The 54,489-nt window shown below is 71.9% G+C and carries 58 protein-coding genes (1 of these 58 only partly in view); 27 read left to right on the forward strand and 31 right to left on the reverse strand.

The window, feature by feature from the left end:
• A partial coding sequence (locus ABD329_RS19660) for an SUKH-4 family immunity protein (RefSeq protein ID WP_344316688.1) occupies positions 1–1,182 on the forward strand: 1,182 nt, incomplete at its 5' end.
• A gap of 264 nt (positions 1,183–1,446) precedes the next feature.
• The gene (locus tag ABD329_RS19665) at positions 1,447–2,367 is read left to right on the forward strand and encodes a coiled-coil domain-containing protein (protein ID WP_344316690.1); all 921 of its coding nucleotides are present in this window, start codon (positions 1,447–1,449) and stop codon (positions 2,365–2,367) included.
• A gap of 34 nt (positions 2,368–2,401) precedes the next feature.
• Here ABD329_RS19665 and ABD329_RS19670 read toward each other — a convergent pair whose 3' ends face one another.
• Positions 2,402–3,994 (reverse strand): MFS transporter, encoded by a 1,593-nt coding sequence (locus ABD329_RS19670; protein ID WP_344316718.1) that lies wholly within the window; start codon positions 3,992–3,994, stop codon positions 2,402–2,404.
• Between the two features lie 470 nt (positions 3,995–4,464).
• Here ABD329_RS19670 and ABD329_RS19675 point away from each other — a divergent pair, with 470 nt between their 5' ends.
• Complete coding sequence (locus tag ABD329_RS19675; protein WP_198281070.1) at positions 4,465–5,253, forward strand: ABC transporter ATP-binding protein; 789 nt, start codon at positions 4,465–4,467, stop codon at positions 5,251–5,253.
• Positions 5,250–7,820 carry an ABC transporter permease gene (locus ABD329_RS19680; RefSeq protein WP_198281071.1) on the forward strand — a complete coding sequence of 857 codons (2,571 nt, stop codon included), beginning with the start codon at positions 5,250–5,252 and terminating at the stop codon, positions 7,818–7,820. The genes ABD329_RS19675 and ABD329_RS19680 overlap by 4 nt, the downstream gene beginning before the upstream one ends.
• A 194-nt stretch (positions 7,821–8,014) precedes the next feature.
• On the opposite strand, the gene ABD329_RS19685 is transcribed toward ABD329_RS19680, so the two are convergent.
• Positions 8,015–8,251, reverse strand: a complete 237-nt coding sequence (locus tag ABD329_RS19685) for a hypothetical protein (protein ID WP_198281072.1) — start codon at positions 8,249–8,251, stop codon at positions 8,015–8,017.
• 188 nt (positions 8,252–8,439) lie between these two features.
• Here ABD329_RS19685 and ABD329_RS19690 point away from each other — a divergent pair, with 188 nt between their 5' ends.
• Together ABD329_RS19690 and ABD329_RS19695 are read left to right on the forward strand one after the other, a co-directional pair.
• Positions 8,440–9,426 carry an aldo/keto reductase gene (locus ABD329_RS19690; RefSeq protein WP_198281073.1) on the forward strand — a complete coding sequence of 329 codons (987 nt, stop codon included), beginning with the start codon at positions 8,440–8,442 and terminating at the stop codon, positions 9,424–9,426.
• A gap of 72 nt (positions 9,427–9,498) precedes the next feature.
• Positions 9,499–9,897 carry a VOC family protein gene (locus ABD329_RS19695; RefSeq protein ID WP_344316691.1) on the forward strand — a complete coding sequence of 133 codons (399 nt, stop codon included), beginning with the start codon at positions 9,499–9,501 and terminating at the stop codon, positions 9,895–9,897.
• Between the two features lie 63 nt (positions 9,898–9,960).
• Here ABD329_RS19695 and ABD329_RS19700 read toward each other — a convergent pair whose 3' ends face one another.
• Together ABD329_RS19700 and ABD329_RS19705 are read right to left on the reverse strand one after the other, a co-directional pair.
• Entirely contained in the window at positions 9,961–10,935 is a 975-nt protein-coding gene (locus tag ABD329_RS19700) for a DNA-3-methyladenine glycosylase family protein (RefSeq protein WP_198282067.1), read from the reverse strand.
• A gap of 2 nt (positions 10,936–10,937) precedes the next feature.
• Positions 10,938–11,309, reverse strand: a complete 372-nt coding sequence (locus tag ABD329_RS19705; protein ID WP_198282066.1) for a VOC family protein — start codon at positions 11,307–11,309, stop codon at positions 10,938–10,940.
• A gap of 100 nt (positions 11,310–11,409) precedes the next feature.
• On the opposite strand from ABD329_RS19705, the gene ABD329_RS19710 reads away from it, so the two are divergent.
• Positions 11,410–11,871 (forward strand): MarR family winged helix-turn-helix transcriptional regulator, encoded by a 462-nt coding sequence (locus ABD329_RS19710; protein WP_198282065.1) that lies wholly within the window; start codon positions 11,410–11,412, stop codon positions 11,869–11,871.
• A 26-nt stretch (positions 11,872–11,897) separates the two neighbouring features.
• Here ABD329_RS19710 and ABD329_RS19715 read toward each other — a convergent pair whose 3' ends face one another.
• The 8 genes from ABD329_RS19715 to ABD329_RS19750 form a co-directional block, all read right to left on the reverse strand.
• On the reverse strand, positions 11,898–12,212 hold the full coding sequence (locus tag ABD329_RS19715; RefSeq protein ID WP_198282064.1) for a gas vesicle protein K: 315 nt from the start codon (positions 12,210–12,212) through the stop codon (positions 11,898–11,900).
• Positions 12,209–12,394 carry a gas vesicle protein gene (locus ABD329_RS19720; RefSeq protein ID WP_198282068.1) on the reverse strand — a complete coding sequence of 62 codons (186 nt, stop codon included), beginning with the start codon at positions 12,392–12,394 and terminating at the stop codon, positions 12,209–12,211. The genes ABD329_RS19715 and ABD329_RS19720 overlap by 4 nt, the downstream gene beginning before the upstream one ends.
• Positions 12,395–12,501: 107 nt before the next feature.
• Positions 12,502–13,335: a GvpL/GvpF family gas vesicle protein gene (locus tag ABD329_RS19725; RefSeq protein WP_344316692.1), complete on the reverse strand. Its 834-nt coding sequence runs from the start codon at positions 13,333–13,335 to the stop codon at positions 12,502–12,504.
• Entirely contained in the window at positions 13,332–13,697 is a 366-nt protein-coding gene (locus ABD329_RS19730; RefSeq protein WP_198282181.1) for a gas vesicle protein, read from the reverse strand. The genes ABD329_RS19725 and ABD329_RS19730 overlap by 4 nt, the downstream gene beginning before the upstream one ends.
• The gene (locus tag ABD329_RS19735) at positions 13,694–13,954 is read right to left on the reverse strand and encodes a gas vesicle protein GvpG (protein ID WP_198282182.1); all 261 of its coding nucleotides are present in this window, start codon (positions 13,952–13,954) and stop codon (positions 13,694–13,696) included. Before ABD329_RS19735 ends, ABD329_RS19730 begins: the two co-directional genes overlap by 4 nt.
• Before the next feature lies 1 nt (position 13,955).
• Entirely contained in the window at positions 13,956–14,720 is a 765-nt protein-coding gene (locus tag ABD329_RS19740) for a GvpL/GvpF family gas vesicle protein (RefSeq protein WP_198282183.1), read from the reverse strand.
• Between the two features lie 3 nt (positions 14,721–14,723).
• Positions 14,724–15,215, reverse strand: coding sequence for a gas vesicle protein GvpJ (gvpJ, locus tag ABD329_RS19745; protein WP_344316693.1), 492 nt, complete (start codon positions 15,213–15,215; stop codon positions 14,724–14,726).
• Between the two features lie 36 nt (positions 15,216–15,251).
• Complete coding sequence (locus ABD329_RS19750; RefSeq protein WP_063745093.1) at positions 15,252–15,563, reverse strand: gas vesicle protein GvpO; 312 nt, start codon at positions 15,561–15,563, stop codon at positions 15,252–15,254.
• Between the two features lie 295 nt (positions 15,564–15,858).
• On the opposite strand from ABD329_RS19750, the gene mfd reads away from it, so the two are divergent.
• The 3 genes from mfd (at position 15,859) to ABD329_RS19765 (ending at position 20,167) form a co-directional block, all read left to right on the forward strand.
• Positions 15,859–19,404: a transcription-repair coupling factor gene (gene mfd, locus ABD329_RS19755; RefSeq protein WP_198280320.1), complete on the forward strand. Its 3,546-nt coding sequence runs from the start codon at positions 15,859–15,861 to the stop codon at positions 19,402–19,404.
• Between the two features lie 92 nt (positions 19,405–19,496).
• A complete protein-coding gene (locus tag ABD329_RS19760; RefSeq protein ID WP_246618916.1) occupies positions 19,497–19,775 on the forward strand; it encodes a hypothetical protein in 279 nt (92 codons plus the stop codon).
• Positions 19,772–20,167 (forward strand): type II toxin-antitoxin system VapC family toxin, encoded by a 396-nt coding sequence (locus ABD329_RS19765; protein ID WP_198280318.1) that lies wholly within the window; start codon positions 19,772–19,774, stop codon positions 20,165–20,167. Before ABD329_RS19760 ends, ABD329_RS19765 begins: the two co-directional genes overlap by 4 nt.
• A 341-nt stretch (positions 20,168–20,508) precedes the next feature.
• On the opposite strand, the gene ABD329_RS19770 is transcribed toward ABD329_RS19765, so the two are convergent.
• The gene (locus tag ABD329_RS19770; protein ID WP_344316694.1) at positions 20,509–22,092 is read right to left on the reverse strand and encodes a helix-turn-helix domain-containing protein; all 1,584 of its coding nucleotides are present in this window, start codon (positions 22,090–22,092) and stop codon (positions 20,509–20,511) included.
• Positions 22,093–22,205: 113 nt separating this feature from the next.
• Here ABD329_RS19770 and ABD329_RS19775 point away from each other — a divergent pair, with 113 nt between their 5' ends.
• Together ABD329_RS19775 and ABD329_RS19780 are read left to right on the forward strand one after the other, a co-directional pair.
• The gene (locus ABD329_RS19775) at positions 22,206–22,718 is read left to right on the forward strand and encodes a hypothetical protein (protein WP_309142991.1); all 513 of its coding nucleotides are present in this window, start codon (positions 22,206–22,208) and stop codon (positions 22,716–22,718) included.
• Between the two features lie 178 nt (positions 22,719–22,896).
• Positions 22,897–23,259 carry a DUF1330 domain-containing protein gene (locus ABD329_RS19780; RefSeq protein WP_198282383.1) on the forward strand — a complete coding sequence of 121 codons (363 nt, stop codon included), beginning with the start codon at positions 22,897–22,899 and terminating at the stop codon, positions 23,257–23,259.
• A gap of 313 nt (positions 23,260–23,572) precedes the next feature.
• On the opposite strand, the gene ABD329_RS19785 is transcribed toward ABD329_RS19780, so the two are convergent.
• From ABD329_RS19785 to ABD329_RS19810, 6 genes are all read right to left on the reverse strand, one after another.
• On the reverse strand, positions 23,573–25,453 hold the full coding sequence (locus ABD329_RS19785) for a gamma-glutamyltransferase family protein (RefSeq protein WP_344316695.1): 1,881 nt from the start codon (positions 25,451–25,453) through the stop codon (positions 23,573–23,575).
• Between the two features lie 78 nt (positions 25,454–25,531).
• Positions 25,532–26,560, reverse strand: coding sequence for an ABC transporter ATP-binding protein (locus tag ABD329_RS19790; RefSeq protein ID WP_198280640.1), 1,029 nt, complete (start codon positions 26,558–26,560; stop codon positions 25,532–25,534).
• Entirely contained in the window at positions 26,557–27,729 is a 1,173-nt protein-coding gene (locus ABD329_RS19795) for an ABC transporter ATP-binding protein (RefSeq protein WP_198280641.1), read from the reverse strand. The genes ABD329_RS19790 and ABD329_RS19795 overlap by 4 nt, the downstream gene beginning before the upstream one ends.
• Positions 27,726–28,547, reverse strand: a complete 822-nt coding sequence (locus tag ABD329_RS19800; RefSeq protein ID WP_425574354.1) for an ABC transporter permease — start codon at positions 28,545–28,547, stop codon at positions 27,726–27,728. Before ABD329_RS19800 ends, ABD329_RS19795 begins: the two co-directional genes overlap by 4 nt.
• A 148-nt stretch (positions 28,548–28,695) precedes the next feature.
• Positions 28,696–29,646 (reverse strand): ABC transporter permease, encoded by a 951-nt coding sequence (locus ABD329_RS19805; RefSeq protein WP_198280642.1) that lies wholly within the window; start codon positions 29,644–29,646, stop codon positions 28,696–28,698.
• Entirely contained in the window at positions 29,646–31,313 is a 1,668-nt protein-coding gene (locus tag ABD329_RS19810; protein WP_344316696.1) for an ABC transporter substrate-binding protein, read from the reverse strand. The genes ABD329_RS19805 and ABD329_RS19810 overlap by 1 nt, the downstream gene beginning before the upstream one ends.
• Positions 31,314–31,547: 234 nt before the next feature.
• On the opposite strand from ABD329_RS19810, the gene ABD329_RS19815 reads away from it, so the two are divergent.
• From ABD329_RS19815 to ABD329_RS19825, 3 genes are read left to right on the forward strand one after another with little or no spacing between them, the layout of a single operon-like run.
• A complete protein-coding gene (locus ABD329_RS19815) occupies positions 31,548–32,294 on the forward strand; it encodes a FadR/GntR family transcriptional regulator (protein ID WP_198281041.1) in 747 nt (248 codons plus the stop codon).
• Positions 32,295–32,336: 42 nt separating this feature from the next.
• Positions 32,337–32,756, forward strand: a complete 420-nt coding sequence (locus ABD329_RS19820) for a YciI family protein (protein ID WP_198281040.1) — start codon at positions 32,337–32,339, stop codon at positions 32,754–32,756.
• 5 nt (positions 32,757–32,761) lie between these two features.
• On the forward strand, positions 32,762–33,907 hold the full coding sequence (locus ABD329_RS19825) for an RNA polymerase sigma factor (RefSeq protein ID WP_198281042.1): 1,146 nt from the start codon (positions 32,762–32,764) through the stop codon (positions 33,905–33,907).
• Between the two features lie 24 nt (positions 33,908–33,931).
• Here the strand turns inward: ABD329_RS19825 and ABD329_RS19830 are convergent, their stop codons facing one another.
• Positions 33,932–34,519, reverse strand: coding sequence for a hypothetical protein (locus ABD329_RS19830; RefSeq protein WP_198281039.1), 588 nt, complete (start codon positions 34,517–34,519; stop codon positions 33,932–33,934).
• A gap of 468 nt (positions 34,520–34,987) precedes the next feature.
• Between ABD329_RS19830 and ABD329_RS19835 the strand changes: the two genes are divergently transcribed.
• On the forward strand, positions 34,988–35,833 hold the full coding sequence (locus ABD329_RS19835; protein ID WP_198281038.1) for a calcium-binding protein: 846 nt from the start codon (positions 34,988–34,990) through the stop codon (positions 35,831–35,833).
• 65 nt (positions 35,834–35,898) lie between these two features.
• Here ABD329_RS19835 and ABD329_RS19840 read toward each other — a convergent pair whose 3' ends face one another.
• The gene (locus tag ABD329_RS19840; RefSeq protein ID WP_198281037.1) at positions 35,899–37,038 is read right to left on the reverse strand and encodes a substrate-binding domain-containing protein; all 1,140 of its coding nucleotides are present in this window, start codon (positions 37,036–37,038) and stop codon (positions 35,899–35,901) included.
• Between the two features lie 537 nt (positions 37,039–37,575).
• Between ABD329_RS19840 and ABD329_RS19845 the strand changes: the two genes are divergently transcribed.
• The 4 genes from ABD329_RS19845 (at position 37,576) to ABD329_RS19860 (ending at position 41,720) form a co-directional block, all read left to right on the forward strand.
• Complete coding sequence (locus tag ABD329_RS19845) at positions 37,576–40,107, forward strand: ATP-binding protein (protein WP_344316697.1); 2,532 nt, start codon at positions 37,576–37,578, stop codon at positions 40,105–40,107.
• Positions 40,088–40,558 carry a roadblock/LC7 domain-containing protein gene (locus ABD329_RS19850; RefSeq protein ID WP_020868862.1) on the forward strand — a complete coding sequence of 157 codons (471 nt, stop codon included), beginning with the start codon at positions 40,088–40,090 and terminating at the stop codon, positions 40,556–40,558. The genes ABD329_RS19845 and ABD329_RS19850 overlap by 20 nt, the downstream gene beginning before the upstream one ends.
• 246 nt (positions 40,559–40,804) lie before the next feature.
• The gene (locus ABD329_RS19855) at positions 40,805–41,155 is read left to right on the forward strand and encodes a DUF742 domain-containing protein (protein WP_233361397.1); all 351 of its coding nucleotides are present in this window, start codon (positions 40,805–40,807) and stop codon (positions 41,153–41,155) included.
• Positions 41,103–41,720 carry a GTP-binding protein gene (locus tag ABD329_RS19860; RefSeq protein WP_164428548.1) on the forward strand — a complete coding sequence of 206 codons (618 nt, stop codon included), beginning with the start codon at positions 41,103–41,105 and terminating at the stop codon, positions 41,718–41,720. The genes ABD329_RS19855 and ABD329_RS19860 overlap by 53 nt, the downstream gene beginning before the upstream one ends.
• A gap of 37 nt (positions 41,721–41,757) precedes the next feature.
• On the opposite strand, the gene ABD329_RS19865 is transcribed toward ABD329_RS19860, so the two are convergent.
• Entirely contained in the window at positions 41,758–42,342 is a 585-nt protein-coding gene (locus ABD329_RS19865) for a helix-turn-helix domain-containing protein (protein WP_198281237.1), read from the reverse strand.
• Between the two features lie 47 nt (positions 42,343–42,389).
• Here ABD329_RS19865 and ABD329_RS19870 point away from each other — a divergent pair, with 47 nt between their 5' ends.
• A complete protein-coding gene (locus ABD329_RS19870) occupies positions 42,390–43,271 on the forward strand; it encodes a class I SAM-dependent methyltransferase (protein WP_198281236.1) in 882 nt (293 codons plus the stop codon).
• A gap of 4 nt (positions 43,272–43,275) precedes the next feature.
• Here the strand turns inward: ABD329_RS19870 and ABD329_RS19875 are convergent, their stop codons facing one another.
• Positions 43,276–43,983 (reverse strand): TetR/AcrR family transcriptional regulator, encoded by a 708-nt coding sequence (locus ABD329_RS19875; RefSeq protein WP_198281235.1) that lies wholly within the window; start codon positions 43,981–43,983, stop codon positions 43,276–43,278.
• A 155-nt stretch (positions 43,984–44,138) separates the two neighbouring features.
• On the opposite strand from ABD329_RS19875, the gene ABD329_RS19880 reads away from it, so the two are divergent.
• From ABD329_RS19880 to ABD329_RS19890, 3 genes are all read left to right on the forward strand, one after another.
• Positions 44,139–44,588 (forward strand): nitroreductase family deazaflavin-dependent oxidoreductase, encoded by a 450-nt coding sequence (locus ABD329_RS19880; RefSeq protein WP_198281234.1) that lies wholly within the window; start codon positions 44,139–44,141, stop codon positions 44,586–44,588.
• An 87-nt stretch (positions 44,589–44,675) separates the two neighbouring features.
• Positions 44,676–45,359, forward strand: coding sequence for an SRPBCC family protein (locus ABD329_RS19885; RefSeq protein WP_344316698.1), 684 nt, complete (start codon positions 44,676–44,678; stop codon positions 45,357–45,359).
• Between the two features lie 60 nt (positions 45,360–45,419).
• Positions 45,420–46,652: a cytochrome P450 gene (locus ABD329_RS19890; RefSeq protein WP_198280877.1), complete on the forward strand. Its 1,233-nt coding sequence runs from the start codon at positions 45,420–45,422 to the stop codon at positions 46,650–46,652.
• Between the two features lie 53 nt (positions 46,653–46,705).
• On the opposite strand, the gene ABD329_RS19895 is transcribed toward ABD329_RS19890, so the two are convergent.
• Complete coding sequence (locus tag ABD329_RS19895) at positions 46,706–46,978, reverse strand: CBU_0592 family membrane protein (RefSeq protein WP_037950822.1); 273 nt, start codon at positions 46,976–46,978, stop codon at positions 46,706–46,708.
• A gap of 71 nt (positions 46,979–47,049) precedes the next feature.
• Here ABD329_RS19895 and ABD329_RS19900 point away from each other — a divergent pair, with 71 nt between their 5' ends.
• On the forward strand, positions 47,050–47,955 hold the full coding sequence (locus ABD329_RS19900; protein WP_198280878.1) for a LysR family transcriptional regulator: 906 nt from the start codon (positions 47,050–47,052) through the stop codon (positions 47,953–47,955).
• Here the strand turns inward: ABD329_RS19900 and ABD329_RS19905 are convergent, their stop codons facing one another.
• A complete protein-coding gene (locus ABD329_RS19905) occupies positions 47,956–48,246 on the reverse strand; it encodes a hypothetical protein (protein WP_198280879.1) in 291 nt (96 codons plus the stop codon).
• 304 nt (positions 48,247–48,550) lie between these two features.
• On the opposite strand from ABD329_RS19905, the gene ABD329_RS19910 reads away from it, so the two are divergent.
• Positions 48,551–49,279, forward strand: coding sequence for a DUF4232 domain-containing protein (locus ABD329_RS19910; RefSeq protein ID WP_198280880.1), 729 nt, complete (start codon positions 48,551–48,553; stop codon positions 49,277–49,279).
• A 222-nt stretch (positions 49,280–49,501) separates the two neighbouring features.
• Here ABD329_RS19910 and ABD329_RS19915 read toward each other — a convergent pair whose 3' ends face one another.
• The 3 genes from ABD329_RS19915 to ABD329_RS19925 all read right to left on the reverse strand — a co-directional run bounded on the left by ABD329_RS19915 (position 49,502) and on the right by ABD329_RS19925 (position 52,546).
• Entirely contained in the window at positions 49,502–51,001 is a 1,500-nt protein-coding gene (locus tag ABD329_RS19915) for an FAD-binding oxidoreductase (RefSeq protein ID WP_198280881.1), read from the reverse strand.
• A 185-nt stretch (positions 51,002–51,186) separates the two neighbouring features.
• On the reverse strand, positions 51,187–51,990 hold the full coding sequence (locus ABD329_RS19920) for an SGNH/GDSL hydrolase family protein (RefSeq protein ID WP_344316699.1): 804 nt from the start codon (positions 51,988–51,990) through the stop codon (positions 51,187–51,189).
• A complete protein-coding gene (locus tag ABD329_RS19925) occupies positions 51,977–52,546 on the reverse strand; it encodes a PadR family transcriptional regulator (RefSeq protein ID WP_198282023.1) in 570 nt (189 codons plus the stop codon). The genes ABD329_RS19920 and ABD329_RS19925 overlap by 14 nt, the downstream gene beginning before the upstream one ends.
• Before the next feature lie 128 nt (positions 52,547–52,674).
• Here ABD329_RS19925 and ABD329_RS19930 point away from each other — a divergent pair, with 128 nt between their 5' ends.
• Entirely contained in the window at positions 52,675–53,112 is a 438-nt protein-coding gene (locus tag ABD329_RS19930; protein WP_198282024.1) for a nuclear transport factor 2 family protein, read from the forward strand.
• A gap of 10 nt (positions 53,113–53,122) precedes the next feature.
• On the opposite strand, the gene ABD329_RS19935 is transcribed toward ABD329_RS19930, so the two are convergent.
• The 3 genes from ABD329_RS19935 to ABD329_RS19945 all read right to left on the reverse strand — a co-directional run.
• The gene (locus tag ABD329_RS19935) at positions 53,123–53,461 is read right to left on the reverse strand and encodes a nuclear transport factor 2 family protein (protein ID WP_198282025.1); all 339 of its coding nucleotides are present in this window, start codon (positions 53,459–53,461) and stop codon (positions 53,123–53,125) included.
• Between the two features lie 65 nt (positions 53,462–53,526).
• On the reverse strand, positions 53,527–54,312 hold the full coding sequence (locus ABD329_RS19940) for a vWA domain-containing protein (RefSeq protein ID WP_198282026.1): 786 nt from the start codon (positions 54,310–54,312) through the stop codon (positions 53,527–53,529).
• 167 nt (positions 54,313–54,479) lie between these two features.
• A protein-coding gene (locus tag ABD329_RS19945; RefSeq protein WP_198280045.1) for a helix-turn-helix transcriptional regulator crosses the window boundary here: on the reverse strand, positions 54,480–54,489 show its 3' portion. The gene runs 872 nt beyond the window's last position; only the last 10 of its 882 coding nucleotides appear in the window; its start codon lies beyond the right edge, outside the window; its stop codon occupies positions 54,480–54,482.

Raw genomic sequence — 54,489 nt, forward strand, 5'->3', positions numbered from 1 at the left:
CGTCATCGACTATCGCCGCCCCGGCCGGGCGCGGCCGGGCCGGCGTACCCGGGCGGACCCGGCGCTCCTGGCGCGCCCGGCGCGCCCGGTATGCCCCCGCCCGCCGGTGCTCCCGCTCAGGGGCTGGCGCCGCCTCCGGGCGCGTCCGCGCCGGGGATGGCGCCGCAGCCCGGCTATGCGTATCCGCCGCCGCCCCCAGGTCAGCCGACCGTGGGCCCGGGCTATATGGCGGTGCTGCGCTACCGCGCCCAGGACGGCTCGGAGCAGCAGCTGATCCGCCGTTCGGCGCCCGGCACCCCGCATCCGGAGTGGCAGATCCTGCATGAGCTGCGGGCGATGAACGTCCCGCCGCAGCAGGTGCTGGAGCTCCACACCGAGCTGGAGTCCTGCGATCTGCCCGGCGGCTACTGCGCCCGGATGATCCGGGAGAGCTGGCCGCAGGTGCGGATCAGCCACACCGCTCCGTACGGACGCGATCACGCCACCCGGCAGCAGGGCGTACGGCATCTGCTGGAGCACCAGGGCGAGCTGCACCAGGTGGCGGACGGCCCGGCCCGTCCGGCGCCGAACCGGGTGCCGCTGCCGCACCCCAGCCAGGTGCAGCCGATTCCGCCGGTGCCGCCGGAGGGTCTCGCGCATGAGCTGGGCCAGGCGTTCGGGCCGCAGGGCATCGTCCGCTTCGACCAGCGCGCGGTGTCGCGGATGGGCGTTCCGGAGGTGGTGGCGCAGACGCTGGTGTGGGCGGGGCTGCCGCTGGACTTCGGCCCGTTCTTCTGGGCGCAGGCCCAGGCGGGCCGCCCGGTGCCGACGCTGGCGGAGCTGGCGGCCGAGCGCGGGGTGCAGTCCGCGCCGGACGCGGGTTCGTACCTGGTCATGGGCAATGACTTCGGCCGTCAGCTGTGTGTGCAGTACGGCACGGCGAACATCGTGGCGGTGCCGCTGGAGGCGACGCCCCAGCCGACCCCGCCGCAGTTCGTGAACACCGGGCTGCCGGAGTTCGTGCGGTGCATGGCGCTGCTGGGCCGGATGTGGCGGCTGCGGTACGGGCTGACGCCGGACCAGGCGGGCCGTTGGACGGTGGACTTCCAGGCGCAGCTCGCGGGTCTCGACCCGGCGGCGCTGTCCACGCCGGACAACTGGTGGGCCGTGCTGCTGGAGCAGATGTGGGACGGCCTGCTGTGAGTGCGTCGTAGGTCCGTTGTGAGCCCGTTGTGAGTCCGCCCGCGCGGCCCTGACCGCGCGCCACCGGACGAACCGCGCGACCGAAGAACGAATGGCGATCGAGGCGCCCGACCCCCGTGACGGGGGCGGGCGCCTCGTCGTTGTTGTCACCGGCGGCGCTCCCGGCCGCGGATATGGGCGGAGTGTCGCGTTATGGGGATGAGAGGCCATCTATAAAGATGTGCGCCGAAGCGCGTTGCATACCGGACAAAAGGGGTTCCAAGGATGGGCGCATCGGTGTCACGTCATGGCTTCACCATCGTCGGCGGACGGGGCCGTGGCTACCGTCCCGCGCAGGTCGAGCGCTATGTGGCAGACCTGTCCGAAGCGCGGGACGCGGCGTGGGAGCGCGCCGCGCGCCTCACCGTGCTGGCCAATGAGCTGACCGCCGAGGCGGAGCGGCTGCGCGAGGTGATCTCCCAATTGGCCCCCCAGACCTATGAGTCCCTCGGCGACCGGGCCCAGCTGATCCTGATGGCCGCCGAGGAGGAGGTCGGCTGTCTGCGGGCGGCGGCCGAGGCGACGGCGCAGGAGGAGTGGGAGGCCGCGCAGGCCGTGGCCCGTACGGTGCGGGACGCCGCCCGCGACGAGGCGGAGCTGGTCCGCGAGGCCGCCGAGGCGGCGGCGCGCGCCACCCTGGAGTCGGTCCAGGTGGACGTGGACGAGCTGCGGGCCGTCTCGCGCCAGGACGCCAAGGAGTGGCGGGCCCAGGCGCTGGCGGAGCTGAGGGAGATGCGGCAGCGCACCGCCGCGATCCTGGCCGAGCAGGAGCGGGAGCACGCCGAGCGGTGGGAGGCGGCGGGCCGCGAACTGGCCGAGCGGGACAACGCGATGACGGTCCGGCTGGCCCAGCTGGAGGAGTACGCCCAGGCGGGGCTCGCCGACGCCAAGCGGGAGTACGGGATGGCCGAGCAGGCCGCGCGGCTGCGGCAGGAGGACGCACAGGCGCAGGCGGCGGAGATCATCGCCCAGGCGCGGGCCCGGGAGGAGCGGCTGGCGCGGGAGACGGAGCGGACGCTGCGCGAGCATGTGGAGCGGCGCGAGGAGCTCAAGGCGCATCTGGAGCATGTGCGCGGCAGCCTGGCGGCCCTGACCGGCAAGCCGGTGGCGGAGGACGCGACGGCCGCCCCGCACCACGAGTCCTGAACCCACCGCCCGGCATCGAGGACCGGGCCGCCGGTCAGGCTTCCGCGTCCGCCCCCGCCCCCGACTCCGCCCCCGCCCCCGACTCCGCCTCCGTGCGGACCGGGAAGCGGCGCGGGGCGAGGAACACCAGGGCCAGCAGCGCGAGCAGCGCGGCGGTCGCCGAGCCCAGATAGACGTGGTCGACGGCGGTGTCCACGGCCCGCCGCAGATAGTCGGCCGCCTGGTCGGTGAGGGTGCCGGGGTGCTCCAGGGCGCGCGAGACCGAGTCCAGGTCGTCGGGCAGCCCCGGCCGGATGGCGTCGGGCGCCTCGGTCAGCCGGGAGGCCAGCGTCGCGTTGGCCACGGCGCCGAAGAGCGCGGCCCCGACGCTCTGGCCGACCTGGCGGCAGAAGAGGATCGAGGCGGTGGCGGTGCCGCGCTCGGCCCATCCGACGGACGACTGCACCCCGATGATCAGCGGCAGCTGGAACAGCCCGAGCGCGCCCCCGAGCAGCAGCATGATCAGCGCGGGCTGCCAGGCGGCGCCCGGATAGGGCAGGAGCGGGAAGGCGGCCAGGATCAGCGTGGCGGCTGTCATCCCGGTGATGGCGCAGCGCCGGAAGCCGACGCGGTTGTAGACGCGGCTGCTGAGCGCGGCCGCGATCGGCCAGCTGAGCGTCATCGTGGACAGTACGAACCCGGCCGGTATCGGTCCGAGCCCCAGCACCGACTGGGCGTAGGTGGGCAGAAAGACGGTCGGGGCGATCATCAGCAGACCGAGCGCGGCGAAGGCGATGTTCACCGCCGAGATGGTGCGGCGGTGCCAGACCCAGCCGGGGATGATCGGTTCGGCGGCGCGCCGTTCGATCCACACGGTGGCCGCGGCGCACACCGCGGCGCTGCCGAGCATGGTGAGCGAGGGCGCGGACAGCCAGCTCCAGGCCACTCCGCCCTGGACGAGCGCGGTGAGCAGCAGCCCGCCGCTGAGGAACACACCGAGCGCCCCGGCCCAGTCGACCCGGGGGCGGTTCTCCCGGTGCCGTCGCGGTTCGTGCAGATGGCGGGTGATCAGGATGAACGCCAGGGCACCGACCGGCAGATTGATGAGGAAGATCCACCGCCAGTCGGCGTATCCGGCGAGCAGACCGCCGATCGCGGGACCCGCCACGGAGGAGAGCGCCCACACCGAGGAGAGCCTGGCCTGGATCTTCGGGCGCTCCTTGAGCGGATAGAGGTCGGCGGCGACGACCTGGATGGTGCCCTGGAGCGCCCCGCCGCCCAGCCCCTGGACGACCCGGAAGGCGATGAGGGAGGCCATGTTCCAGGCCCCGGCGCACAGCAGCGAGCCGATGACGAAGAGCACCACGCCCGCGAGCAGGATGGGCTTGCGGCCGAAGGTGTCGGAGAGCTTTCCGTACAGCGGCAGGGAGACCGTGACGGCGAGCAGATAGCCGGAGAAGAGCCAGGAGAAGACGGAGAAGCCGCCGAGGTCGCCGACGATCTGCGGGACGGCGGTGGAGATGATGGTCGAGTCCAGCGCGGCCAGCGACATGCCGAGCATCAGGGCGGCCACGACGGGGCGGCGGCCGCTGGGGGCGGGGGTCTCGGAGTGGAGCTGGGGTGCGGGGGGCCTGGGGTCCGCGTCCATCGGCCGTCGTGCGGTGCCGCCCACGGTGGCGCGCTCCCTCCGCCGGTACGCGCCGGCACGTGTCCCTGTTGTTCGTACGACGGACTCACGTACGCACGATTCTTGTACGACCCACGATTCCATGCCGGGCCAGGCTGGCGGAAGAACGCATCCGGGCTGCCCAGACGGCCCGGCTTGAGCCTGACGTGGCGGGAGGGTGCAGCATCGACCCCGAGTCCGGGGTCAGACCCAGGACTCACTCCCCTAGGGGATGCCCACCCTGTACTCCTACTCCCGGTTCGTCCGGGCGGATGAGGAGCCCGTCGTCCCCACTTCATATGGTTGCTACGGGCTGCGCGACCTAGGGGGTGGGGCTAGCCCTACCGCTGAGAGGGAGTCATTCCCCATCGCGGAGGTTCCCGGATCGCGGCAGTCTTATTGCGGCGATCGGGGAACAGAGATCACCGATCGGACACTGAAGGAGAAAGACCGTGACAACGGCTGTATCGATTCCCAGGACCGGGGGCAGCGGAGGACATACGGCCGTCGCCGCCCGAGCGCGTCAGGTCGTCAAGGCGTACGGCTCCGGGGAGACCCGGGTGGTCGCGCTCGACCATGTGGACGTGGACATCGCGCGGGGGCAGTACACCGCGATCATGGGCCCGTCCGGCTCCGGCAAGTCGACCCTGATGCACTGCCTGGCCGGTCTGGACACCGTCAGCTCCGGGCAGATCTTCATCGACGAGACCGAGATCACCAAGCTGAAGGACAAGAAGCTCACCAAGCTGCGCCGGGACCGGATCGGCTTCATCTTCCAGGCGTTCAACCTGCTTCCCACCCTCAGCGCGATCGAGAACATCACGCTGCCGATGGACATCGCTGGCCGCAAGCCCGACCGGGCCTGGATGGACCGGGTGGTGGAGACCGTGGGCCTGGCCGGCCGGCTCAAGCACCGTCCGAACCAGCTCTCCGGCGGTCAGCAGCAGCGCGTCGCCGTGGCCCGCGCCCTCGCCGCCCGTCCCGAGATCATCTTCGGTGACGAGCCGACCGGAAACCTGGACTCGCGGGCCGGTGCCGAGGTGCTGGGCTTCCTCAAGCGGTCGGTGGACGAGCTGGGCCAGACCATCGTGATGGTCACCCACGACCCGGTCGCCGCCTCTTACGCCAACCGGGTGCTGTACCTGGCCGACGGCCGGATCGTCGACGAGATGTACAACCCGACGGCCGATCTGGTCCTGGAGCGCATGAAGCACTTCGACGCGCGAGGACGGGTGTCATGACCGTCCTCAAGACCTCACTGCGCAACTTCGTCGCCCACAAGGGGCGGATGGCGCTGTCCGCGATCGCCGTGCTGCTCTCGGTGGCCTTCGTCTGCGGCACGCTCGTCTTCACCGACACCACCAACGCCACGTTCGACAAGCTCTTCGCGAGCACGGCCTCCGATGTCACGGTCAGCCCCAAGGGCGTCAGCGACAAGGACACCCGGCAGGGCCGGATCCGTACCCTGCCCGGTTCGGAGCTGGCGCGGCTGAAGCAGGTGGACGGCGTCAAGTCGGTGCTCGGCGACGCCACCAGCCAGTCGGTCACCGCCGCCGACCGGAACGACAACAGCATCGGCTCGGACACCGGCGCCCCGACCGTCGGCACCAACTGGGACCCGACCGAGCAGCGGTCGGTCGAGATCACCTCCGGCCACGCGCCGCGCGGCCCGACCCAGGTGATGGTCGACGCCGACACCGCCAAGAACAAGAAGCTGAAGCTGGGCGACGAGGTGCGGATCATCGCCATCCCGGGCGAGTTCCGCGCGAAGATCGTCGGCATTGCCACGTTCCAGGTGACCAACCCCGGCGCCACGCTGATCTACATGGACACCGACACCGCGCAGCGCAAGCTGCTCGGCGCCCCCGGGGTCTACTCCAGCTACTCGCTCACCGCCAAGGCGGGCGTCAGCCACGACCAGCTGAAGAAGAACGTCGTCGCCGACCTCGGCACCGGGGTCAAGGTGCAGACCAAGGCCGAGTCCAGCAAGGAGGCCGAGGACGACATCGGCTCGTTCCTGGACGTGATGAAGTACGCGATGCTCGGCTTCGCCGGGATCGCCGTCCTGGTCGGCATCTTCCTGATCGTCAACACCTTCTCGATGCTGGTCGCCCAGCGCACCCGTGAGATCGGCCTGATGCGGGCCATCGGCTCCAGCCGGAAGCAGATCAACCGGTCGGTGCTGATCGAGGCGCTGCTGCTCGGCGTCGTCGGTTCGATCCTCGGTGTCCTCGGCGGCGTCGGCCTCGCGGTCGGCCTGATGAAGATCATGGGCAGCGCGGGGCTCCACCTGAGCACCGACCAGCTGACGGTGAAGGCCACCACGCCCATCGTGGGCATCGGCATCGGCGTCGTCGTCACCGTCATCGCGGCGTACATCCCCGCCCGCCGGGCCGGGAAGATCTCCCCGATGGCGGCCCTGCGCGACGCGGGCACCCCGGCGGACAGCAAGGCCGGATGGATCCGCGGCGCGATCGGCACCCTGCTCACCGCGGGTGGCGCGGCCGCCCTGGTGGTCGCGGGGAACGCGGACAAGGCGGTCGACGGCTCGATGTTCCTGGGCCTCGGCGTGGTGCTGACGCTCATCGGCTTCATCGTCATCGGCCCGCTGCTGGCCGGTCTGGTGGTCCGCGTGCTGGCCACCGTCGTACTGCGGATCTTCGGCTCGGTCGGCCGGCTGGCCGAGCGCAACGCGCTGCGCAACCCGCGGCGCACCGGCGCCACCGGCGCGGCCCTGATGATCGGCCTGGCGCTGGTCGCCTGTCTGTCGGTGGTGGGCTCCTCGATGGTCGCCTCGGCCACCGATGAGCTGGACAAGTCGGTGGGCGCGGACTTCATCGTCCAGTCCGACACCGGCCAGCCGATCACCAAGGGGATCGCGGACGCGGTGCGCCAGGCCAAGGGGCTGAAGCACATCAGCGAGGCCAAGGACATCGAGGGCACCAAGCTCACCCTGCCCGACGGCAAGACGGTCACCAAGGACCTCTCGGCCGCCAGCCCGACGTACGCCGAGGACCTGCGCACCCCGGTCGTCGAGGGCGACCTGTCCGCCGCGTACGGCAAGGACGCCATGTCGGTGCCGGAGGGCTTCGCCAAGGACCACAAGGTGAAGAAGGGCGACACCCTCACCGTCGCCTTCAAGGAGGGCCGCACCGCCAAGCTGACCGTCGCCGCGATCACCTCGGACGACGTCAGCCTCGACAAGGGCGCGATGTACCTCAACATCGCCACCGTCGAGCGTTACGTGCCCGCCAAGCTGATCCCGGCGGACGTCATGATGCTGGCGCAGGCCAAGGACGGCCAGGAGAAGCAGGCGTACGACTCCCTCAAGTCCCAGCTGCACCACTACCCGTCGGTGAAGGTGCGCGACCAGACCGACTACAAGAAGGAGGTCAAGGACCAGGTCGGTCAGCTGCTCAACCTCGTCTACGGTCTGCTGGCGCTCGCGATCATCGTCGCCGTCCTCGGCGTGGTGAACACCCTGGCGCTCTCGGTCGTCGAGCGGACCCGCGAGATCGGCCTGATGCGCGCCATCGGTGTCTCCCGCCGCCAGATGCGCCGCATGATCCGACTGGAGTCCGTGGTCATCGCCCTCTTCGGTGCCCTGCTCGGCCTCGGGCTCGGCATGGGCTGGGGCACCACGGCCCAGAAGCTGCTGGCGCTCGAGGGTCTGAAGACCCTGGAGATCCCGTGGCCGACGATCATCACGGTCTTCATCGGCTCCGCGGTCGTGGGCCTGATCGCGGCCCTGGTCCCGGCCTTCCGGGCGGCGCGGATGAACGTCCTGAACGCGATCGCCACGGAATAGCCGGCGGGGGAACGGCCAACGGGGGAACTGGCCAACGGCGGAACTGGCCAACGGGGAACTGGCCAACGGCGGAAATGGCCAACGGGGGAAATGGGCCCGCTGCCCTCCATGGGGGGATGGGCAGCAGGGCGACCGACCGGCCCGGTGCGCGACGGGGGAGCGCACCGGGCCGGCCGTGTCCACAGGCGCTCAGGTCAGTTGATGCCCAGCGGGTCGGTGATCTGCGCGGAGTCGCTGGTGCCGTCGGGGTTGTGCCAGATACAGACGGACCCGACGACATTGATCGGGACGACTATGCCTCCAGAAGCCCAGCATTCGGCCTTGGTGAGCGGAGGGCGCGGAGCGGCCTGGGCCGTTCCTCCGATCCCCAGCGTGAGGGCGAGGGCCCCGAGGGTGGTTGCCGCGGCTAACGCAAGGCGACGAGAGCGCATATCGAACACTCCGATCCGGTGGACCTTCCACCTCAACCAGAAAGCTAGCCGGGCCAATTCGAGGAATTCACTTGTATTCGTCGCTGATGGCCGATTCTCTGTGGATCTCCAGGTGCACGGAGCTGGTTTGACTTGGAGTGCGCTCCAACTCCTAGCGTGATCGACGTTGACCACGAGGGAGGTACCCGATGTCCGAACTGCCCGCCCGCCACCTGGGCGCCCTGACCGTCGCGGCCCAGGGGCTGGGGTGCATGGGGATGAGCCACGGCTACGGCGTCTCGGACGACGCCCAGTCCATCGCCACCCTCCACCGCGCCCTCGACCTGGGCGTCACGCTGCTGGACACCTCCGACTTCTACGGCGCCGGGCACAACGAGGAGCTGCTCGGCCGGGCCCTGGCCGGGCGGCGGGAGCGGGCGGTGCTGGCCACCAAGTTCGGGTTCGCCAACCAGCTGGGGGAGCCGACCGCGATCCGGGGGGACGCCGCGTATGTCCACCAGGCGTGCGACGCCTCGCTGCGGCGGCTCGGCGTCGATCACATCGACCTCTACTACCAGCACCGCGTCGACCCCGACGTTCCCATCGAGGAGACCGTCGGCGCGATGGCCGAGCTGGTCCAGGCGGGCAAGGTGCGCCATCTCGGACTGTCCGAGGCGGGCGCGGAGACCATCCGCCGCGCCCACGCGGTGCACCCCATCGCGGCCCTCCAGAGCGAGTGGTCGCTGTGGACGCGGGACCTGGAGCACGAGGTCGTCCCGGTCTGCCGTGAGCTGGGCATCGGCCTGGTCCCCTTCTCCCCGCTCGGCCGCGGCTTCCTGACCGGCCGCTACACCTCGACCGACGGCCTGCCGGAGAGCGATGTACGCCGCACCCAGCCCCGGTTCGCCGACGGCAACCTCGAGAAGAACCTGGCCATCGTGGAGAGGCTGAACGAGCTGGCCGCCGCGAAGGGCGTCACCGCGGGTCAACTCGCCCTCGCCTGGGTGCAGCACCGCGGCGACGACGTGGTCCCCATCCCGGGCACCCGGCGCCAGAAGTACCTGGAGGAGAACCTGACCGCCGCCACCCTCGAGCTGACCCCCGAGGAGCTGTCCGCGATCGACGCCGCCGCCCCGGCCGACCAGGTCGCCGGCACCCGCTACGACGAGAAGAGCCTCGCCTTCGTCAACCGCTGATCGGGGGACCGATGAGTTTCGGGGCGGCCCGGGGTCTTTGGGGGTGAACGCATCACTCCAAGGGAGATCACCATGACCGAGACCGCGAGAGGCGCCCGTTTCACCGAGGTGGGCCGGGTCGCCGTCACCGTCGCCGATCAGGACCGGGCGCTGGAGTTCTACGTGGGCACGCTCGGCTTCGAGAAGCGTGCCGACATCCCCTTCGGCGACGGTCACCGCTGGATCGAGGTGGCCCCGGTGGGCGCCGCGACCGGGATCGCGCTGGTCCTGCCGCGCGAGGGCGGGCAGGGGCCGGGCTATGACACCGGCCTCATCCTCACCTCCGAGGACATCGACGCCGACCACGCGGCGCTGCGCGAGCGCGGCGTCGACACCGACCCGGAGGTCCAGCGCTGGGGCGCCCCGGTGCCGCCGATGTTCAGCTTCCGGGACGCGGACGGCAACGCGGTGATGGTCGTCGAGAACGGCTGACCCCGTCGGCCACCGGTGCGGAGCCGGTCCGCGGACGGGGGGCGGACCGGCTCTTCGTCGTGGTTACGGCGTACGGCCGCCGATGTGCGCGGCGCGGGCGCGCAGCAGCAGCGCGACCCAGCTGCGGTAGGGCCGCCAGCGGTCGGCGATACCGGCCAGCCGGCGGATGTCGCCGGCAGCGGTCTCGCCGGGGCCGTACGCGCCGGTCATGGCGGCGTGCAGCCGCGGTTCGTGGCGCGGGAAGACATCGGGGTGCCCGGCGCCCCGGATGAGGATGAGTTCGGCGGAGAACGGGCCGATGCCGGGGAGCTGGCGCAGTGCCGCGAGGGCGTCGTCCACCGGCATCGAGCGCAGCCGTGCGGCGTCGAGTTCACCGGCGTCGGCCGCTTCGGCCAGTGCGTGCAGCCGCTCGATCTTCACCTCGGTCAGCCCGGGGGCGCGGGTGATCGCGCGCAGGGCCGGTGGGGTGGGGAACGCGTACAGCGTGCGGCCCTCGATCCGGACCCGCCGCCCGTGCCGCTCGGCGAGGCGGGCCTTGATGGCGGCGGCCTGGGTCATGCGGATGCGGTGGCCGATGACCGCCCACGCGGCGGCTTCGTAGGGCGAGTGGAAGCACACCGGCCGAAGGCCCGGACAGTCCGCCATGAGCCCGGCCACCACGGGGTCGGCGGCGAGTTCGGGGAAGCCGCTTCCGTCGACGTCGAGGGAGAGGACGCGGGCCAGCTGGGCCCGGACGGCCTCGGCCTCGGCCTCGGCCTCGCCGGGTCCGGGCTCGGGTCCGGTCCCGGCGGACACCGGGTCTTCCGGGGTGTCGGGGTACGTGGTGAACTCGGCCCGTACCCGGCCCGCTCCTCCCTCCGCCGTCTCCTCCTGCCGCACCGCGACGGCCACCGTGGAGTGGCCGTCGTCGGCGGGGAAGGCCAGGTGGAGCACGTCGTCCGCCGTGCCCTGGTAGCTCGCCGGGGTGAAGCCCTCCAGGAAGCGCGCGCTCGCCGCGAGCGAGAAGGGGCCGGACGGGGTGAGGACGACGGCGGTCACGGTCAGCCCCCGTGCGCCGTGAGGGCGTAGCCCTCCGGGCCGATGAAGGTGAACGTGCGGCCGAAGGGGCTGTCCTGGGGCGGGCTGACGATGGGCACCCCGGCGGCGGCGAGCTGGTCGTGCAGCGCCTGGGCGTCCGGGGTGCGGAACCACAGGGCCACCCCGAGACCGGGCCGTGCGATGTCGTCGAGCTCCACGCCCGGCAGCGGTTCGCGGACGGCGAACGCGATCGGCTCGGTGGTGAACACCACCGCACCGGGCGGCGAGGCCGGTGCGCGCCGCAGGCCGAGGTGGGTTTCGCAGAAGGCGGCCGCCGCCTCGACATCGCGTACCTGAAGGGCGATGAAGTCGGGGCCGTCGATGGTGGCGGGCATGGGTCCTCCCCGGTTGTTGGTTGCGCCAGTGCCGTTCGATGTCAGGACTTTGACATGACTGGACTGTACGCGCGGCCTTTCGCTATGTCAAAATCCTGACATGGAAGATCGGACTCCCGTGGCCCCGCCGCACCCCGCCGACGACGTCACCGAGCATGTGGGCTACCGCCTCAAACGCGCCGCCGCGGCGCTGCGCGGCGCCATGGACAAGGCGCTGCGCGAGCACGGGCTGACGGTGCCGCAGTACGCCTGCCTCGAACTCCTCGACCAGCAACCCGGCCTGTCCAACGCCGAGCTCGCCCGCTCCACGTTCGTCACCCGGCAGTCCATGAACGTCGTGCTCCGCGGCCTCCAGGACGCGGACCTGATCTCCCGGCCCGCCACCACCGACCACGGCCGCGCGCTCCCCGCCCACCTCACCGACCACGGCCGCGAACGGCTCGACGTGGCCCGCTCCGCCGTCTACGCCATCGAACGGACGATGGTCGACGCCCTTCCGCAGCGGCGCCTGGCCGCCCTCCTCGCCGACCTCGACCGCATGGCTGAGGCCCTCGGCGGCTGATCTGCCCGCTGCCCCTGCCCCCTGCCTCAGTCGCGGGGGAGCAGGGTGCCCAGGGGGCCGAGGTCCAGGTTGAGGTCTTCCGGGGTCAGGCCGTGCTGGTCGCACAGCTCCGTCATGCGCTGGTCGAGGAGCATCAGCGTGGTGCCGACGCGCTCGATCTGGTCGTCGGTGAGGCCGCCGGCGTCGATGCGGCGGATGGCCTGGCGCTCCATCAGCTGGCGGAGGAGTTCGACGACCGTCAGTACCAGGGCCACCAGGTCGCGGCCGACCGAGTCGCGGTCGATGTCGACGCGGGTGGGGGCGGAGACGCGGGAGGAGGCGGAGGGGATCGGCGTGCTCATAGCGGGCCGCTGTCGGTCCAGGGGGACTTGACCCGTTCGTTGACCGAGGAGAGGAGGGCGTGCAGGGAGAGGCGGACGAGGGGGACCTCGGCGATCGCGATGACCAGGTCGCCGCTGATGACGACGCCGGTGGCGAGCACCCGGTCCAGGAGGTCCACGAGGGGGACGCCGAGCGGGCCCAGGGCCTCGGCGGGGGCGGTTCCCCACTCGGGGGCCTCCTGGCGGGCGGTGGCGGCGGGGTTCGCTTCCCACAGCGCTCGGGCCGGAGCGGGGTCCCAGGTGGGCCTGGTCATGGGGCGGCCCCCGCGTCCGTGATGCCTCCGGCGGCGAACGAATACGGCGCCCACGGTCCGGAGAGTTCGATCCGCACGTCCGTCTCGTCGTGGCGCAATGACGCCAGTGCGGCGCGCAGTTCGCGCTCCCGGCCCAGGTCGAGCAGGTAGGCCGCGTTCAGCACCTGGATGCGGTGCTTCCCGGTCACCTCGACGCCGTGCGGGCGCAGTCGGCGCGCGGCCACGGCGAGGCCCCGGACGACGGTGTTCACCCGCTCGGCGGCCCCCAGCGCCAGGGTGTGGCGCTGTTCGCGGCCGCGCTGCCGGGTGCGGACGCGGTCCAGATAGGCGCGGCCGCTCCCGCCGGGGCCAGGGCCCTCCGCCGGGGCGGCGGCCGTGGCGTCCGTGGCGGCCGGTGCGGGCGGCGGCCCCGTGGGGGCGTAGACCTTGACGCCCCATTCGACCCGGCCCGCGATCCGGTCCAGGGCGGTCAGGAAGGACGTCTGCCGGTCGGCCAGGGCCTCGCGGACGCGGCCGTCGTCGAGATAGACCGTGGCCAGGGGCAGCGGAACGGTCGGGGCCAGCGCCCACGCCGCCGTGATCACCGCGTGGTGGGCGCGGGCGCAGCGCTCCAGCTCGGCGCCGTCGGACAGCCGTCGCCGCAGCGCCGCCTCGTCGTACCCGGCCGCGGGCACGTCCTGGACCACGGCGGTGAGCGGGCCCGCCGCGACCGTACGGACGGGGGCGCCGGTGCCGAGCCCGGGGAGTTCCGCCAACGGTCCCGCCGGGGAGGTGAGGTCGCCGCCCAGGCAGACCGCGAAGGCGTAGGTGAGGTTGGCGGCCTGGGTCATGGGCGCCCCTCCTCCTCGGCCGCGCCGACCGTGCTGAGCTCCTCCGCGCCGATCCGTGACTCCAGGGCGTGCAGCCGTGCCCGCAGTTCCGCGTTCTCCTGGGCGAGGGTGTCCCGCGCGGCGCGCGACGAGAGCGCGGGATCGGTTTCCCACCAGTCGATGCCGGCCTTGCGGGCGGTGTCCACGGAGGAGATGAACAACCGCAGCCGGATGGTGAGCAGTTCGATGTCCAGCAGATCGATCTTGATGTCCCCGGCGATCACGATGCCCTTGTCCAGGACCCGTTCCAGGATCTCGGCGAGGTCGGAGGGGCGCCGCTCGTCGACCACGGACGGGGGGCAGGTCAGGTCGCGTTCGGTCATGGCGTCCGCACCCTCGCCCTTCCTCCCCGGCCGCCCGAGCGCTCCAGCAGATCCAGCAGCCGGTCCTCCTCCCGGTCGAACTCCTCCGGGCCGATCGCCCCCGACTCCAGCGCCTCGTTCAGCGCGGCGAGCCGGGCGCGCAGCACCGAGGGATGGCACATCTCCTCCTCCGCCATGTCCCGTACGCGCTCCGCGATCCACACCACCCCGCGCACCGGCGCCAGTGGAAAGAGGACGACCTGGCTCAGTACGCCCATCTCAGGCCCGGCCTTCCGTGAAGCTGTAGCAGGGCAGCGGGCCGGTGAGCCGCAGTTCGGCCCGGTCGCGGTGGGCGGCCGCGAGGCGTTCCACGGCGCCCTCGAACCGCCGCTGCTCGCGCCGGTCCAGCAGGAACGAGGCGTTGAGTACGCACCCCTCGACCTCCGGGCCGTGCACCGTGGCGTCCGCCACGGCCGAGAGCTCCGCGAGCACCGTGGCCGCGGCGGCCGCCGCCCTGCGCCGCAGCCCGCGCGCCACGGCCTCGCCGAGCCGCACGCTGGCCTCGTACCCCGGGGCCCGGCGCGCGGCGGTGCGCAACCGGCCCACCTCGGGGTCCTCCCGTACCAGCGCGCCCAGGTCGGCCTCGGTGGGCAGCGCCTTGAGGTTCATCTCGACGCGTCCCTCGACGCGTTCCAGCGCGGCCAGACAGTCGTTCTGTGTGCACAGCAGTTGCCGCCGCACCGACTCCTCGTCGGGGGCGACCATGCCGAAGCGCATCGGCAGCACCGGCCCGTCCCGCCCCAGCGTCAGGGCGAGGTCCTGGTGGGCGAGGAGGTCGCGGCGCTTGGCGCGCAGCCGGGCCGGAGCGTCGCTGATCACCGCGGCCAGCGCTCCGGCCCGGACGGTACGGACCGGGGCGGGCCGCTCGCCCACTCCGGTGCGGCCGGGCGGTACCGCGTGGGAGGCGCGGACGACGCCGTAGACGTACACGCTCTGGCGTGTGGGCGTGGCCGTGGGCGTCGGCGTCGGCGCGGGCGCGGTCATGGCTCAGTCCTCCTCGGACGGCTCGGAAGCGGAAGCGGAACGGCGGCGGGTGGGGGCGGCGCGCCGCCGGGGGCGGCTCTCCCGCTCCTCCCGCTCCCCTTCTTCTTCCTCCTCCTCATCGGCCCCGACGGCCCGCTTGACCTTCTCGCCCACGCCGGCCACCGCCTTCTTGGCCTTCTTCTTGCCGAGCCCCGTGGCCATCCGCCCGGCCGGGCTCCCGCCGCCGCCCGCCATCCCGCCCAGCAGTTCAGGAACGGTCTTGCTGCGGTCGAATTCGAGGTCCACGCGGTTGCAGGCCTCGGCGAAGCGGAGGTACGTGTCCACGCTGGCGACGACGATCCGGGCGTCGATCTTCAGGATCTCGATGCCGACGAGGGAGACCCGGATGAAGACGTCGATCACCATGCCCCGGTCGAGGATGAGTTCCAGGCAGTCGTAGAGGGTGCCGGTCCGCTGGATGCAGACGACCTCTTCCGTGTAAGTGCCAGTGGGCATCTCGGGGCGTCCTTTCGGCTGTCGTCTCCGGTCGTCTCAGCAGTCGTCGGCCGCACCGCGCCGGTAGCGGCGGACCCGCCGGTATTCCTGGAGCTCGCCCCGCTCGTCGATGCGCACCTCGTACGTGGCCAGCAGGCTGGTGGTGTCGGGGATCCGGGCGACCTCGAGGACGTCCACGCTGACGAGCCAGCCGTCCTCGTGGCGGGCCACGCCGCTGACGCCCTCGGGCTCATGGACGATCAGTGAGGCGAGCTGTTCGCACGCGTGCCGGGCGGCCTCGGCCGGCTTGGGGGCTCGGGGGCGGGTGCTCGTCCTGGTGGGCGACGGGCGCGGGTCTCGCTCTGCCATGTGCATCAGTGTGGTCACAGGACGTGCCCGGCCGCCCGTCGTGATGGGCCGGACGCGGGACTGTCAGGCCGCTCGGCCGGGTCAGGTGCGGCGCCGTCTCGCGCCTTCGGCGCAATTGAGCAGCGGGGCACGGGGCGGGGCGCGGGCTTCGTAACGGCCGAGCGCCGTGGGGTTCGCGGGTCGATCGGGTGTACGGCGCGGGCTGTCGGCGGGTGGCCGTACTCTGGAAGACCCCCGGCCCGTGAGACGTGTCGGGTCATTCGCGTTGTCCGCCTCCGGGATGGAATACCCCTTTATGAGCCTCACCGGTCTGCTCGACGCCGTCGTAAGGGACCCCGCGCTCGCCGAGGCGGTGCGCGGCGCCGCCGACGGCCATCGCCCCCATGTCGATCTGGTCGGCCCGCCCGCCGCCCGTCCGTTCGCCATCGCCGCGCTGGCGCGCTCCGCGGGCCGTCCCGTGCTCGCGATGACGGCCACCGGCCGGGAGGCGGAGGACCTCGCGGCGGCGCTGCGCTCGCTGATGCCGTCAGGCCATGAAAACGCAGTGGTGGAGTACCCGTCCTGGGAGACGCTGCCGCACGAGCGGCTCTCCCCGCGCTCGGACACGGTCGGGCGGCGCCTCGCGGTGCTGCGCAGGCTGGCCCATCCGAGCCCGGACGACCCGGCGGCCGGTCCCGTCTCGGTCGTCGTCGCGCCCGTAAGGTCCGTGCTCCAGCCGCAGGTCAAGGGGCTCGGTGACCTGGAGCCGGTGAGCCTGCGGGCCGGGCAGACCGCCGATCTGGAGGAGATCGTGGACGGGCTCGTGGCCGCCGCGTACTCCCGGGTCGAGCTGGTCGAGAAGCGCGGCGAGTTCGCCGTGCGCGGCGGCATCCTGGACGTCTTCCCGCCGACCGAGGAGCATCCGCTCCGGATCGAGTTCTGGGGCGACGACATCGAGGAGATCCGCTACTTCAAGGTGGCCGACCAGCGGTCCCTGGAGGTCGCCGAGCACGGGCTGTGGGCGCCGCCCTGCCGGGAGCTGCTGCTGACCGACGACGTGCGGGAGCGGGCCGCGGCCCTCGCCGAGGCCCATCCCGAGCTGGGCGAGCTGCTCGGCAAGATCGCCGAGGGGATCGCGGTCGAGGGCATGGAGTCCCTGGCCCCGGTCCTGGTGGACGACATGGAGCTGCTGCTGGACGTCCTCCCGGCGGGCAGCATGACGGTCGTCTGCGAGCCGGAGCGGGTGCGCACCCGGGCGGCGGACCTGGTGGCCACCAGCCAGGAGTTCCTCCAGGCGTCCTGGGCGGCCACCGCCGGGGGAGGGGAGGCTCCGATCGACGTCGGCGCGGCCTCCCTGTGGAGCATCGCGGACGTCCGCGACCACGCCCGTGAGCTGGGCATGATGTGGTGGTCGGTGAGCCCCTTCGCGGCCGACGAGGAACTGGACGCGGATACCGTCAAGCTCGGCATGCACGCCACCGAGAGCTACCGCGGCGACACCGCCCGGGCGCTGGCCGACACCAAGGGCTGGCTCGCCGACGGCTGGCGCACGGTCTATGTGACCGAAGGCCACGGCCCCGCCTCCCGCACCGTCGAGGTGCTCGGCGGCGAGGGGATCGCGGCCCGGCTGGACGGTGACCTCACCGAGATCAAGCCGTCCGTGGTGCATGTGGCCTGCGGCTCGATCGACTACGGCTTCATCGACCCGGCCCTGAAGCTGGCCGTGCTGACCGAGACCGACCTGTCCGGGCAGAAGGCCGCGGGCAAGGACGGGGCGCGGATGCCCGCGCGCCGCCGTAAGACCATCGATCCGCTCACCCTCGAGGCGGGCGACTTCATCGTCCACGAGCAGCACGGCGTGGGCCGCTACATCGAGATGGTGCAGCGCACCGTCCAGGGCGCCACCCGCGAGTACCTGGTGGTGGAGTACGCCCCGGCCAAGCGCGGCCAGCCCGGCGACCGGCTCTTCGTCCCCACCGACCAGCTGGAGCAGGTCACCAAGTACGTGGGCGGCGAGGCGCCGACCCTGCACCGGCTCGGCGGCGCCGACTGGACCAAGACCAAGGCGCGCGCCAAGAAGGCCGTCAAGGAGATCGCCGCCGACCTGATCAAGCTCTACTCGGCGCGGATGGCGGCGCCCGGCCACGCCTTCGGCGCGGACACCCCCTGGCAGCGCGAGCTGGAGGACGCGTTCCCGTACGCGGAGACCCCCGACCAGCTCACCACCATCGCCGAGGTCAAGGAGGACATGGAGAAGTCGGTTCCGATGGACCGGCTGATCTGCGGCGACGTCGGCTACGGCAAGACCGAGATCGCGGTCCGCGCCGCCTTCAAGGCGGTCCAGGACGGCAAGCAGGTGGCGGTGCTGGTGCCCACGACCCTGCTGGTGCAGCAGCACTTCGGCACCTTCGGCGAGCGGTACGGCCAGTTCCCCGTCAACGTCAGGGCGCTCTCCCGGTTCCAGACCGACACCGAGGCCAAGGCGGTGCTGGAGGGGTTGCGGGACGGCTCGGTCGACATCGTCATCGGCACCCACCGGCTCTTCTCCTCCGAAACCAAGTTCAAGGACCTGGGCCTGGTCATCGTGGACGAGGAGCAGCGCTTCGGCGTCGAGCACAAGGAGCAGCTGAAGAAGCTCCGCGCCAATGTGGACGTGCTGACCATGTCCGCCACGCCCATCCCGCGCACCCTGGAGATGGCGGTCACCGGCATCCGCGAGATGTCCACGATCACCACCCCGCCGGAGGAGCGCCATCCGGTGCTGACCTTCGTCGGTCCGTACGAGCAGAAGCAGATCGGCGCGGCGATCCGGCGCGAGCTGCTCCGCGAGGGCCAGGTCTTCTACATCCACAACCGGGTGGAGTCCATCGACCGGGCCGCCGCCCGGCTGCGCGAGATCGTCCCCGAGGCGCGGATCGCCACCGCCCACGGGCAGATGTCGGAGAGCGCGCTGGAGCAGGTCGTGGTCGACTTCTGGGAGAAGAAGTTCGACGTCCTGGTCTCCACCACCATCGTCGAGTCCGGGATCGACATCTCCAACGCCAACACCCTGATCGTCGAGCGCGGCGACAACTTCGGCCTCTCCCAGCTCCACCAGCTGCGCGGCCGGGTCGGGCGGGGGCGCGAGCGCGGTTACGCGTACTTCCTCTACCCGCCCGAGAAGCCGCTCACCGAGACCGCCCATGAGCGGCTGGCCACGATCGCCCAGCACACCGAGATGGGCGCGGGCATGTATGTGGCGATGAAGGACCTGGAGATCCGCGGCGCGGGCAATCTGCTCGGCGGCGAGCAGTCCGGCCATATCGCGGGCGTCGGCTTCGACCTCTACGTCCGGATGGTCGGCGAGGCCGTCGCCGACTACCGCGCCTCGATCGAGGCGGGCGAGGGCGAGCCCGTGGAGGCGCCGCTGGAGGTCAAGATCGAGCTTCCGGTCGACGCGCACGTCCCGCACGACTACGCCCCCGGCGAGCGGCTGCGCCTCCAGGCGTACCGGGCGATCGCCTCCGCGAGCAGCGAGGACGACATCCGCGCCGTCCGCGAGGAGCTCACCGACCGCTACGGCAAGCTCCCCGAGCCGGTGGAGAACCTCCTCCTGGTCGCCGGACTGCGCCTGCTGGCCCGCGCCTGCGGCGTCACGGACATCACCCTCCAGGGCTCCAACATCCGCTTCTCCCCGGTGGAGCTCCGTGAATCCCAGGAGCTGCGCCTGAAGCGCCTCTACCAGCGCTCGGTCATCAAGCCCGCCACCAAGCAGGTTCTGGTGCCCCGCCCCGCCACCGCCCGTATCGGCGGAAAGCCGCTGGTGGGACGGGAGCTGCTGGCGTGGACCGGGGAGTTCCTGACGTCGATCCTGGGGTCGTGAGGGTGGTCCTGGGGGCGTGACCGGGCGGCCGTCCCCAGCGGTTGTCCTGAACCGCCTTGCCTGCGAGGCCGCCGTGCATGGAAAATGCATGCATGGTGGCTCTACAGATTCGGGATGTGCCGGACGAGGTGCGCGACATACTGGCCGAACGGGCGAGACAGCTGGGCCAGTCCCTCCAGGGGTATCTGCTGGACCTGGTCAAGAACGAGGCCGAGCGGGCGGGCAACGTCGCGCTGTTGCAGCGGTTCGAGGGCCGATCGGACGGCGCCGAGACCTCCATGGGCGAGACCGTGCATGAGCTCGACGCCGACCGCGCGGCACGCGCCGCCGGACCCCGCCCCTCACTGGGGGAACCGGGGACGACCGCGTGATCATCGTGGACGCGAGCGTCCTCACCGAAGCACTCACCGGGGACGCCGCCGCCGGGAAGGCGGCCCGTGCGCGCCTCGCCCAGGACCCGCATTGGGCCGCGCCCGGGCATCTCGTCGTCGAGACCTTCCACGCGGTACGCGGCCGACTCCTCGGAGGGAAGATCACCCAAGCCCGCGCCGAGGACGCCGTGGCCGCGCTGACCGGGGCGTCGATCGAGGCGATCGCCATCCAGCCGCTCCTGATGCGCATGTGGGAGCTGCGGGGGCAGGTCACGGGCTACGACGCGGCGTACATCGCGGCGGCGGAGGTGTACCGGGCTCCGCTGATCACCGGTGACGCCCGACTGAGCCGCTGCACCATGGCGCGCTGCGCGATCGAAGTCCTCGGCTGATCCCTTGGACACGGGGGACAGGGGCGGGCCGCGCGCGACACCCCCGTCGTCGCGCGGCGGCCGGCCCCGGCTCATGGGCCCGGCGGGTTGGCCGGGTGCGGTGCCGTGCGGGTGGGGAAGCGCGCACTCGGCCCTCGGCCCTCGCGAGGGGCGGGGCCCGGCGCGGCCCGTCGTGGCTCGTCCAGGACGATAGGCGCCCACCCCGCCCGCGGCGAGGAACGATGTGCACAGTGAGCGCACCGGGCGGTTCCCCTTCGAACGGTGAGCGCTCCGGTGAACAGTGAGTATGACGGCGAACGGTGAGCGCGCCTGAGGGTGACCCCGTGCGCGGTCGCCCCGTCTCAGAGCGAGCCCAGAGCCCGCATCGCGAGCCATAGTTCGTACTTCGCGCTCGGCGCGGTCAGCAGGGAGCGGCCCAGGGCGTCCTCCGCCCTGGTCAGGCGCTTGCGGGCGCCCGGGAGGGAGATGCCGAGGGCGGTGGCCGCGGCGGGGAGGCGGGCGTCGGCGCGCAGCCAGGTGCGTATGGTCTCCAGACCGGCCGTCGGACCGGCCTGCTCCAGGGGACGCAGCTGGGCCCGGGCCCAGGTCCCGGCGGCGGGGGTGCCCAGCACCGCGTCCAGCGTGGCGGTGTGCCCCGGCGGGGCCTGGGCGCGGGCCGCCGCGGCCTGGGGCGCGGTGTGCAGCCGCAGCGCCAGCCACGCCGCCGACTGCGCGGCCAGACTGCGGCTGACCTCCACGCCCAGCAGCTCGTCCAGATGGCGCATCCGCGCCGCGAGCGTATTGCGGTGGATCTTCAGATGGCGGCTGGCCGCCCCGCCGAAGCTGAGCCACGACCCGAGCGTGCCCAGCAGCTCCTGCGGGCCCGGGTCGGCGCGGCGGGCCGGTGCGTACCGCAGACAGGGCGCCAGGAGCTCGCTCGCCCACACATAGCCCTCCGGGCCCGCCAGGACGGTCACATCCACGTCGCCGCCGAACCCCGCGCGGCGCTCGGGCGCGTTACGGGCCACCGCCAGCGCGTGGATTGCCTGCTCGTACGCGGTCGGCGTGTCCCGCAGCGCGACCGCCGCGCTCACTCCGACCCGGCATTCGGGCACCAGCCGGACGATCAGCAGGTCCAGCGGCGCCGGGCCGCCGCGCGGCGGATCACCGCCCACCGCCGCCGCGCCCACGCCCACGCCCGCGCCCACGCCCGCGCCCGGCTCGGGCGGTACGAGCGCGAGCACATGGTTCGGGCGCACCGGACACGGCACGATCCACGCCCCGCCCCCGGCCTCGTGGTCGATCCGCCGGGCGATCTCGCGCCGCCGCGCGTGCGGGCACTCGATGACGTACATCTGCACCATCGCGGGCAGCGCCGGTCGCAGCGCCCCGGCGATCCGCTGCGCGGCGGGCACGCTGCCCACCATCAGCAGATGCAGCACCGCCTCCCGGCTGTACTCCTCGGCCGACTCGATCCGCCGCCGCGCCCGCTCGGACTGCTCCAGCCGCCAGCACAGGGCGAGGGTGCGGGCGGCGTCGGCGAGCAGCGTCCCGCAGTGCGGATCGTCCGGCCCGACGACGGCGAGATACGTCCTGGGGCCGGTGTCGAGCGCGATCAGATGCACCGGGGGCCCCTCGCCCCCGCCCAGCACGGCGGAGGCCGCCCCGCGCCGATGCAGCTCGACAGTGGCGTCGGCGGTGGCGTCGACGGCGAGCCGCGCCACCGCCGGGTCGTGCTCCCCACCCGGCCCGGCCAGCACCCGCCCCGTGTCCCCGACCAGCACGGCCGGACCCCCGGTCCGCCGGGCCAGCCAGCCGAGCATCTCCCGTACCGCCCCACGCCTGGTGGCCAGCCGGGCGAGGGCGAGAACGTCATCGGCGCGGTCGGCGCGGTCGGTGCGCATATCGGAGGGCGGGGTGTGCATGTCGGAGGGCGGGGTGTGCATGAAACAGCACATTAGTTCTGATCGCCTGGGTTTCGGAAAGGGCCCGACCCCGCCTGTGGAAAACCTGTGGAACGGCGGAGACCACCGGAAGCGGGCGCGGCTAGGCTCGCCCGGTGTCCACCGTCATAGCCGCCATGATCACCGCCGTCGTCGGCATCCTCGGCACCCTCTTCGCGCCCCTCCTCCAGCAGCGCATGACGGCACGTCAGCGGAGCGAGGACGCCCTCACCGAGGACCGGCGGCGCCGCTTCGAGGAGCGCCGGGCCGCCTACACCGCGATGAACCGCGCCTCCCGGCAGTTCCACACCCTGCTCAAGGACGCGCTGCACCGGATCCGCGACGACGTGTACGCGGACGAGGACCGCGTACGGCTGGAAGAGGCCCGCCGCGACTACCGGGACCGTTACGCCGAGGCGCAGATGGTCGTCCCCGAACGGGTCCTGGACGCGTCCCGCGACCTCAACACGGTGCTCGCCGGGATCGACGCGATGGCCAAACGGATTGATCGCGGTCTCCAGTACGACGGCGAGACGGCGGCGGGCGCGCTGCTGGAGCTGAAGGAGGCCGAGCCCCGGCTGTCGGCGATGCGCCGGATCATGCGGGAAGACCTGGGCATCTTCGACTGAGGCCCGGGGCCGCGGCCATGACCTCAGCGGCCATGGCGTCAGCGGCGATGACGTCAGCGGCGATGACGTCAGCGGCGATGGCCTCAGCGCCGATGACCTCACGGGTAATCGACGCTCCCGGCGGTGCGCGGCAGGCTGATCCGTGTCCGCCGATCCGCCTGGAGCACTTGGAGGAGCCATGCCCGCCGCATACGCGCTCGCGCATCTGCACGGCCGCAGCCCGCACCCCGACGTCATCGAGTACCTGGAGCGGATCCAGGCCACCCTCGACCCCTTCCACGGCCGGTTCCTCGTCCACGGCGACACGCTGGAGGTGGTCGAGGGGGAGTGGCCGGGCAGTGTGGTGCTGATCGAGTTCCCGGGCGGGATGGCGGACGCCCGCGAGTGGTACGCGTCGCCCGCCTACCAGGACATCCTGGCGCTGCGCACCGACCACATCGAGGGCGATGTGATCCTGGCCGACGGCGTCGGCCCCGGCTACGACCCGCAGAAGCGAGCCGAGAAGCTACGATCCGCCGACCCCACCGGGTACGCCCGCTAGCGCGGACACCGCACCCGGAGGGTGTTTCCCCTACCCGCCCCTTCCCGCAACTGGGGCTCCGCCCCGGGCCCCGGGGGCGACGGGTTGGCCGTCGTCGCCGTGAGTACCTGCACCGGCGGGCTGGTGGCGGGCGGGGCGGCTGGGTGGCGGATGGCTGGGCGGCGGGCCGCACGACCGATATGCGAGCCGACCGTCACCGCGATCAGTGCACCGGCCGGGGTCTGGGGCGGAGCCCCAGTTGTGGGAAGGGGCGGGTAGGGGAACAGCCCGCCGCAGGCGTACCACCTGGCGCGCACGCCGCCGCCCCCGGCGGTCAGCGCCCCACCGCGTAGCCCTGCGCCCCGCGCGGGTTGGCGGCGCCAAGCAGGACGCCCGTTTCCGGGTCGCGGGCGACTGCGCACAGGCGGCCCTCCGACCAGGGTTCGCCGACCACGACGTCGTGGCCGCGGCGCCGGAGTTCCGCGACGGCGGGCTCGCCGAGGCGGGACTCGACGACCACCCGGCCCGCCGTCATCGCCCGGGGGTGGAAGGAGCCGGGGAAGGACTCCTGGTGCCAGTTGGGGGCGTCGATGGCGCCCTGTAGATCAAGGCCGGAACGCACCGGCGCCCGCAGCGCGACGCCGAGGAAGAAGTGGGTGCTCCACTGGTCCTGCTGGTCGCCGCCGGGTGTGCCGAAGGCCATGACGGGGGTGTCGCCGCGCAGCGCGAGCGAGGGGGTGAGCGTGGTGCGGGGACGGCGGCCGGGGGTGAGGGAGTTGGGCAGGCCGGGGTCCAGCCAGGTCATCTGGAGCCGGGTGCCGAGCGGGAAACCCAGCGCGGGGATGACGGGGTTGGACTGCAACCAGCCGCCGCTGGGCGTGGCCGCGACCATGTTGCCCCAGCGGTCCACCACGTCGAGGTGGCAGGTGTCGCCCCGGGTCACTCCGTCCCGGTCGACGGCGGGATCGGCCGTGCCCGCTGAGCCGGTGGCCGGGCCACCGAGACCCAGGCCCAGGTCCCCTCCGCCGACCGTCGGCTCGCCGCCGCCCGGCCCGGCGGCCGGTCCGTCCGCCCCGGACGCGGCGCGGGCCACCGCGGCCAGCGCCTGCTTGCTCAGCCGTGGCGTACGGCCCCCGGGATGCCCGGGGCGCAGCTCGTACGAGGCCCATTCGCCGATCAGCGCCCGCCGCTCGTCGTTGTACGGACGCGAGAGCAGGTCCGTCAGCGGCACGTCGGCGGCGTCCCCGTACCACGCCTCGCGGTCGGCCATGGCCAGCTTGCCGCCCTCGATCAGGAGGTGCAGGAAGTCGGGCGTGCCCAGGTCGGCCTCGCTCAGCCCGTACGGCAGCAGGGCGAGTTGCTGGAGCAGCACCGGCCCCTGGCTCCAGGGTCCGGCCTTGCACACGGTCCAGCCGTTCCAGAAGTGGCGGACCGGCGGCTCGTACGTGGCCTCGAAGGCGGCCAGGTCGTCCCCGGTCATGGTCCCGGCGTTGCGGTGCCCGGACGAGTCCATCGCGGGCCGGGCCGCCGCGTCCGCCAGCTCCTCCGCGATGAAGCCCTCGCGCCAGACCCGGCGGGCCGCCTCGATCTGGGTCTCGCGCCCCGGCCCCGCCCCCTCCGCCTCGGTGACCAGCCGCCGCCAGGTGGCGGCCAGCGCGGGGTTGGTGAGCAACCGCCCGGCGGCGGGGGACTTCCCGTCCGGCAGATACAGCTCGGCCGAGGTGGTCCACTCGGTCTCGAACAGCTCCCGCACCGTCTCGACCGTCTCCCCGACGCGCTCGACCGCCGGATGGCCGTGCTCGGCGTAGCCGATCGCGTACCGCAGCACCTCGGCGAGCCGCTTCGTACCGTGGTCGCGCAGCAGCACCATCCAGGCGTCGAACGCACCGGGCACCGCCGCCGCGAGCGGTCCGGTGCCCGGGACGAGGTCGAGGCCGAGCGCGGTGTAGTGGTCGATGGTGGCCCCGGCGGGGGCCGGGCCCTGGCCGCACAGCACGGTGGGTTCGCCGCCCGCCGGGGCGAGGATGATCGGCACCTCACCGGCGGGCCCGTTCAGATGCGGTTCGACCACATGCAGGACGAACCCGGCGGCCACGGCCGCGTCGAAGGCGTTGCCGCCGTCCTCCAGGACGGCCATGGCGGACTGCGAGGCCAGCCAGTGGGTGGAGGACACCATGCCATGGGTGCCCTGAAGGGTGGGCCGGGTGGTGAACATGTCGGCAGGCTCCTGGTCTCGTGCGGGTGCGGGTGCGGGTGCGGGCGCGGGTGCGGGTGCGGGCAGGTCACACGGTTCTCAGGGGACAGCGGCGTCGGGCGCGGTGCCGTCGTCCGCCACCAGATGGCACGAGACCTGGCGGCGGCCACCGCTCTCCATGAGCCGCCGCAGCACGGGCGGCTCGGTGCGGCAGCGGTCGACGGCGAGCGGACAGCGGGTGTGGAAGCGGCAGCCGCTCGGCGGATCCAGCGGGCTGGGCAGCTCCCCGCTGAGCACGATCCGGGCGCGCGACCGCTGCGCGGCCGGGTTCGGCACCGGGGCCGCGGACAGCAGGGCCTGGGTGTACGGATGCTTGGGGTCGGCGAACAGCTCGGCGGCCGGGGCCTGTTCCACCAGCTGCCCCAGATACATCACGGCGATCCGGTCGGCGAGGTACTCGACGGCGGCCAGGTCATGGGTGATGAACAGACAGCCGAACCGCCGCTCCCGCTGGAGGTCCACCAGCAGATTGAGCACGGAAGCCTGGACGGAGACGTCCAGCGCCGACGTCGGCTCGTCGGCCACCAGCAGCTGGGGGTCGACCGACAGCGCGCGGGCGATGGACACCCGCTGCCGCTGCCCGCCGGAGAGCTCATGGGGCCGCCGCCGCGCCAGTTCGGGCCGCAGCCCCACCTGGGCGAGCAGCGCGGCGACCCGGTCGCGCAGGGCGTCGCCCGAGGCCAGGCGGTGCAGCCGCAGCGGCTGGCCGACGATGGCGCCCACGGTCATCCGCGGGTCGAGCGAGGAGGACGGGTCCTGGAAGACCAGGTGGAAGTCCTTGCGCAGCGGACGCAGCGCCCGCTTCGAAAGCCGGGTCACATCGCGGCCGTTGATCGTCACCTGGCCCGCGGTCGGCCGGTCGAGCCGTACGGCGCACCGCCCCACCGTGGACTTGCCGCTGCCGGACTCCCCGACCAGGCCGACGATCTCGCCCCGGCCGATGCTGAGGCTGACCCCGTCGACCGCCCTGACGGTGCCGGCGGGGCCGGTGAAGTGGCGGACCAGGCCGCTGATGTCGAGCACGGCCTCATCCCGCGACGCCTCCGCGGGCGCGACGGCGGCGGTCATGAGGCGGCCTCCTGTTCAGGGCGTTCAGGGCGTTCAGGGCGTTCGGGGCGTTCAGGGTGTTCGGACCGTTCGGGTCGTTCGGCATATTGCGGGTGTTCAGGGTGTTCAGGGTGTACCGGCACCGGATACCAGCATGCGGCCTCGTGCCGTCCATGCCCGTACCGTTCGTACCCCTCCTGCCTCTCGTCCCGCTCGCGCGGCGCCCGCAGCACGCGCAGCGCGGGCCTCTGCTCCCCGCACCGCTCGTCGGCGTAGGAGCAGCGGGGCTGGAAGGTGCAGCGGTCGGGCTGTTCGGTGAGGCTCGGCACCAGTCCGGGGATCTCCTGGAGCCGCCCCCGCTCGCCCTCCGCCCGCCGTCGGCCCGGCACCGGCACCGCGCCGAGCAGCCCGCGGGTGTACGGATGGCGGGGCGTGCCGAACAGCTCGTCCACCGGGGCCTGTTCGACGCCCCGGCCCGCGTACATCACCAGCACCCGGTCGGCGATGTCGGCGACCACGCCCAGATCGTGGGTGATCAGCACGATCGCGGTGCCGAGCCGCTCCCGCAGGGATTGCAGCACCTCCAGGATGCCCGCCTGCACGGTGACGTCCAGCGCGGTGGTGGGCTCGTCGGCGATGAGCACGGCGGGGTCGCAGGCGATCGCGATGGCGATCATCACCCGCTGCCGCATTCCGCCGCTGAGCTGGTGCGGGTAGTCGCGGGCCCGCTGGGCGGGGGCGGGGATGCCGACGAGGTCGAGCAGGTCCACGGCCCGTTCGCGCGCCGCACGGCGGCCGATCCCCTGATGGCGCCGGAGGACCTCGCCGACCTGGCGGCCGATGGTGAGCACGGGGTTCAGCGAGGTCATCGGCTCCTGGAAGATCATCGCGAGTTCCCGGCCGCGGACGTCCCGCAGCTCGCTCTCGTCCGCCCCCACCAGCTCCCGTCCGCCCAGCCGGATGGAGCCGCCGACGCTCGCCGTGGGCGGCAGCAGCCCCATCACGGCGGTGGAGGTCACGGACTTGCCGCAGCCGGACTCGCCGACCACGGCCAGCACTTCACCGGCGGCGACGTCGTACGACAGCCCGTCCACCGCGTGGACCACGCGGGTCGGGGTGCGGAAGACCACGGACAGGTCCCGCACGCTCAGGGCGGGGGGCGCGGTGGACGGCGCGGTGGACGTGGTCATCGGCTGTCTCCCTGGGGGTCGAGGATGTCGCGCAGCCCGTCCCCGAGCAGATTGAACGCGAGCGTCGCGGCGATGATCGCGAGACCCGGGAAGACCGCCATCCAGGGCGCGGCGGCGATGTACGCCTGGGCGCTGGAGAGCATCACCCCGAGCGAGGGGGACGGCGGCTGGACGCCGAGGCCGAGGAAGCTCAGCAGCGCCTCACCGATGATCGCGGTGGGGATGCCCACGGTGGCCTGGACGGTCAGCGCGGACAGGGCGCCGGGGAGGACATGGCGGAAGAGCACGGTGCCGTCCCCGCCGCCGTTGGCCACGGCCGCCGCCACGTAGTCGAGGTGTTTCAGCCGCAGCGTCTCCGCCCGGGTGATCCGGATGACGGCCGGGATCTGCGAGACGCCGACCGCGATCGTGGCGTTCAGCAGGGAGGGTCCGAGGATGGTGGCCAGACCCACCGCCAGCACCAGGAAGGGGAAGGCGAGCAGGGTGTCGGTGAGCCGGGAGACCACCGAGTCGGCGAACCGCCCGTAGTAGCCCGCGATCAGCCCGAGCGGCACCCCGGCCGCGAACGCCAGCGCCACCGCCAGCAGCCCGATCTGCAACGAGGCCCGCACCCCGTACACGACCCGGGAGAGCTGATCGCGGCCCAGGTCGTCGGTGCCCAGCCAGTGGGCCCAGCCCGGCTCCTGGAGGGCGGCGGTGAAGTCGGGCCGGGCCGGGTCGTACGGCGCGATGAGCGGTGCGCACAGCGCGATCAGCACCAGGAGCGCGGCGGCCACGGCCCCGGTGAGGGCCAGCTTGTTACGGGTCAGCAGCCGCAGCCGGGACAGCGGGGCGAGCGGGGCCCGCTCCCGCTCCTCGGCGACGGGAAGGGCGGTGGCGGCCGCGCTCACTGGGCACCTCCGAGGCCGATGCTCAACTCGGCACCTCCGAGGCCGATGCTCAACTCGGCACCTCCGAGCCGGATTCTCACTGGGCACCTCCGAGTCGGATACGGGGGTCGATCACCGAATACGCCAGGTCCACCAGGAGGTTGACGACGATGTAGGCGGTCGAGGTGAACAGCACCACGCCCTGCACCATCGCGTAGTCGCGGGAGAAGACCGCGTCGATGGTGAGCTTGCCGAAGCCCGGCAGGACGAAGATCTGCTCGGTGACCACCGCGCCCGAGATGAGGTGCCCGAGCTGGAGCCCGAGCACGGTCACCACGGTGACCAGGCTGTTCCGCAGGGCATGGCCCATGATCACCTGGCGCCGGGAGAGCCCCTTGGCGCGCGCCGTGCGCACGTAGTCGGCGGACAGCGAGCCCAGCATGGCCGCGCGCGTCTGCCGCATCACGACCGCCGCCAGACCGGAGCCGAGGACGATCACCGGGAGCACCATATGGCGCAGGTTCTCCATCGGGTCCACGCCGAACGGCACGAAACCGGAGGCCGCGAAGACCGGGACGGCGATCGCGAAGGCGAGGACCAGCACGATGCCGAGCCAGAAGGCGGGCACCGAAAGCCCCAGCAGCGCCACCGCGTTGACCAGCCACTCCTCGGGCCTGCCGCGCCGGACCGCCGCCACCACCCCGGCGCCCACGCCGACCACGACCGCGAGCAGCAGCGCCAGCGCGGACAGTTCGAGGGTGACGGGCAGCGCCTCCATCACCGAGTCCAGGACCGGCAGCCCGGTGCGGGAGGAGACCCCGAGGTCGCCGGTGGCGGCGTGCCGCACATAGCGCGCGTACTGCACCACGATGTTGTCGTCGAGCCCGTAGCTCTCGCGGATCTGGGCGATCGCCTCGGGCGTGGGCTCCTCCCCGGCCAGCGCGGTGGCGGTGTCGCCGGGCAGCGCCCGTACCCCGGCGAAGACCACGACGCTGACCAGGAAGAGCGTGATCAGGGATTCGCCGAGACGGCGGATCGGGTACGACATCAGCTCCCTCCCTTCGCGTATCCGGCGTCCTTCACCCGGATCAGCCCGTCGCCGAAGACCTTCACCCCGGCGACCTTCTTCGTCACGGAGACGTAGTTCGTGGGCTGGATCAGGTAGAGCACGGTGTGCGCGGCGCGGACGCGCTCCACGAGCCGGGCGTAGATCTCCTTGCGGGCGGGCTCGGCCGCGGTGGCGCCGCCCTCGGCGATCAGCCGGTCGATGGCGGGGTCGGAGAGCCCGCCGTAGTTCTGGGCGCCGCCGGTGCCGGCGAACACGTCGATGTTGCCCGCCGGGTCGAGCCGCCCCGACCAGTTGGTGGTCGCCGCCTGGAAGTCGCCCGCGCGGGAGTGCTCCAGGCCGGTGGCGAACTCGGTGGGCGCCAGGCTCACCGCGAAGCCCGCCTCCTTGGCCATGGCCTGGATGACCTGGCCCAGCCGGTTGTCCTCCGGGGTGGTGCTGATCTGGAGCCGGACCCGGACCGGGGTGGTCACCTCGGCGGCCCTGAGCAGCCGCTTGGCCCTGGCCAGGTCGCGGGCCGGGCATTGGGATCCGGTGGCGTACGGGGTGCCGGAGGGGAGCGGACCGCAGGTGGGCCGGTAGCGGCCCTGGAAGACGATGGTGTTGATCAGGTCGCGGTCCAGGGAGAGGTCGAACGCCTCGCGCACCCGTACGTCCCGCGCGATCGGAGTGTCGATCCGGCCCGGTGGCGCCCCGGCGCCCTTGGTGTTGCCGATGTTGAGGGTCAGGCCGTAGTAGCCCAGCGAGGGGGAGTGGAAGAGCTGGAGCCCGGGTTCGGTGAGCGCCCTGCCCACCTGGACCGGGTCCATCTGGTCGCCCACCTGGATGTCGCCGGACTGGAGGTTCGCCAGCCGGACGTTGCCGTCGGTGATGGTGCGGTAGATCACCCGCCGCAGATGGACGGCGTCGGCGTCGTAGTAGTTCGGGTCCTTGTCCAGCACGATGCGGTCGCCCACCACGCGCTCGGCGTAGCGGAACGGGCCGACGCAGGTGGGGTGGCTCGCGAAGCCCTCGCCGTAGCGCTTCAGCGCGGTGGGGGACATCACCATGCCCGCGCGGTCCGCGAGCAGGGCGAGCAGCGGGACGTACGGCTTGGTCAGCCGCAGCCGTACGGTGTCGTCGCCGACCGCCTGGACCGAGGTGAGGGGCTTCAGCTCGCTCGCGCGCACGGAACCGGTCAGCGTCCGGTGCCGGTCCAGGGAGGTCTTGACCGCCTCGGCGTCCATGCGGGTGCCGTCGGCGAACCGGACGCCGCGCCGCAGCTTGATGGTGACGGTGCGACCCCCGTCGCTCGTCGTGGGCGGGGCGGCGGCGAGCTGCGGCACGATCCGGTTCGCGGCGTCGACGTCGTAGAGCTTCTCGCACATCGCGGTGAACACGGTCCGGCCCACGGCGGTGCTGGCCAGGGTGGGATCCAGCTTGTCCGGGTCCGATTTGAGGGCGATGGTGAGCGTTCCGCCGTCGCGGGCGGGCCGGGGGTCGGTCATCCGGTCGGCGCCCACCTCGGCCGTGGGGGAGGCCAGGGAGGCGCAGCCGGCGGTGGCGCCGGCCACCAGCAGGCACAGCACCCGGGCGGCGAGGGCGGCGGCGCGCGGTCGGTGGTGGGTGGGTGGGGGCCGGTCGCTGGGTCCGCTCGTTCTCTGGCGCATGGCGGGATGCCTCACTGCTGGGGACGTCGGGGGCGCGCGCTGCGGTGCGGACAGGATGGCGCAGCGATGGCGATTGGTCCATTGGTAGGACCAAATTGAGGTACGGAGGACGCCGGGACGGCGCCCGCCGGGTGTGAGACTCTGGACCACCGGCCGGACCGGAAAGCTGAAGAAAGCCGAAGAAGTGGGCCGGAAGGCTGAAGAAAGCTGAAGAAGGCGGAGGAAAGCCAGGAGATGGACTGGCGGCAACTGCGGCACTCCACCCTGTCGAGGCCGGACGCCCTGGCCGTCGGCCTGGAGCGGCTGATCCTGAGCGGGGAGCTGGCGCCCGGTTCCCGCGTCCCCCCGGAGCGGGAGCTCGCGGAGAGCCTCGGCGTCTCCCGGGGCTCGGTCCGCGAGGCGCTGCGCGCCCTCGCCTCGCGCGGACTGGTCGCCCGACGCCCCGGCTCCGGCACCGTCGTGCTCGACCCGGGGGCCACTCCGCGCGGCGACGTCCTGGCCTCGGGGCTCGACGCCACGGGGGAGCTGTTGCAGGTCATGGAGGTGCGCGCATGCATCGAGCCCTCGGTGACCGCCCGGGCCGCCCGCCGGGCCACCCCCTCCGACATCGTCCAGCTGCACGCCCTGCTGGACGCGATGCGACGGGAGCCCACGCGGCAGGAGTTCACCGACCTGGACCGCACCTTCCACCGCGCCATCGCCCAGTACACCCGCAACCCGCTGCTGCTGCGGCTGCTGGACCGGGTCTACGAGATCGGCGAGCCCGGGCGGCGCAAGACCTCGCTGTCCGCCGCCCGTCGGCGGGCCACGATCGAGGAGCACCAGGCCATCCTGCGGGCGATCGAGGCCCGCGACCCGGAGGCGGCCCGAGCGGCCTCCGAGGCGCATCTGGACTCGGTGCTGCACCGGATCGAGGAGCAGCGGAAAAAATCTTCGGCCGGGGATGTCGAGAACGCGGGACCGGCTCCGTCCCTGGGGTGAACGCGACCACAATGGGTCGCATCCGCATCAAGGAGAACCACGATGGCCAAGTACCTGCTGCTGAAGCACTACCGCGGCGCCCCGGCTCCGGTGAACAACGTGCCGATGGACCAGTGGACGCCGGAGGAGATCTCGGCGCACATGCAGTTCATGAACGACTTCGCGGCCCGGCTGGAGAAGACCGGCGAGTTCGTCGACGGTCAGGCGCTCGCCCCGGAGGGGGCGTGGGTGCGGTACGACGGTGAGGGGCGTCCGCCCGTCACCGACGGTCCGTTCGCGGAGACCAAGGACCTCATCGCGGGCTGGATGGTGATCGACGTCGACAGCCATGAGCGCGCCGTCGAGCTGGCCGGTGAGCTGTCGGCCGCCCCGGGGAAGGACGGGAAGCCGATCCACGAGTGGCTGGAGGTGCGCCCGTTCCTGGCCGCCGAGCCCAGCACCACGGAGTGCACCTTCAAGTGACGCAGATGGACGAGGCCCTGATCAGGAGCCTCACGCCGGGCGTGCTCGGCGCCCTCGTCCGCCGCGGAGCCGATTTCGCGGCGGCCGAGGACGCCGTGCAGGACGCGCTCATCGAGGCGATCCGCGTATGGCCGGCCGACCCCCCGCGTGATGCCAAGGGCTGGCTGGTCACCGTGGCCTGGCGCAAGTTCCTCGACGTGAGACGGGCGGAGGCGGCCCGCCGCCGGCGTGAGGACACCGTCGACGAGGAGCCGACGCCCGGTCCCGCGGCCTCGGTGGACGACACGCTCCAGCTCTACTTCCTGTGCGCCCATCCGTCGCTGACGCCGTCGTCCGCCGCCGCGCTCACGCTGCGCGCGGTCGGCGGCCTCACCACCCGCCAGATCGCCCAGGCGTATCTGGTGCCCGAGGCGACCATGGCGCAGCGCATCAGCCGGGCCAAGCGCACCGTCTCGGGTGTGCGGTTCGACCAGCCCGGCGATGTCGCCACCGTGCTGCGCGTGCTGTACCTGGTCTTCAACGAGGGCTACTCGGGCGACGTCGACCTCGCCGCCGAGGCCATCCGGCTCACCCGGCAGCTCGCGGCCGCGATCGACCACCCCGAGGTGGCGGGGCTGCTCGCCCTGATGCTGCTCCACCACGCCCGGCGCGCCACCCGGACCGCGCCCGACGGCGGTCTGGTGCCGCTCGCCGAGCAGGACCGCTCCCGGTGGGACACCAAGTCGATCGCCGAGGGGGTGGAGATCCTGCAAGCGGCGCTGGCCCGCGACCGGCTGGGCGAGTTCCAGGCCCAGGCCGCCATCGCGGCCCTCCACGCGGACGCGCCCACGGCCGGGGAGACCGACTGGGTGCAGATCGTGGAGTGGTACGACGAGCTCGCGGGCCTGACCGACAGCCCGATCGTCCGGCTCAACCGCGCGGTGGCCGTCGGCGAGGCCGACGGACCGCGCGCCGGGCTGGCCGCGCTCGCGGAACTGGACGGCTCCCTGCCCCGCCACGCGGCGGTGGCGGCGTACCTCCACGAGCGCGACGGCGACCTGGCGACGGCGGCCCGGCTGTACGCGGAGGCGGCCCACAAGGCGGCCAACCTCGCCGAGCGCGACTACCTGACCCGCCAGGCCGCCCGGCTCAACACCGCCCGCGCCCGCTGACGGGCCGCATCGACCAACGTCGGCTCACGGGCGGACGTAGCGGTCCGGGTTGCCCTGCGGCCAGCTGATGGTGAGGCTCTGGCCGTCCCCGCTGACCACGGCGTGGCCACCGGAGATGGTCTCGCCCTGGCAGCTCATGGTGACGGCCATGCTCGCGCTGATCGTCCCGGGGCAGGACTTGCCCTGGTACCCCACGCTGAGGGAACCGCCGGAGACGGTCATCACGAGCGGCTTGCCGTTCGGGTCGCGCACCGTGGAGTACCACGTGCCCTGCACCTTCGACAGCGCGCCCGCGCTGGTCGGCGAGGGGGCCCGCGTTGTCGGAGCCGTATGGCGCGGGGCCGGGGCGGTGCCGCCGGCGGTGCGGGTGGCCCGGGGGCTGCTCGGGCTTGCACTGGGGCGCTTGGCGGGCTTCGTACGGCTCGGGCTGGGGCTCGCACTGGTGGGAGTGGCGGACGCGGTGCCGCGTTCCGCGTCGTCGGCCTTCTGGGCGGACGCCGTCTTGTCGGAGTTGGACGACTGGGCGCCCTTGTCGTCGTCCTTGCCGCAGCCGGTCAGCGCCAGAGCCAGTACCGCGACGGCCACGGTGGCGGCCGCATTCATTTTCCGCACGAGAATCCCTGATATTCCTGAGTGAACGGGGAAGGCATGAGGGAAGATCTTGACAGGCGGGTGCGTCAGAACTCCACGGATTTCGGAGATGTTCTCCAGGAAATGTTTACTGGAATCCGGATCAGTTTCCCTGCGCCGCCTCCCGTGCGATGACCTCGGTGCCGACCCGGGCGGACGGATGTGGCCGTCCGCCGCGGCCAGCCGGGTGAACGAGGGGTTAAGCGGCCCGGAAAAGACGGTTACGGCGATGTCGCTATTCCTTGTGCGACGCCCGGCGAAAAACGCGATGACCTGCGACTGCGGGAAACCGCCCGGAAACTAGGGGATTCCCGGAGCAACCGCTTGCCATCCATCAAGGTCTACCGGGGCGATTGGAAACACCAAATAGCCGATCGCCGGCGCCAGGTGGCGGAACCGCGTTTTTTCGCCGGCCCGATCGGCACTGATCGCACGAAGGGCCATTTCCCTATGCGCAGATACCGGACCCTGGCCGCTACGGCCACCCTCGCCCTCGCCCTGGGGGGAGCCGCGCTCGCGGCGCCCGCCGCCCAGGCGGCCCCGACGACCTCGGGCTCTCTCGTCCACGAGGACGGTGAACTCTGGTACAAGGCCACCGCGGGACAGAAGAACGATCTGACGGTCTCCGAACAGATCGTCAGCCGTGGGGAATTCGAGTCCTATTACGTCCTCACCTTCCGCGACCGGGGTGACATCACCATTGATCCGGAGGCGGCGAACTGGGACGAGTGCACCTACCCGACCGCGAGCGATCACACCGTCGCCCAGTGCGCGGTGGAAATCCCGCAGAACTCCGACGACTCCGACAACTTCGACGTCGATCTCGGTGACGGGAACGACACCGCGAAGATCGACCCCGATGGTTCGGCCTACGCCGGAATTCACGGCGGCGCCGGTAATGACGTCCTCCAGGGCAGTGCCGCGCCCACGTTCTACGGCGAGGCCGGCAACGACAAGATCGACGGTGGCGGCGGTGTCATGGGCTTCGGCGCCTACGGCGGCGACGGCGACGACACCATCACCAACTGCGCGCAGGAATGCCAGGGCGGCGCCGGGAACGACACCATCACCGGTGGCTCCGAGGACAACGTCCTGCGCGGGGGCACCGGCAAGGACATCCTGCGCGGCGGCAAGGGCGCTGACGCCATCTACGGCGACCAGGACGACGACACGCTGTACGGCGAGGACGGCGACGACACGATGTACGGCAACAGCGGCAACGACGTGCTGTGGGGCGGCCGGGGCAATGACACCCTCTCCGGCGGTCCGGGCAGCAACGAGGTCCACCAGGACTGAGTCCCGGAGGACATGAGTCCGTCCAGGCCGGGGCTCCCTCCAGGGGCCCCGGCCCTCCCCTTCGCCTACTTCCCCCAGATCTTGCGATACGCCTGCCGATAGCCCTCGGAATCCCACGACAGCGCGCCACCGCTGTTGGCGGCGGTGGTGATGTGCACCGAGGGGACGTACCCGCTGGCGGGCTTGTCCGCGAAGGCGCGGTTGAACTCATCGGCGATCTGCCAGCCCTGTTCGGTGAGGGGCTCGGGCACCGTGGCCGCCTGGAACCGCTCGCCGTTGACGCGCTCGAAGGCCGACGGGTCGCCGTCCCCCGCGCCGATGTTGAACGGGGCGCCCGCGCCGTCCTTGCCCGCGGCGCGCAGAGCGGCCGCGGTGTGCCGGAAGTACAGGTCGTTGATGGCGGCCGAGTACGTCCACTTGTCGCCGAAGCGGGAGAGCAGGGACCGGACCTCCCCGATGGCGCGCTTGTTGACCTCGGGTATCGGGATGTTCCGGTAGCTCAGCAGCTTGACGTCGGAGCAGGTGGCGAGCTCCTTCTTGATCAGGTCCGACTTGTGCTTCGCGAAGGGGACCGTGCCGTCGGTGAACAGCACCACGCCCGCGCGGCCGCCCGAGCGGGCGATGATCCAGTCGGCGCTGATCTTCGCGACGTCCTCGACCCGGGTGGTGACGTTGGTGAACAGATCGGGGCTCCCGTCCGGGCCCGGGGTCGGGGCGGAGTGCCAGCCGATCACCGGAATGCCCGCCGCCTTGGCCTCCTTGATCTCGTCGGAGACGCTGCCGGGGTCGAAACCGGCGATCGCGATGCCGTCCGGCTTGAGGGCGAGCGCCTTCTTGAAGGCGGACCGGTAACCCTCCGGCGTGCCCTGGCCGTTGAGGGTGCGGGCGCTCCACCGCAGCAGTGCCGCGGCTTCCCGCACCCCCTGGGCGACTCCGGCCGGACCGGGGTTGGAGAGGTCATGGGCGATGAAGACGACGCTCTTGCCGTGACCGGCCGCCTCGGGCCCGGTGGTGGGACCCTTCCACGGGGCGTCCACGGCCTCGGCCTTCTTGACGGCTTGTTTCGCTCTGGAGACGACGGTCGGGCAGCCGGGCTTCGCGGAGGTCCGGTGGGTCGTGGTGGAGGCGGCGCCGGGCTCGCAGCCGGCGGTGGCCACGGCCAGCAGCGCGATGGCCGTCAGGGCCGCCTTGCGGGTGGGGTGCACGGGTCTCCTCGCAGGGCACGGAGTGGTACGGAGAGTTCGGGCCGGGAATGGTCGGGGCGTGGTTCGGGGTCGACCGGGGGCGGTTCGGGGGTCGACCGGGGGCGGGCCGGGGGCTGGGAGCAGACAGGTTACGGGTGGCGGCGCCGCGTCGGGCAGCCCCCTTCGGCACTCGCGGCCGCGTCGGGCACAGTCGTGAACAAGCCAGCCCATGCGCCACCCTCGGTCTCCACCCCGTGACCACCGGGTGGCCACCTCCCGGCCACCGACTGGGCGGTTGGCGGGGCGCTGGGGGATACGTAGATGACCGTAGATGGCCTAAACCCAGCAAACCGTGGACATTCCGTGGTCGTTGGGAGGCCATGCCTTGCGCGTGTGCGCGCAGGCGGTAGTGTTCACGCCCGGTCACCCATGTGGCGCGATTCCATCGCTCGCATTCCGGCCGGAATCGCCTGCGCCGACGTCCCGTTTCCCGGTGTCGGCGATCGGCGGCAACAACACCTCGGTCACCGCTCAGGAGCACATCGAAGGAGGACCTGGGTGTCGGGTCGTAAGACGGAAGCCCTCGGCGCGCTCCTCGACCGCTGGCCGTTCCGGCGGAAGCTCAACGTCCTGGTGATCGTGCCGCTGACGGTCGTCGGCGCGCTCCTCGGCCTCGCCGTGAACGGCGAGGTGCGGCAGGCCATGGACGCCAACCGGATCGCCGAGCGGGTGCGCGACAGCGGCCAGGTGGCCCGGCTGATCAACGACGTACAGACCGAGCACCGGGAGGCGCTCCTGCTCTCCGTCCAGCAGGAGTCTGCCCGTCCCGGAGCCACCCTCCCGTCCACCGCCGACTACCGCCGGGCGCAGCGGGTCACCGATGAGCGGGCCGCCGGTGTGCGTTCGGCGTTCGGCTCCGCCCTGCCGAAGGACGAGGCCCGCGCCCTCGACTACGTCCGGCGCCTGAGCGTGCTGCGGGACAAGGTCGAACGGGGCTCGGTGCCCGCCGCCGGTATCGACCCCGCGTACGCCGCCGCCGTCGGCTATCTCATCGACGGCATCGGGCTCGACCACCTCTCCGACAGCCCCTCGTCCTCCGTCATCGAGCTGGTCGACGCCGTGATGCGCGCCGACGCCGCCCATGCGGCGTTCGAGGGCGGGGTGTTCTCCGCCCAGACCCAGGACGCCAACGGCCTCACCGAGTACACCCGCGCGGTCGGCGCCCACCGGGTCTACGAGGAGCAGTCGGAACGTTTCGCCAGGATCGCCGACCCCGACCAGGTCCTGCGCCTCGACGGCATCGAGCGGAACGCCGAGGAGAGCGGCATCGAGGACCGGTTCGCCGAGCTCCAGATCGACCCCAGCTCCCTCCAGAGCCAGTCGCCGCGGCAGCTCCGCACGGCGATGGCCCAGGTCAACCGGCAGGCCGAGGCCCGCCTCGAGATCGCCCGCTCGCTGATCGGCGAGATCGCCGACCGGGCCGACGATGCCTCCGACGTCGCCCTGTACAAGGCGCTGGCCCTGCTCGCCCTCGCCGTCCTCGGCTTCGCCGCCTGGCTGACGTTCTCCTTCCTGGTCCGGCGCTCCGTCGTACGCCCCCTGGCGGCCCTCACCGGCGCCGCCCACCAGGTGGTCGAGGTGGCGGACGAGGAACTCGCCAAGGTCGAGGACGACGACACGACCGACACCACCCCGCTGCGGCCCCGGCCGATCCCGGTCCCGGTGCGCGACGAGATCGGCGCTCTGGCCGAGGCGTTCAACCAGGTGCAGGTCACCGCCGCGGCGCTGCTGGAGCGGCAGGTGCTCAGCCGCCGCAACGTCGGCGAGATGTTCGGCAACGTCGGCCGCCGGGTCAGCAACCTCACCACCCGCCAGCTCACCCTGATCGACGCCGTCGAACGCGAGGAGACCTCCCCCGACATCCTGGAGCGGCTCTACCGCATCGACCACATCGCCGTACGCCTCCAGCGCAACGCCGACAGCCTGATGCTGCTCGCCGGAATCCGGGAGACCGAGCTGGACGCCCGGCCGACGACGCTGGCCGATGTCATCCGCGCGGCGCTCGGCCAGATCGAGGGGTACCAGCGGGTGTCCCTGCGGTCCGAGACCGAGGTCACGGTCGCGCCCGACATCACCGGCGACCTCACGCTGATGCTGGCGGAGTTGCTGGAGAACGCGGTCTCGTTCTCCCCCTCCGACACCCCCGTCGAGGTCGTCGTCCGGCCCGGCACCGATGTCACGGCGGACGGCGGCGCGCTGATCGAGGTCATCGACCACGGACTCGGCCTGGCCGCGGAGCGCCTGGCGGAGGAGAACGCCCGCCTGGTGCGCCGCGAGCGGCTCGACCTCGTACCGACCAAGGTGCTCGGCCTCTTCGTGGTCGGCGGCCTCGCCCGGCGCTGGGGCATCCGGGTCACGCTGAGCCGTACGCCGGGCGGCGGGGTCACGGGCAGTGTGTGGGTGCCGTCCGCGCTGCTGGTGGCGCGGGGGGCGGGGGAGGAGCCGGTGGTTGCGGGGTCGGCTACGGTTACGGGTTCGGTTGCGGGCTCGGCTTCGGGTTCGGGTAAGGGTGCTGCGGGGGTCGGGCGGGAGCTCGCGTCCGCGCCTGCCGGCACGCCTCCGCCCGTACGGCCCTCCGGGCCCTCCGGGTCCTCCGCCACCGCGCCCGAGCGGCACCCGGCGGCGCCGGTGACGGAGTCGGGTCTGCCGCGGCGCGTCCCGGCGACGTCCCGTACGCACGCGGAGTCGGCCGGCACCGCGAAGGAGACGCAGGCGGCGAACGAGCCGAACGCCGGGAAGGCCGCCGCGAACGAGCCGAACGCCGCCCCGGCCACCACCCCCGGCTCGCGCCCCCTCCGCCGCCGCGTCCGGGGCGCGACGCTCGACAAGACCACCTCACCGGCCGACCGGGCGATCCCGGCGACGCGTCGGCCCGCCGACGCCGACGCGGTCCGCTCCGAACTCGACGAGTTCGAGGCGGCCGTACGCAGGGCGGAGCGGGACAGCGCCGCCGCCACCCCGGCCGAAGCCATGCCATCGACACATCAGCGACCCCGGAGGGAGTCGGGCAGTGACCACGCCGACAGATAAGAGCGGTACCGCTGAGCGGGAAGCCACCGATCTGCGAGCCGCCGCGGCCGACTTCACCTGGCTGCTGGACCGATTCGCCACCCAGACCGCCGGTGTCGTCGACGCCATCGCGGTGTCCTCCGACGGCCTGCTGATCGCCGTCTCCCAACTGCGGGAACAGGCCGACTCCGAGCGGCTCGCCGCGATCGTCTCCGGCGTCACCAGCCTCGCCGCCGGTGCCTCCGGCAACTACGGCCTCGGCGACCTCAACAAGGTCATCATCGATCTCGAGGGCGGCCATGTGCTGGTGTCGTCCATCGGCTGCGGTGCCGTGCTCGGCGTCGTGACCACGAAGGAGGCGAAGCTGGGCAACATCGCCTACGAGATGACCCTCTTCGCCAACCGGGCCGGGACCGCGCTCACCCCGCAGCTCGTCATGGAGCTGAAGAAGAGCGCCGGGTCCGTCGGCTGACGAGGCGCGCGGCGCGTGGAGGAGGGGGTCGAGATGGTCGCCGGTGAGCCAGCACCGCACGACACGACGGCGCGGGAGGGGACCGGGCAGGAGGCGGAGGACGACGCCCGGGCCGCCCCGGAGCCGCCCGAGTCCGTAGGGCCGCCCGGGTCCGAGGAGCCGCCCGGGGTCGAGGAGCCGCCCGGGTCCGAGGAGCCAACGGAGCCGCCAGAGCCCGCCGTCCGAGCCTCCGCCGTCCGCCCGTTCCTGCTGACCGCGGGCCGGGTGGCCGGGAGCGGCGCCGCGCCACCACTCCCGGTCGAGACCCAGATCGTGGCGACGCCGGACGGGCTGTCCGCCCTGCGGTCGCTCGCCTTCGAACGCCGCGACATCGTCGCCGCCTGCCGACGTCCCCAGTCGGTGGCGGAACTGGCCGCCCGGCTGCATCTGCATCTCAACGTGGTCCGGGTCCTCGCGGAGGACCTGTGCGCCGCGGGACATCTGGCGGTCCACGTCCCGAACGCCGGGACCGTCCACGACATCTCCGTACTGCGAAGGGTTATCGATGGTCTCCGTGCCGTCCCCGACTCACGGGGCTCACTCCGCGACAGCGGTTGAAGAACCGCCACTGCCGGTCAAGCTGGTCATCGCCGGTGGCTTCGGGGTCGGCAAGACCACGGCGGTGGGCGCGATCTCCGAGATCCGGCCGCTGACCACGGAGGCGTTGATCACGGAGGTCGCGGCGGGCGTGGACGACCTCACCCACACCCCCGGCAAGACCACCACCACGGTCGCCATGGACTTCGGCGTCATCACGATCGACCCGAAGCTGAAGCTGTATCTGTTCGGCACGCCGGGCCAGGACCGCTTCGGCTTCATGTGGGACGACGTGGTCGAGGGCGCCCTCGGCGGTCTGGTGATCGTGGACACCCGCCGCTTGGACGACTGTTACGCGGCGGTCGACTACTTCGAGCACAAGGACATCCCCTTCGCCGTCGCCATCAACGCCTTCGACGGCGAGGTCCAGCACGATCTGGACGAGGTCCGCTGGGCCCTGGACATCTCCGAGCACGTTCCGCTGATCGTCTTCGACGCCCGCGAGACGGGTTCGGTGCGCGACGCGCTCCTGGTCGTACTCGACGTGGCGCTGTCCCGCGCCCAGTCCGCCGCCAACCCGGCCTGAGGGGACGTAACGGAACGCCCGGAGCCCCAGACCGGGATCAGGGGTCGCCCTCCTCCGACAGCGACCGCAGATGCGTACGGCGCCCGTCCTGGTCCAGGATGCCCAGGGCCTCGGCAGGCCCGCCGTGCGCTCCGAAGGCGTGGGGGATCATCGTGGAGAACTCAGCCGCCTGCCCGGTCTCGACGACGATCCTCCGATCCCCCAACACGAGCGTGACGGCCCCGGACAGGACCGTGAACCAGTCCCTGCCCGGATGGACCTTGAGCGCCCCGGGGCTGGTCGGGGCCGGTTTGGTGAGGCGCAGCTTGGCCACGATCACCCCGGGCTGCCGGTTCAGCATCCAGGTGGTCAGCCCGCGCGCCGCGTCATGCTGCGGCCGGATGATCACGTCATCGTCGGCGGTCGACTCCACCAGCTGATCCAGACTGGTCCCCAGGGCCCGCGCTATCGCGCTCAACTGGTCGAGACTGATCCGTCGATGCCCCGTCTCGATCCGGCTCAGCGTGGACGGGCTCAGATAGCAGCGGGTGGCCAGATCGTCCAGTGACCAGCCCATGGCCGAACGCAGTCCCCTGATCCGCTTGCGAACCAGGGCGTCGAGAGCGCTGTCCTCTTGCGTCATACGCAAGATGGTATGTCGCTGAAGCAAGGCCCACTTACGCTCGAAACATGACGGACCACCACCACGAGCACCACCAGGACCACCACCACCAGCACCACCACGAGCACAGCGCGGACGACTCGGGCTGGGCCGAACTCCTCGACCTCGACGCCGAGGTCCTGCACACCTATCTGTCCGAAGTGACGTCCCAACTGGCCCAGTTGACGCGGGACGACCCGCCCCACCGCATCCTCGACCTGGGCAGTGGCACCGGCACCGGCACCCTCGCCCTGCTCCAGCGTTTCGAGGAGGCCGAGGCGATCGCCGTCGACCGATCCCCTGACCTCCTGGAGCATCTGCGGGGCAAGGCCCGCGCACGCGGAGTGGAGGACCGCGTCCGCACCGTCCAGGCGGATCTGGACGGCACATGGCCGGACTTCGGCCCCGTGGACCTGGTGTGGGCGTCGGCGTCCGTCCACCACCTCGCCGACCCCGACCGCGGCTTGTGCGAGATCTTCGAGCGGCTGCGTCCCGGCGGCCTTCTGGCCGTGATCGAGATGGCCGGCTTCCCGCGCTTCCTCCCCGAGGACGTGGGCCGGGGGCGCCCAGGGCTCGAAGCCCGCTGTCACGCCGTACAGGCCCAGGAGCACGCCGAGCGGATGCCGGAGCTGGGCTCCGACTGGGGCCCTCGCCTCTCCCGCGCCGGATTCACCATCGTGACGGAGCGCCCCTTCGCCATCGATCTGCGCCCCCCGCTCCCCGAGCCCACCGGCCGCTACGCCCAGGCGTTCCTCCGCCGTGTGCGTTCCCATGTGGCGGACCGCCTGAGCCCCGACGACCTGGACACCCTCGACCACCTCATCGACAGCGACGGGCCGGACGGTGTGCTGCGACGCGACGACCTCGCCGTCCGCGCCGAGCGCACCCTGTGGGCGGCCCGCCGCCCGTGACCCGTCAACGGGTCGGCGGAAGCCCGAGGAAGTCGGCGAGCTGTTCGATCGCGTGGTCGAAGAACTCGTCGGTGGGGTCCACGCTACCGACGAACTGACCGAACAGCTCGAAGCTCACCATCCCGAACAGCTGCGTCCACACCACGATGCCGCGGTTGAGCGTCTCCAGCGGCAGGTCCGGCGCGATCCGCTCACCATCCGGCGTGACCTGCTCGCTCAGGGCCCGCAACTGACCGGCCAGGACGTCGGTCAGGGGCGGGCCTTCGAACGCGGGCGAGGGGTTCGTCTCCCGCAGGATCCTGATCAGGACCATCGGTACCCGCGCCGCCGAGGCGACCGTGTCCTGCGGGGCGGCGTACCCCGGGATCGGCGAACCGTAGATCAGGGCGTACTCATGCGGATTGGCCCGCGCCCAGTCCCGGACCGCGTGACACGCCTTGCGCCAGCGCTCCCGCGGCGCGCCCCCCTCCGCGGCCTGCTCCGCCCGCGCGCCCACCGCGTCGTACGCGTCGATGATCAACGCGGTGAGCAGCTCGTCCCTGCTGGCGAAGTAGCGGTACAGGGCCGACGACACCATGCCCAGCTCCCGGGCGACCGAGCGCAACGAGAGCTTCTGGGCGCCATCCACCGCGAGCTGACGCCGGGCCTCGTTCTTGATCTCCTGCGTGAGCTCCGCCCGGGCCCGCTCCCTGGCTGTCCGACTGGCGTTCATGCCGACCAGTGTGCCATGAGCGAGAGCGGCGCACGATTCCGAGAGCACTGCTCTTGACCGGCGGCAGAGATTCGGTGTTCAGTGTTCTCAACTGAGAGCGCTGCTCTCGCCGCCTGAACACCGCTCTCGCACATCGAGGGCCGAAGAGGGATGACATGACCGAGCTCCGCAACCTCAAGCCCAGCACGTTCGACAGGATCTTCAACGGCCTCGCCAAGCGCCTCACGAAGCTCGGCATCGGCCTGGCCGGGAGCCAGATCCTGGCCGTTCGCGGCCGCAGGAGCGGCGAGTGGCGCACCACCCCGGTCAACCCGCTGACCCTGCGCGGCGAGCGCTATCTCGTCGCCCCGCGCGGCCACACCCAGTGGGTGCGCAATATGCGCGCGGCGGGCGGCGGCGAACTGCGGCTGGGGCGCAGGGTGGAGCCGTTCAGCGCCGTCGAGGTCGAGGACGACGCGAAGCCGGAGATCCTGCGGCTGTACCTGAAGAAGTGGGCGTGGGAGGTCGGCCGCTTCTTCGACGGCGTCGACGCGACGTCGAGCGACGAGAAGCTGCTGGAGATCGCGCCCGGCTTCCCGGTGTTCCGGATCAGCGCGCGGGGATGACCCGCGGGTCGCGGGACCGCCGACGACGCATCCCACCGACCGCATTGCCCAACTCGACCGCGAATCGCCCACAGCGAAGGGAAACCCATGTCCGGCAACCGCCCGTCACCCGCGCGGAACCACGTACCCACCACCGCGCTCACGATCGCGCTCGCCGCCGCGGGTGTCGTGGGGATGGCGGCCCCGCAGACCCAAGCCGCACCAGCGAGGGCCAAGACCGCCCAGGCCGCCCACCACGACGACCCCGCCACCTGCCGCGGCGAAGGCGTCGACCCCACCGCCCGGATCCGCTACCGGTCCGATGTCGTGATCAAGGCGCCGCTGAGCACCGTCTTCGCGTTGCAGACCGACGTGGAGCGCTGGCCGACCTGGCAGCCCCCCGTCCTCACCATGAAGCGCCTCGACCCCGGTCCGCTCCGGAAGGGTTCGCGGTTCCGGTGGACCACCCCGGCGCCCGCCACCCCGACGACCCCCGCCACCACGCTCGACATCACCTCCACCGTCCACCAGCTCAAGCGCGACTCCTGCATCCGGTGGAGCGGACCCGCGATCGGTGAGGGGCTGCGCATCGACGAGGGCGTCCATGTGTGGACCTTCACCAAGGTCAGGGGAGGCGTCCGGGTCCACACCGAGGAAACGTGGACGGGCGACCAGGTCGAGGCGGATATCCCCACCGCGACCGAGGCCCTGGGCCAGGGCCTCGAAACGTGGTTGAGCGACCTGAAGACCACCGCCGAGGCCGCCAACCGCCGTGACCGGCAGCCTCTTTGACTTCACCCATGAGTGATGCATAACTGATCGCCGCACGTCGTACGGGTCTGGAGGCGCTCCGTGGGTGAAGCAGAAGTGGCGAACGAGACGAAACCGGAAGCCGCGCGGAGCGCGAAGCCGGAGGCCGCGGAAGCGCGCTGCCCCCTCGGCGACTTCCCGTTCGCCACGGAGCACCCCCTCGAACCGCCGAAGGAGTGGGCGGCGCTCCGGGCGGAGGGCTGCCCGATCCCGGAGTTGAGGCTGCGCTCCACCGGCGCCCCGGTGCGGGTGCTGACCCGGTACGAGGATGTGCGCGCGATGCTGTCCGATCCCCGCTTCCCCCGGGACGCGAGCGAGGCGGGGCCGGACGGGATCGGCACGGGCGAACGGCACCAGCGCTGGCGGCGCCTGGTGGGCCAGGCGCTCACCGCCAAGCGGGTGGCAGTCCTCCGCCCCCGGATCGTCACCATCGGCCACGCCCTGGTGGACGCCATGGAGGCCGGGTCGGCCCCCGCCGACCTCTGGACGGGTTTCGCGTACCCGTTTCCCGCGCGGGTCGTCGGCGCCCTGCTGGGCGTACCGGAGGCGGACTGGGACCGCTTCGCCTACTGGTCGGGCGCCTTGTTCAGCGGGGACCGCTACGGCGAGCGGGAGACCCGCACCGCCCGCGAGGAACTCCAGGCGTATCTGGGCGAGCATGTGACCCGGACGCGGAGCGCGCCGGGTGACGACCTGCTCAGCAAGCTGATCGAGATCACCGACGCTGCCGACCCCCGCCCGCCCGAGGCGGTCCTGGTCCAGATCGCGCGGGGCCTGATGCACGCCGGCCACGAGACCACGTCGAGCGTGATCGGAAAGCTGGTCCCGGTCCTGCTCGATGACCGTTCCCGCTGGCAGCGCCTGCTGGACGACCGCTCCCTGATCCGCCCGGCCGTCGAGGAGTTGCTGCGCTTCGACGTCAACCGTGGCCCGGGCATGCCGCGTTACCTGACGGAGGACGCCCAGCTGGGCGGCGAGGTGCTCCCGAAGGGCAGTACCACCGTGTCGGTCGTCGCCTCCGCCAACCGCGACGAGCGGATGTTCCCCCACCCCGACCAGCTGGACCTGACCCGCACCCCCAACCGCCACCTCGCCTTCGGCGCCGGCGCCCACTCCTGCATGGGCCAGGCCCTGGCCCGCACCGAACTGCACGTCGCCCTGGAAATCCTCCTGGACCGCCTGCCCGGCCTCGCCCTCGCCGTCCCGTCCTCCGAGCTGGCGCACCGCGCCGGAGTGCTCACGGACAGCTTCGAGCAGGTGCCGGTGGTGTGGTAGCCGTTGTCGCGGGCTAGGCAGGGCTAGGCGGGGTTGGGCAGGGTTAGGCGGGGCTAGCGACCGTCGGTCACGCCCAGCCCGCGGCGTACGCCCACGAGGGTCTGCATGCCGATGATGACCCATACGAAGTTCGAAGTGACCGAAGGCCAGGCGCCATTGGCGGCCGCCGATACGGCCAGCAGTGCGCCACCGAGCATGTTGATCGACTGGGATGTGCGCGAATCCGGTTCGATCCGCCGACGTGACACCAGGGCGTAGGCCGTGGCGGTGCACAGGGCCCCGATCCACCCGGCCGCCGCGGCGACCAGGGGCAGCAACTCCTCCATACCGCCATGGTGGCGGCCACGGGGATACACATCAATCGAAGTTGTCTTCCCCCCGCATTAAGCTGAACTGAATGGATATCGACGCACGCAAACTGGCCGTACTGCTGGCCGTCCACCGGGCCGGAGGGGTGCTGGCGGCGGCGGATGTCCTGCATCTGACGCCGTCCGCCGTGTCCCAGCAGATCGCCCGTCTGGAGGCCGTGGTCGGCGTCACCGTTCTGGACCGTCAGCCCCGTGGGGCCGTCCTCACACAGGCGGGTCGCGTTCTCGCCGAAACCGCGGAGCGCATCGAGTCCGAGCTGACCGACGCCCGCAAAGCACTGGCGGCGCTACAGGGGGAGGTGACGGGCACGGTCGTCATCAGCGCCTTCAAGACGGTGATCCGCATGCTGCTCGTACCGCTGGTGCACCGGCTGCGCGAGCAGTTCCCCGGCCTGGAAGTGCTGATCCGGGAGATGGACGGCGAGAAGGCCCAGCAGGAGCTGCGGTCGGGAGCGGTCGACCTGATCATCCTGGAGGCCGAGAGCCCCATCGGACACCGGGCCGTGCGCGGCACCCGCGACGTGCCGGTGCTGGAGGAACCGTGGGTGGTGGTCATGCCCGCGGCGACGCCGGTCCCGGTCAGTACGGCGGACCTGGAACACCTCACCTGGCTCGGCGTCGACCCGGGCGCGGCCGCCCACAGCGCCACCGAACAGGCCCGGCGCGGCCTGAAGGCCGCGCCCCCGGCCCACAGCTACTACGACTACGACGTCGCGCTCTCACTGGTGTCGGGAGGCCTGGGCATCGCGATCGTGCCCGCCTTGGCCGTGCTGGGTGTACTGCCCGACGGCGTAAAGGCGGTATCCCTGCCCGGCCTGGGCACCCGCCGCCTGATCGCCCGGCACCGCACCACCCGCTCCGAGCCCCGCAAGGAAGTCCTGACCGTCCTCGACGCCATCATCGCGTCCGCCGCCGAGCTCGACACCAACGTGTAGTCAGCCGCCGAAGGACCAGAAGAGGGCGGTTATGCCGCCGAACCCAATGACACCGAGGGCGGTTCCGGCAATGGCGACCCACAGGCGCCCGGCCCCGCGCCGGGCGTGGTGCACACCCATGGCGCCGAGCGCGATGGCGAGCGGCCCGGCGATGATCGTCCACGGAAAGGTGACGAGCACGAGCACCGGCACCCATGTGCCCACGGCGGAGAAAAGGCCGAGCACAAGCGCGGTGGGGCCAAGCGCGACGGCGGGCGAGTCGCTTCGGCCGGACACGGTCGACTCGGACATGACCTGCACCCCCGTGGGATGGGTTCCTGTTCTGTACTGATCGTACCGATGGCGGGTGCGGTTGGCCGATGGCGGGCATGGCTCAAGGGTCCGCGGGGACCCCGGGGCCGCGGGGACCAAACCCCTTGGATCACCGGGGATGTGCGGGCGCACCGGCCGCGGACCGCAGATCGGCCTCGATGTTCCCGGTAACAGCCGTGTTAGCCGGATGTTAGCGGGACGGCGGCAGTTCGGTAGTGGCCCCGGTCAGAGTTGTTGTCGTACCGAGCGGACCACGACACCGACCACTCCCGGGGGACCCGAAATGCGCTCCAACACCACTGCCCGCATCGCCCGCCGTCGCGGTCTCCGCGTCGCCGCCGCGGTCCTGACCGCGGCCGCCGCCCTGACCCTGACGGCCTGCAACGACTCGGACGCCGGCGACAAGAAGTCCGCGGGCCAGGCCGACACGGCCCCGGCCGGGTCCGGCGGCTCCTCGGGTTCCTCCGACGGTGCGCGGGGTTCCGACGCCAAGGGGGGCTCGGAGGCGGACGGCGCGAAGGACCAGCCGGGCGGCGGGCAGGCCGCCACCGAGGGCGGCGGCAGGGCGCACGCGGGCGTCGAGCGCTGCCGCACCGAGAACCTGGAAGCCGCCTTCGCCACGGGCCAGGACGCGCTCCCGGAGCGGGAGGAGGGCGCGGCGGGCGCGACGACCGCCACCATCGTCCTGATGAACAAGGGCTCCTACTCCTGCAAGCTCGGCGGCTTCCCCGGTGTTGACCTGACCTCGGTGAACGGCGGCGAGCGCTGGTCCCTGGCCCGCTCCTCGCAGAAGTGGAGCTCCGTGGAGGTGGAGGCCGGGCAGAGCACCGAGTTCACCCTGAACCTCGCCTTCACAGGGGAGAAAGAGGGCTTCTACCAGCCGGCCTGGGTCGAGATCACCCCGCCCAACGAGACCAAGGCCCTCAAGATCGAGTGGCCGTGGGAGTCCGACTCCCTCGTCGACCAGCGCAGCGCCGCCCACCCCGGCACCTTCGTCAACCCCATCGGCTGACCAGCTCACAGCTGAGCCATGAGGGTCCACTGACCCGCTGCCCTGGTGTGTGACGGCACCAGGGCAGCGGCCTTTCCGCGTTGAGCCGCATGCCTGAGCCCCCTCGCCGCTCGGGAGGGGGCTCGCGCCGTGCTCGGTCAGCAGACCTGCTCGGTCAGCAGACTTGCTCGGTCAGCAGACTTGCTCGGTCAGCAGACTTGCTCGGTCAGCAGACTTGCTCGGTCAGCAGACCGCGGGCGGGACGCTCTGCTCGTACTGGAAGGCGTTGTCGGGGTCGTACTTCGCCTTGATTGTGCGGAGCCGGTCGAAGTTGTTCCTCCAGTAGGCGGTTTCCCAGTCCTGCTGCGCGACGTTCGGCACATTGACGTAGGCGCCGTCCACGTAGGTCCGCAGGGCCTGGCTGAACTCGGCGATCCAGGCCTGGCACTGCGAGGTGAGCGGGTCGCAGACGCCCGGCTGGTCACTGCGCGTCCCCCAGCCGGCGCCGGGTTCGGAGTAGAAGAGCGCGTCGCGGTGCGGGAAGGCAGTGCCGCCGCGGGGGCTCCTCCTGACGTTCCCACCGAAAGCCTGGACGAAGAAGTTGCTGTCATCCGTCGGGGCGGTTTTGATGAACGAGTCGACGATGTCGATCGCGTCGTCCGGGAACGGCTTTCTGGTGAACTGCGAGTGGAACTTCCAGTTCGCCGGTTCCTGCTCGATCGGAATCTGGAATCCCGCGTATACGTCACCCCAGTTACCGACCTGCGTGGTGACGTCCGGGCTGTCGATCGACAGGATCGGGGCCAGCAGCTTCTTCGTCTCTTCCGGCGTTCCTTCGGGGAGGACCCCGAACAGAAAGATCTGGTTTCGGTGGATCTCGAGTTGGGTTCCGAGGTGGGGATCGGTGGTCGGCGCCGTGCGCTGATATGCCTCGAAGATGGGGCGAAGGTTGTCGATGCCCTGCCACGTCGCCTGAAGATAAGTGACGCTCTTCAGCGGAGCCAATTTGTAGGTCAGTGACGTGACGATGCCGAAGTTGCCGTTCCCCGCGCCACGGAGCGCCCAGAGCAGATCCGAGTTGTTGTGCGGGTTCGCCTGGAGCACCTTGGCGCACTCGGCGCCCGACGGGACGACGATCTCGGCCCCCACCAGGCTGTCGCAGGCCATGCCGAGCCAGCGGGTGAGGAAGCCGAATCCGCCGCCGAGCGTCGCACCGGACAGGCCTACGCTGCCCTCCGTCCCGGTGGTCACCGCGAAGTTCCGCTCCGCGAGGGTGGTCACCGCTTCCAACTGGTTGAGCCCGGCGCCGACCGTCGCGATACGCGACTCGGTGTCGATGTGAACCGACTTCAACTCGCTGATGTCGATCACGAGGCCGTTGTCCACGTTCGACCAGCCCTCAAGGGCGTGGCGGCCGCTGCGCACCCGCACCGCCACGTCGTTCTGCCGCGCCCACGTCAGGGCGTTGACCACGTCCTGGGTGTTCTGGGCGAAGACGATGACCAGCGGATAGTGGGAGAAGAGCTGGTCCCAGCCGAGTCGTGCGTCTGTGTATCCGGCGTCTTCGGGGCGGACGATCCGGCCGGTCAGCTCCGCGGGCCCGCAATGCGCATCGCCCCCGGACGCCTCGGTCACGGCGCCGGCAGCGGGGGCCGCGGCGACCGCGGCGCCCGACGCGACGACCGCACCGGCACCGGCGCCCGCGGTCACCCTCAGCAGTCCGCGACGGGAAAAGTCGTTCATGGTCCGTGTCCTTTCGACCACCGCAGACGCGAATCGGTCCTTTATGGATGATTTGGGCGAAGTGGACGGTAGCAAGGGTGACCACAGTGGACCGGCTCGACACGCTCGCAGCCACGGCCCATGCCGCGGCTGGGCGGGTGATCCATGCGAGGGCGGATGCGATGGTGGGCGCGACCCACCATCGCTCACGGACCCGTCCGATCTGCTCGCACCGGCCCCAGCCGCGGTCGCTTGGCCGTGCGGCCGTCGCCGGAGGAGCGGCCGCGGAGGCGGCGGGTGAGCCAGGGGCCGAGGAAGGCGGCGGTCCAGCGGAGTTCGTCGGTGGCGGCGCGCCATCCGGTGGGCACGGGGGTGGCCGGCGGGGGCAGGGGGTGGCTCCAGGTGTCGTCGGCGCCGGGGAGGCCGAGGGTGTACGCGAGCGCGGCGGCGATGCGCTGGTGGCCGATGGGGCTGGCGTGGAGGCGGTCTTGGCTCCACAGCCGGGGGTCGGTGACGACGGGGTAGTGGCCGGTTTCGGCGACGGTGACGCCGTGGCGCCGGGCGGCCTCGCGGATGCGCTCGTTCAGCGTGACGACGCGCGGGGTGAGGGGGCGCGCCAGGGGGCTGATGCGGGCGGGGTCGGGGAAGGTGAGCGTGGCGACGTGGGCGCCTTGCGCGGTGAGCGCGGCGAACATCGCCTCCAGGTGGTGGGCGGTGTGGTCGGCGTCGAAGCGGGGGCGGAGGAGGTCGTTGACCCCGGCGACGACGGTGGCCAGATCGGGGCGGAGCGCCAGGGCCGGTGCGAGCTGCTCCGCGTGGACCTGCGCGGCGAGACGGCCCCGTACGGCGAGATTGGCGTACGAGAGGCCGGGGTTCGCGCGGGCGAGGTGCTCGGCGAGGCGGTCGGCGAACCCGCGCAGACCCGTGACGTCGTCCCCGTCGCCGAGGCCCTCGGTCTGGCTGTCGCCCAGCGCGACATAGCGGCTGTACGGCGCGTCAGTGTCGGGCACGGCTGCGCTGCCTCTCTCGCAGGACGGTGATGGTGCGCTCGCACCAGTCGCGGTTGCCCTGTTCGAGGGCCAGGCCGCGCAGACAGGTCAGGTACGGGCCGATGCGGTGGCCGTGGCGCAGGAACTCCTCCTCCGTGCGGTCACCGCGCATCCTGCGCAGCAGCTTGCCGAAGAGCCGGATCTTGGCCTCGGCGAAGGAGGCGCGCTCGGTGAGCTGACCGATCAGGGTCTCCGTGTCGACGTGGTCGGCGGCCTGGACCTTGACGAGCAGGTCGTCACGGATGAAGGACGGCTTGGCGAACGCCGCCGTGAACTCCTCCAGCTCCGCCAGCCCGGCATCGGTCACATGGAACAACCGCTTGGTGGGGCGGGTCTCCTGGACCACCGCCCGGCCCGCGATCAGCCCGTCCTTCTCCAGCCGGGTCAGCTCGGCGTAGAGCTGCTGTGGCTGGGCGTGCCAGAAGTTGGCCACGCCGATGTCGAACGCCTTGGTCAGCTGGTATCCGCTGAGCTCCCCCTCGAGCAGTGCCGCCAGTACGGCGTGCCGCAGGGCCATCGGATCGCCTCCTTCGTGTCTCCGTGCCGCCGCATGCCGCTGTCATGCCTCTGTCGCCGGACACGCGACCATGATAGTCATGAAAGTGACTACTCACATCCATGACTATGAAAGAAGGCGGATGTGCGATGACCACTGCCGACCGTTTCCGTACCGCCATCGACAACCGCGACCTCGCGGCCCTGGACGACCTCTTCACCGAGGACATCCGCTTCTACAGCCCCGTCAAGTTCACCCCCTTCGAGGGCAAGCCGATGGTGCTGGGCCTCTTCGGGGTCCTGCTACGCACGTTCCAGGACTTCCGCTACGTCGGCGACCACACCGGCACCGCGCAGACCAGCACCGACGGCACCTCCGCCCCGTCCGCGGTGCTGCTCTTCCGCACCAGGGTCGGCGACAAGGAGATCCACGGCATCGACCTGCTGCACTTCGCCGACGACGGCCGCATCAAGGAGTTCACCGTCATGGTCCGCCCCCAGTCCGCCGTCCACGCCCTGGGCGAAGCGGTCCTCGCCGGCCTGGTCGAAGACGGCCTCGCACCGGCACCGACCCCCTCCGGCCAGTAGCGGGGCCGGCTCACACCTTGCCGCCGAAGAAGACCCGCACCTCCCGGATGAGGCCGTCCCGGACGGTGATCGCCTCGACGTTGCGGTGCCGGTCGCCCGTCGTGAGCTCGTACTCGTAGTAGACGAGGACGAGTTCCTGATCCGCGGGCGTGACGTGCAGCAACCGCTGCTCCCTGAATCGGTCGGCGGTGGGAAAGCACTTCTCGAAGAACGTCGCCCTGTCGATGTGGTCGTCCTGGGGGCTGGTGAACGTGAAGTCGTCGGCGTAAAGGGGGAGGGCCGCCTCGCGGTCCTGTGACCGGTAATGACGGAACGCCGCCTCGACGACGCTTCTCGGATCTTCGTTCATTCGACCTCCAGGATCGGACGGTTGGCTCCGCCCCGGCCTCGACAGAGCGATCGCGGAACGCCGGCTCAGTGGTCCGTTCGGTCTTTCAGGATGCCGGCGGACCGGGCGGAGTCGAGCCACAGCGGGAATGCATGGAGCAACTGATCGTAGAGGGCGGCGTCGGAGAGGGCCTTCGGTGTCGGTCCGGCGGCGAAGAAGCCGGCATTGTCGACGACGCGCCGGTTCGGCACCGGCAGGTCGTCGAGCCTGCGCAGAAAGCGGAACTCATCGTCGCCGAACCCGATGAACTGCCAGAAGATGGGCAGGCGCGCGGCCGTGCACAGTACGTGCTCAGCCGCCGCCTTGGAGGTGGGGGAGCCGTCGGTCTGGAAGACGACGAACGCCGGATCGTCGGCCCCGGACGCCTGGTAGTGGTCGATGACGGCCTGCATGGCGAGGTGGTAGTTGGTTCGGCCCATGTGACCCAGTGAGTCGTGCAGGGGGTTGATCCGGTCCTGGTAGGCGTCGAGGCTGATCTCGGCGGTTCCGTCGATGTCCGTGGAGAAGAAGACGACCGGTACGACCCCGTCGTCATCGAGGTTGGCCGCGAGGGCAAGCGTCTGCTCCGCCAAGTACTGTACGGAGCCGTCCCGGTAATACCGGCGCATGCTTCCGGAGCGGTCCAGCACCAGATACACCGCGGCCCGTTGCCCACCGGCAGCGTGCTTGGCCAAGGAGACCGCGGCGGTCTTGTAGAGGCTGACCAGCCCCGGGGCCTGGGCGGCGACCTTTTCCAAACTGATCGCGGGGGCCGGTGCGGTGGGGCGCTTGCGGTAGTCGATTTTCGGACGCTTGCTGTAATCGATGGCCATAGCCGGTGATTGTCCTCCAATGGGTGACCCCGACCGGCTGCGTCTGGAGCAGAGCACCGCCTACCCGGGCGGCATCCTCGGACTCGTCTACGCCCCGGCGTGACCATACGAGCCGAGTGCTGGCGGGCGGGGGCCACACCGTCCCGGCGGGCGGGTGGGCAGGGCGATCAGGAGGCG

Source organism: Streptomyces javensis (assembly GCF_039525925.1).
GTDB classification, from domain to species: domain Bacteria; phylum Actinomycetota; class Actinomycetes; order Streptomycetales; family Streptomycetaceae; genus Streptomyces; species Streptomyces asiaticus.

Excerpts from the sequence above, each read along its gene's own strand:
- ABD329_RS19665 (WP_344316690.1), top strand. The coding sequence starts at position 1,447 with ATGGGCGCATCGGTGTCACGTCATGGCTTCACCATCGTCGGCGGACGG.
- ABD329_RS19670 (WP_344316718.1), bottom strand. The coding sequence starts at position 3,994 with ATGGACGCGGACCCCAGGCCCCCCGCACCCCAGCTCCACTCCGAGACC.
- ABD329_RS19680 (WP_198281071.1), top strand. The coding sequence starts at position 5,250 with ATGACCGTCCTCAAGACCTCACTGCGCAACTTCGTCGCCCACAAGGGG.
- ABD329_RS19685 (WP_198281072.1), bottom strand. The coding sequence starts at position 8,251 with ATGCGCTCTCGTCGCCTTGCGTTAGCCGCGGCAACCACCCTCGGGGCC.
- ABD329_RS19690 (WP_198281073.1), top strand. The coding sequence starts at position 8,440 with ATGTCCGAACTGCCCGCCCGCCACCTGGGCGCCCTGACCGTCGCGGCC.
- ABD329_RS19695 (WP_344316691.1), top strand. The coding sequence starts at position 9,499 with ATGACCGAGACCGCGAGAGGCGCCCGTTTCACCGAGGTGGGCCGGGTC.
- ABD329_RS19705 (WP_198282066.1), bottom strand. The coding sequence starts at position 11,309 with ATGCCCGCCACCATCGACGGCCCCGACTTCATCGCCCTTCAGGTACGC.
- ABD329_RS19710 (WP_198282065.1), top strand. The coding sequence starts at position 11,410 with ATGGAAGATCGGACTCCCGTGGCCCCGCCGCACCCCGCCGACGACGTC.
- ABD329_RS19715 (WP_198282064.1), bottom strand. The coding sequence starts at position 12,212 with ATGAGCACGCCGATCCCCTCCGCCTCCTCCCGCGTCTCCGCCCCCACC.
- ABD329_RS19725 (WP_344316692.1), bottom strand. The coding sequence starts at position 13,335 with ATGACCCAGGCCGCCAACCTCACCTACGCCTTCGCGGTCTGCCTGGGC.
- ABD329_RS19730 (WP_198282181.1), bottom strand. The coding sequence starts at position 13,697 with ATGACCGAACGCGACCTGACCTGCCCCCCGTCCGTGGTCGACGAGCGG.
- ABD329_RS19735 (WP_198282182.1), bottom strand. The coding sequence starts at position 13,954 with ATGGGCGTACTGAGCCAGGTCGTCCTCTTTCCACTGGCGCCGGTGCGC.
- ABD329_RS19740 (WP_198282183.1), bottom strand. The coding sequence starts at position 14,720 with ATGACCGCGCCCGCGCCGACGCCGACGCCCACGGCCACGCCCACACGC.
- gvpJ (WP_344316693.1), bottom strand. The coding sequence starts at position 15,215 with ATGCCCACTGGCACTTACACGGAAGAGGTCGTCTGCATCCAGCGGACC.
- ABD329_RS19750 (WP_063745093.1), bottom strand. The coding sequence starts at position 15,563 with ATGGCAGAGCGAGACCCGCGCCCGTCGCCCACCAGGACGAGCACCCGC.
- mfd (WP_198280320.1), top strand. The coding sequence starts at position 15,859 with ATGAGCCTCACCGGTCTGCTCGACGCCGTCGTAAGGGACCCCGCGCTC.
- ABD329_RS19760 (WP_246618916.1), top strand. The coding sequence starts at position 19,497 with ATGGTGGCTCTACAGATTCGGGATGTGCCGGACGAGGTGCGCGACATA.
- ABD329_RS19770 (WP_344316694.1), bottom strand. The coding sequence starts at position 22,092 with ATGCACACCCCGCCCTCCGACATGCACACCCCGCCCTCCGATATGCGC.
- ABD329_RS19780 (WP_198282383.1), top strand. The coding sequence starts at position 22,897 with ATGCCCGCCGCATACGCGCTCGCGCATCTGCACGGCCGCAGCCCGCAC.
- ABD329_RS19785 (WP_344316695.1), bottom strand. The coding sequence starts at position 25,453 with ATGTTCACCACCCGGCCCACCCTTCAGGGCACCCATGGCATGGTGTCC.
- ABD329_RS19790 (WP_198280640.1), bottom strand. The coding sequence starts at position 26,560 with ATGACCGCCGCCGTCGCGCCCGCGGAGGCGTCGCGGGATGAGGCCGTG.
- ABD329_RS19795 (WP_198280641.1), bottom strand. The coding sequence starts at position 27,729 with ATGACCACGTCCACCGCGCCGTCCACCGCGCCCCCCGCCCTGAGCGTG.
- ABD329_RS19805 (WP_198280642.1), bottom strand. The coding sequence starts at position 29,646 with ATGTCGTACCCGATCCGCCGTCTCGGCGAATCCCTGATCACGCTCTTC.
- ABD329_RS19810 (WP_344316696.1), bottom strand. The coding sequence starts at position 31,313 with ATGCGCCAGAGAACGAGCGGACCCAGCGACCGGCCCCCACCCACCCAC.
- ABD329_RS19815 (WP_198281041.1), top strand. The coding sequence starts at position 31,548 with ATGGACTGGCGGCAACTGCGGCACTCCACCCTGTCGAGGCCGGACGCC.
- ABD329_RS19820 (WP_198281040.1), top strand. The coding sequence starts at position 32,337 with ATGGCCAAGTACCTGCTGCTGAAGCACTACCGCGGCGCCCCGGCTCCG.
- ABD329_RS19825 (WP_198281042.1), top strand. The coding sequence starts at position 32,762 with ATGGACGAGGCCCTGATCAGGAGCCTCACGCCGGGCGTGCTCGGCGCC.
- ABD329_RS19835 (WP_198281038.1), top strand. The coding sequence starts at position 34,988 with ATGCGCAGATACCGGACCCTGGCCGCTACGGCCACCCTCGCCCTCGCC.
- ABD329_RS19860 (WP_164428548.1), top strand. The coding sequence starts at position 41,103 with ATGGTCTCCGTGCCGTCCCCGACTCACGGGGCTCACTCCGCGACAGCG.
- ABD329_RS19865 (WP_198281237.1), bottom strand. The coding sequence starts at position 42,342 with ATGACGCAAGAGGACAGCGCTCTCGACGCCCTGGTTCGCAAGCGGATC.
- ABD329_RS19870 (WP_198281236.1), top strand. The coding sequence starts at position 42,390 with ATGACGGACCACCACCACGAGCACCACCAGGACCACCACCACCAGCAC.
- ABD329_RS19875 (WP_198281235.1), bottom strand. The coding sequence starts at position 43,983 with ATGAACGCCAGTCGGACAGCCAGGGAGCGGGCCCGGGCGGAGCTCACG.
- ABD329_RS19880 (WP_198281234.1), top strand. The coding sequence starts at position 44,139 with ATGACCGAGCTCCGCAACCTCAAGCCCAGCACGTTCGACAGGATCTTC.
- ABD329_RS19885 (WP_344316698.1), top strand. The coding sequence starts at position 44,676 with ATGTCCGGCAACCGCCCGTCACCCGCGCGGAACCACGTACCCACCACC.
- ABD329_RS19895 (WP_037950822.1), bottom strand. The coding sequence starts at position 46,978 with ATGGAGGAGTTGCTGCCCCTGGTCGCCGCGGCGGCCGGGTGGATCGGG.
- ABD329_RS19900 (WP_198280878.1), top strand. The coding sequence starts at position 47,050 with ATGGATATCGACGCACGCAAACTGGCCGTACTGCTGGCCGTCCACCGG.
- ABD329_RS19905 (WP_198280879.1), bottom strand. The coding sequence starts at position 48,246 with ATGTCCGAGTCGACCGTGTCCGGCCGAAGCGACTCGCCCGCCGTCGCG.
- ABD329_RS19910 (WP_198280880.1), top strand. The coding sequence starts at position 48,551 with ATGCGCTCCAACACCACTGCCCGCATCGCCCGCCGTCGCGGTCTCCGC.
- ABD329_RS19915 (WP_198280881.1), bottom strand. The coding sequence starts at position 51,001 with ATGAACGACTTTTCCCGTCGCGGACTGCTGAGGGTGACCGCGGGCGCC.
- ABD329_RS19925 (WP_198282023.1), bottom strand. The coding sequence starts at position 52,546 with ATGGCCCTGCGGCACGCCGTACTGGCGGCACTGCTCGAGGGGGAGCTC.
- ABD329_RS19930 (WP_198282024.1), top strand. The coding sequence starts at position 52,675 with ATGACCACTGCCGACCGTTTCCGTACCGCCATCGACAACCGCGACCTC.
- ABD329_RS19935 (WP_198282025.1), bottom strand. The coding sequence starts at position 53,461 with ATGAACGAAGATCCGAGAAGCGTCGTCGAGGCGGCGTTCCGTCATTAC.
- ABD329_RS19940 (WP_198282026.1), bottom strand. The coding sequence starts at position 54,312 with ATGGCCATCGATTACAGCAAGCGTCCGAAAATCGACTACCGCAAGCGC.